Annotated in this window: 45 protein-coding genes and 2 tRNA genes (1 of these 47 running past the window's edge); 25 read left to right on the top strand and 22 right to left on the bottom strand. The window is 43.4% G+C overall.

All coding sequences use genetic code 11. The features are described 5' to 3' along the window. Positions 1 to 152 precede the first annotated feature (152 nt). On the bottom strand, positions 153 to 413 hold the full coding sequence (locus tag AAEY88_RS10275; RefSeq protein ID WP_350562095.1) for a DUF1289 domain-containing protein: 261 nt from the start codon (positions 411 to 413) through the stop codon (positions 153 to 155). Between the two features lie 197 nt (positions 414 to 610). Here AAEY88_RS10275 and AAEY88_RS10280 point away from each other — a divergent pair, with 197 nt between their 5' ends. The 3 genes from AAEY88_RS10280 to AAEY88_RS10290 all read left to right on the top strand — a co-directional run bounded on the left by AAEY88_RS10280 (position 611) and on the right by AAEY88_RS10290 (position 4,169). Continuing rightward, positions 611 to 1,270, top strand: coding sequence for a YqiA/YcfP family alpha/beta fold hydrolase (locus AAEY88_RS10280; protein ID WP_350562097.1), 660 nt, complete (start codon positions 611 to 613; stop codon positions 1,268 to 1,270). 151 nt (positions 1,271 to 1,421) lie between these two features. Next, complete coding sequence (gene parE, locus AAEY88_RS10285) at positions 1,422 to 3,311, top strand: DNA topoisomerase IV subunit B (protein WP_350562099.1); 1,890 nt, start codon at positions 1,422 to 1,424, stop codon at positions 3,309 to 3,311. A gap of 147 nt (positions 3,312 to 3,458) precedes the next feature. Then, positions 3,459 to 4,169 (top strand): lysophospholipid acyltransferase family protein, encoded by a 711-nt coding sequence (locus AAEY88_RS10290; RefSeq protein WP_350562101.1) that lies wholly within the window; start codon positions 3,459 to 3,461, stop codon positions 4,167 to 4,169. A gap of 64 nt (positions 4,170 to 4,233) precedes the next feature. On the opposite strand, the gene AAEY88_RS10295 is transcribed toward AAEY88_RS10290, so the two are convergent. Together AAEY88_RS10295 and AAEY88_RS10300 are read right to left on the bottom strand one after the other, a co-directional pair. Continuing rightward, positions 4,234 to 5,016: an SDR family oxidoreductase gene (locus AAEY88_RS10295; RefSeq protein WP_350562103.1), complete on the bottom strand. Its 783-nt coding sequence runs from the start codon at positions 5,014 to 5,016 to the stop codon at positions 4,234 to 4,236. Positions 5,017 to 5,469: 453 nt separating this feature from the next. After that, positions 5,470 to 7,215, bottom strand: a complete 1,746-nt coding sequence (locus AAEY88_RS10300; protein WP_350562105.1) for a mechanosensitive ion channel — start codon at positions 7,213 to 7,215, stop codon at positions 5,470 to 5,472. A 485-nt stretch (positions 7,216 to 7,700) separates the two neighbouring features. Between AAEY88_RS10300 and AAEY88_RS10305 the strand changes: the two genes are divergently transcribed. Next, positions 7,701 to 8,432 (top strand): FKBP-type peptidyl-prolyl cis-trans isomerase, encoded by a 732-nt coding sequence (locus AAEY88_RS10305; protein WP_350562107.1) that lies wholly within the window; start codon positions 7,701 to 7,703, stop codon positions 8,430 to 8,432. A 90-nt stretch (positions 8,433 to 8,522) separates the two neighbouring features. Here AAEY88_RS10305 and argA read toward each other — a convergent pair whose 3' ends face one another. Next, positions 8,523 to 9,845, bottom strand: a complete 1,323-nt coding sequence (gene argA / locus AAEY88_RS10310) for an amino-acid N-acetyltransferase (RefSeq protein WP_350562109.1) — start codon at positions 9,843 to 9,845, stop codon at positions 8,523 to 8,525. 382 nt (positions 9,846 to 10,227) lie between these two features. Between argA and AAEY88_RS10315 the strand changes: the two genes are divergently transcribed. Then, positions 10,228 to 10,818: a hypothetical protein gene (locus tag AAEY88_RS10315; RefSeq protein ID WP_350562111.1), complete on the top strand. Its 591-nt coding sequence runs from the start codon at positions 10,228 to 10,230 to the stop codon at positions 10,816 to 10,818. 124 nt (positions 10,819 to 10,942) lie between these two features. Here the strand turns inward: AAEY88_RS10315 and AAEY88_RS10320 are convergent, their stop codons facing one another. Then, complete coding sequence (locus AAEY88_RS10320) at positions 10,943 to 11,971, bottom strand: patatin-like phospholipase family protein (RefSeq protein ID WP_350562113.1); 1,029 nt, start codon at positions 11,969 to 11,971, stop codon at positions 10,943 to 10,945. 209 nt (positions 11,972 to 12,180) lie between these two features. Between AAEY88_RS10320 and recG the strand changes: the two genes are divergently transcribed. The 4 genes from recG (at position 12,181) to AAEY88_RS10340 (ending at position 20,196) form a co-directional block, all read left to right on the top strand. Next, positions 12,181 to 14,550, top strand: coding sequence for an ATP-dependent DNA helicase RecG (gene recG, locus AAEY88_RS10325; RefSeq protein ID WP_350562115.1), 2,370 nt, complete (start codon positions 12,181 to 12,183; stop codon positions 14,548 to 14,550). Positions 14,551 to 15,046: 496 nt separating this feature from the next. Then, positions 15,047 to 16,387, top strand: a complete 1,341-nt coding sequence (locus tag AAEY88_RS10330) for an efflux RND transporter periplasmic adaptor subunit (protein WP_350562117.1) — start codon at positions 15,047 to 15,049, stop codon at positions 16,385 to 16,387. Then, positions 16,384 to 19,488 (top strand): efflux RND transporter permease subunit, encoded by a 3,105-nt coding sequence (locus tag AAEY88_RS10335; protein WP_350562119.1) that lies wholly within the window; start codon positions 16,384 to 16,386, stop codon positions 19,486 to 19,488. Before AAEY88_RS10330 ends, AAEY88_RS10335 begins: the two co-directional genes overlap by 4 nt. Before the next feature lie 81 nt (positions 19,489 to 19,569). Beyond that, positions 19,570 to 20,196 (top strand): YceI family protein, encoded by a 627-nt coding sequence (locus AAEY88_RS10340; protein WP_350562121.1) that lies wholly within the window; start codon positions 19,570 to 19,572, stop codon positions 20,194 to 20,196. Positions 20,197 to 20,294: 98 nt separating this feature from the next. Here AAEY88_RS10340 and glmS read toward each other — a convergent pair whose 3' ends face one another. From glmS to hisF, 7 genes are all read right to left on the bottom strand, one after another. After that, positions 20,295 to 22,139 (bottom strand): glutamine--fructose-6-phosphate transaminase (isomerizing), encoded by a 1,845-nt coding sequence (gene glmS, locus AAEY88_RS10345; protein WP_350562123.1) that lies wholly within the window; start codon positions 22,137 to 22,139, stop codon positions 20,295 to 20,297. Positions 22,140 to 22,275: 136 nt separating this feature from the next. Further along, positions 22,276 to 23,658, bottom strand: coding sequence for a bifunctional UDP-N-acetylglucosamine diphosphorylase/glucosamine-1-phosphate N-acetyltransferase GlmU (gene glmU / locus AAEY88_RS10350; RefSeq protein WP_350562125.1), 1,383 nt, complete (start codon positions 23,656 to 23,658; stop codon positions 22,276 to 22,278). A gap of 272 nt (positions 23,659 to 23,930) precedes the next feature. Beyond that, complete coding sequence (locus AAEY88_RS10355; protein WP_350562127.1) at positions 23,931 to 24,509, bottom strand: phosphatidylglycerophosphatase A; 579 nt, start codon at positions 24,507 to 24,509, stop codon at positions 23,931 to 23,933. Between the two features lie 3 nt (positions 24,510 to 24,512). Beyond that, positions 24,513 to 25,562 carry a thiamine-phosphate kinase gene (thiL, locus tag AAEY88_RS10360; protein ID WP_350562129.1) on the bottom strand — a complete coding sequence of 350 codons (1,050 nt, stop codon included), beginning with the start codon at positions 25,560 to 25,562 and terminating at the stop codon, positions 24,513 to 24,515. A gap of 2 nt (positions 25,563 to 25,564) precedes the next feature. After that, positions 25,565 to 26,854 (bottom strand): transcription antitermination factor NusB, encoded by a 1,290-nt coding sequence (gene nusB / locus AAEY88_RS10365; protein WP_350562131.1) that lies wholly within the window; start codon positions 26,852 to 26,854, stop codon positions 25,565 to 25,567. 159 nt (positions 26,855 to 27,013) lie between these two features. Continuing rightward, positions 27,014 to 27,535 carry a 6,7-dimethyl-8-ribityllumazine synthase gene (ribE, locus tag AAEY88_RS10370; RefSeq protein WP_350562133.1) on the bottom strand — a complete coding sequence of 174 codons (522 nt, stop codon included), beginning with the start codon at positions 27,533 to 27,535 and terminating at the stop codon, positions 27,014 to 27,016. 151 nt (positions 27,536 to 27,686) lie between these two features. After that, the gene (gene hisF, locus AAEY88_RS10375; protein ID WP_350562135.1) at positions 27,687 to 28,469 is read right to left on the bottom strand and encodes an imidazole glycerol phosphate synthase subunit HisF; all 783 of its coding nucleotides are present in this window, start codon (positions 28,467 to 28,469) and stop codon (positions 27,687 to 27,689) included. Positions 28,470 to 28,647: 178 nt separating this feature from the next. Here hisF and AAEY88_RS10380 point away from each other — a divergent pair, with 178 nt between their 5' ends. The 3 genes from AAEY88_RS10380 (at position 28,648) to AAEY88_RS10390 (ending at position 31,195) form a co-directional block, all read left to right on the top strand. After that, the gene (locus AAEY88_RS10380; RefSeq protein ID WP_350562137.1) at positions 28,648 to 29,898 is read left to right on the top strand and encodes a homoserine kinase; all 1,251 of its coding nucleotides are present in this window, start codon (positions 28,648 to 28,650) and stop codon (positions 29,896 to 29,898) included. 67 nt (positions 29,899 to 29,965) lie between these two features. Beyond that, positions 29,966 to 30,298 carry a hypothetical protein gene (locus AAEY88_RS10385; protein ID WP_350562139.1) on the top strand — a complete coding sequence of 111 codons (333 nt, stop codon included), beginning with the start codon at positions 29,966 to 29,968 and terminating at the stop codon, positions 30,296 to 30,298. Continuing rightward, entirely contained in the window at positions 30,299 to 31,195 is an 897-nt protein-coding gene (locus AAEY88_RS10390; RefSeq protein WP_350562141.1) for a class II glutamine amidotransferase, read from the top strand. 42 nt (positions 31,196 to 31,237) lie between these two features. Here AAEY88_RS10390 and AAEY88_RS10395 read toward each other — a convergent pair whose 3' ends face one another. Together AAEY88_RS10395 and AAEY88_RS10400 are read right to left on the bottom strand one after the other, a co-directional pair. Beyond that, positions 31,238 to 31,768 (bottom strand): YchJ family protein, encoded by a 531-nt coding sequence (locus AAEY88_RS10395; protein WP_350562143.1) that lies wholly within the window; start codon positions 31,766 to 31,768, stop codon positions 31,238 to 31,240. A gap of 51 nt (positions 31,769 to 31,819) precedes the next feature. Beyond that, on the bottom strand, positions 31,820 to 32,545 hold the full coding sequence (locus AAEY88_RS10400; RefSeq protein ID WP_350562145.1) for a metal-dependent hydrolase: 726 nt from the start codon (positions 32,543 to 32,545) through the stop codon (positions 31,820 to 31,822). 107 nt (positions 32,546 to 32,652) lie between these two features. Between AAEY88_RS10400 and AAEY88_RS10405 the strand changes: the two genes are divergently transcribed. Continuing rightward, entirely contained in the window at positions 32,653 to 33,642 is a 990-nt protein-coding gene (locus AAEY88_RS10405) for a DUF3025 domain-containing protein (protein WP_350562147.1), read from the top strand. 244 nt (positions 33,643 to 33,886) lie between these two features. Continuing rightward, the gene (gene acnA / locus AAEY88_RS10410; RefSeq protein WP_350562149.1) at positions 33,887 to 36,697 is read left to right on the top strand and encodes an aconitate hydratase AcnA; all 2,811 of its coding nucleotides are present in this window, start codon (positions 33,887 to 33,889) and stop codon (positions 36,695 to 36,697) included. A gap of 142 nt (positions 36,698 to 36,839) precedes the next feature. On the opposite strand, the gene AAEY88_RS10415 is transcribed toward acnA, so the two are convergent. Next, on the bottom strand, positions 36,840 to 37,190 hold the full coding sequence (locus tag AAEY88_RS10415) for a glutaredoxin family protein (RefSeq protein ID WP_350562151.1): 351 nt from the start codon (positions 37,188 to 37,190) through the stop codon (positions 36,840 to 36,842). A gap of 442 nt (positions 37,191 to 37,632) precedes the next feature. Here AAEY88_RS10415 and AAEY88_RS10420 point away from each other — a divergent pair, with 442 nt between their 5' ends. Beyond that, a complete protein-coding gene (locus AAEY88_RS10420) occupies positions 37,633 to 38,178 on the top strand; it encodes a rhodanese-like domain-containing protein (protein ID WP_350562153.1) in 546 nt (181 codons plus the stop codon). A 135-nt stretch (positions 38,179 to 38,313) separates the two neighbouring features. Here the strand turns inward: AAEY88_RS10420 and AAEY88_RS10425 are convergent, their stop codons facing one another. After that, a complete protein-coding gene (locus AAEY88_RS10425; RefSeq protein WP_350562155.1) occupies positions 38,314 to 39,729 on the bottom strand; it encodes a solute carrier family 23 protein in 1,416 nt (471 codons plus the stop codon). Positions 39,730 to 40,161: 432 nt separating this feature from the next. On the opposite strand from AAEY88_RS10425, the gene AAEY88_RS10430 reads away from it, so the two are divergent. After that, positions 40,162 to 41,061 (top strand): DMT family transporter, encoded by a 900-nt coding sequence (locus AAEY88_RS10430; protein ID WP_350562157.1) that lies wholly within the window; start codon positions 40,162 to 40,164, stop codon positions 41,059 to 41,061. A gap of 136 nt (positions 41,062 to 41,197) precedes the next feature. Here AAEY88_RS10430 and AAEY88_RS10435 read toward each other — a convergent pair whose 3' ends face one another. The 5 genes from AAEY88_RS10435 to gltX form a co-directional block, all read right to left on the bottom strand. Next, entirely contained in the window at positions 41,198 to 42,238 is a 1,041-nt protein-coding gene (locus AAEY88_RS10435; protein ID WP_350562159.1) for a hypothetical protein, read from the bottom strand. 442 nt (positions 42,239 to 42,680) lie between these two features. After that, positions 42,681 to 42,756 (bottom strand) — tRNA-Glu (locus AAEY88_RS10440). Between the two features lie 149 nt (positions 42,757 to 42,905). Then, positions 42,906 to 42,981 (bottom strand) — tRNA-Ala (locus AAEY88_RS10445). A 129-nt stretch (positions 42,982 to 43,110) separates the two neighbouring features. Then, complete coding sequence (locus AAEY88_RS10450) at positions 43,111 to 43,473, bottom strand: hypothetical protein (RefSeq protein WP_350562161.1); 363 nt, start codon at positions 43,471 to 43,473, stop codon at positions 43,111 to 43,113. 93 nt (positions 43,474 to 43,566) lie between these two features. Beyond that, positions 43,567 to 45,096: a glutamate--tRNA ligase gene (gltX, locus tag AAEY88_RS10455; RefSeq protein WP_350562163.1), complete on the bottom strand. Its 1,530-nt coding sequence runs from the start codon at positions 45,094 to 45,096 to the stop codon at positions 43,567 to 43,569. Positions 45,097 to 45,433: 337 nt separating this feature from the next. Here gltX and rsmH point away from each other — a divergent pair, with 337 nt between their 5' ends. The 7 genes from rsmH to AAEY88_RS10490 all read left to right on the top strand — a co-directional run bounded on the left by rsmH (position 45,434) and on the right by AAEY88_RS10490 (position 55,133). Next, entirely contained in the window at positions 45,434 to 46,471 is a 1,038-nt protein-coding gene (gene rsmH, locus AAEY88_RS10460; RefSeq protein ID WP_350562389.1) for a 16S rRNA (cytosine(1402)-N(4))-methyltransferase RsmH, read from the top strand. Positions 46,472 to 46,694: 223 nt separating this feature from the next. Then, the gene (locus AAEY88_RS10465; protein ID WP_350562165.1) at positions 46,695 to 47,150 is read left to right on the top strand and encodes a cell division protein FtsL; all 456 of its coding nucleotides are present in this window, start codon (positions 46,695 to 46,697) and stop codon (positions 47,148 to 47,150) included. Beyond that, positions 47,147 to 49,294: a penicillin-binding protein 2 gene (locus AAEY88_RS10470; RefSeq protein ID WP_350562167.1), complete on the top strand. Its 2,148-nt coding sequence runs from the start codon at positions 47,147 to 47,149 to the stop codon at positions 49,292 to 49,294. The genes AAEY88_RS10465 and AAEY88_RS10470 overlap by 4 nt, the downstream gene beginning before the upstream one ends. A gap of 148 nt (positions 49,295 to 49,442) precedes the next feature. After that, on the top strand, positions 49,443 to 51,188 hold the full coding sequence (locus tag AAEY88_RS10475; RefSeq protein WP_350562169.1) for a UDP-N-acetylmuramoyl-L-alanyl-D-glutamate--2,6-diaminopimelate ligase: 1,746 nt from the start codon (positions 49,443 to 49,445) through the stop codon (positions 51,186 to 51,188). A gap of 264 nt (positions 51,189 to 51,452) precedes the next feature. After that, entirely contained in the window at positions 51,453 to 52,901 is a 1,449-nt protein-coding gene (gene murF / locus AAEY88_RS10480) for a UDP-N-acetylmuramoyl-tripeptide--D-alanyl-D-alanine ligase (protein ID WP_350562171.1), read from the top strand. Between the two features lie 3 nt (positions 52,902 to 52,904). Continuing rightward, on the top strand, positions 52,905 to 54,023 hold the full coding sequence (mraY, locus tag AAEY88_RS10485; protein ID WP_350562173.1) for a phospho-N-acetylmuramoyl-pentapeptide-transferase: 1,119 nt from the start codon (positions 52,905 to 52,907) through the stop codon (positions 54,021 to 54,023). 111 nt (positions 54,024 to 54,134) lie between these two features. Then, the gene (locus tag AAEY88_RS10490) at positions 54,135 to 55,133 is read left to right on the top strand and encodes a putative RNA methyltransferase (protein ID WP_407074453.1); all 999 of its coding nucleotides are present in this window, start codon (positions 54,135 to 54,137) and stop codon (positions 55,131 to 55,133) included. A gap of 13 nt (positions 55,134 to 55,146) precedes the next feature. Here the strand turns inward: AAEY88_RS10490 and cls are convergent, their stop codons facing one another. Continuing rightward, positions 55,147 to 56,586 carry a cardiolipin synthase gene (gene cls, locus AAEY88_RS10495; protein WP_350562177.1) on the bottom strand — a complete coding sequence of 480 codons (1,440 nt, stop codon included), beginning with the start codon at positions 56,584 to 56,586 and terminating at the stop codon, positions 55,147 to 55,149. Positions 56,587 to 56,652: 66 nt separating this feature from the next. Between cls and AAEY88_RS10500 the strand changes: the two genes are divergently transcribed. Together AAEY88_RS10500 and AAEY88_RS10505 are read left to right on the top strand one after the other, a co-directional pair. Further along, entirely contained in the window at positions 56,653 to 56,757 is a 105-nt protein-coding gene (locus AAEY88_RS10500) for a YgjP-like metallopeptidase domain-containing protein (RefSeq protein ID WP_350562179.1), read from the top strand. Positions 56,758 to 57,047: 290 nt separating this feature from the next. Continuing rightward, on the top strand, positions 57,048 to 57,671 hold the 5' portion of the coding sequence (locus AAEY88_RS10505) for a TerC family protein (protein ID WP_350562181.1). It continues 933 nt past the right edge of the window; the window shows 624 of its 1,557 coding nt (coding positions 1-624); its start codon is at positions 57,048 to 57,050; its stop codon lies beyond the right edge, outside the window.

A 57,671-nucleotide genomic window follows, 5' to 3' on the forward strand; every position in this document is an offset into this window, starting at 1 on the left:
CTCAGAAGTGAAACATCGTTGCGCCAATGGTAGTGTGGTTCGCCCATGTGAGAGTAGGTCATCGTCAGCTCTCTATTTATAGATAAAGCCCCCTTTGCTAACGCAAAGGGGGCTTTTCTTTGCCTGAAAGAAAAATTGAAGATTCAGGATTATTAAAATAAGTCGTTCGTCCCAGCTGCTATATCAAATTCGAATCCTAACTGTTCTCCTCTATATTGTCTCATATGTTCAATACGTTGTTTACGCCCAACAATTAGTCGCAATACATCACGGCGTTGCTCCGTTGTCATACGGTGCCACAGTTGGCGCTCAGGTCGGCTGCGTAGGCAGCCAAAGCAATACCCTTTTTTATTGCTTTTACAAATGCCAACGCAAGGATTGGCAATGTCAAACAATTCAAATTGTTGAGTCATATCTGTTTTGTGCCTATTGCTATAGGATCTTTTTCTTGTACCATACTACCGTCAACATCATATTTATTGAGCCACTATTAAATAACAATAGAACTTTTAGTTATTATTATCGATGGTGACTGCATGCTATGCTGAGCTGTTAAGGTTTCTTTGTAGTCATTCTAATATCATAACAAAATTAATAAGTGAGACAATACGTGAATATTGTTTACATTCATGGGTTAGATAGTGATTCTAACTCTACTAAAGGTCAGTTATTGGAGCGCTATTGCGAGCAGAACCATCCTGATATTACTGTATTACGACCTGATCTAAATAAAAACCCTGCCCAAGTATTTGATCAACTAATTACTTTGATAGCTGCTTTGAACAAGGAAGTAAAAGATAAAGCCAACGATAAGGAACAACGTTTATCAAGTACAGTATTAGTAGGTAGTTCTTTAGGAGGGTATTATTCAACCTTAGTTAGCAACTATATGAATTGTCCAGCATTGTTATTGAACCCTAGCATTGAACCGCATATCACTTTACAGCGTTTTTCTATCAAAGCCACTTCCTTTGATATTAGCAATAATACAGAGCTAGAAGAACAGGTTTTTTATACTACTTCAGGTGGTTGGGCAATATCTAAGAGGGATATAGACTGGTTCGCTGAGCACCAATTATCAATTAGTTATCCTCAAAAAGTCGCTGTTTTGATTAAAGAGGGAGATGAATTACTAGATCCTTATAAGTCCGCAGAATTTTATCAACAGCAAGGTGCAGCCGTGACCTTACAACCGGGCGGTGATCATAGATTTAGTGACTTTGCTGAACAACTACCTATGGTAATAGAGATATTACGACAGCTACGATAATTCAAAAATAATCTATGACTTAATAGGTTACTGCCTCCAAAAGAGACGACATCATATGACGTGAGCTATTGACTACTAACGCAAATATTGATGTTTTTCGTTATAATGATCCAATACAATTATTTGTTTGTGAGTATTTAAGGAAGCCTTTGTGAGTCAATATAATGCGCAATCGTTAGAAGTTCTGGAAGGGCTAGAGCCGGTACGTCGTCGTCCTGGAATGTATACTGATACCACCCGGCCCAACCATTTGGCGCAAGAAGTCATCGATAACGCGGTTGATGAAGCGTTAGAAGGGTATGCTAAGACCATTAAAGTTCAACTATATGAAGACGGGTCGCTATCAGTAGAAGACGATGGCCGTGGTATGCCAACTGATATTCATCCGGAATTTAATCAGTCTGGTATTGAGCTGATTTTGACCCGTTTGCATGCTGGTGGTAAATTCTCGACTTCTAATTATCAGGTATCAGGTGGCTTGCATGGGGTGGGCATTTCAGTGGTCAATGCTTTATCGACGCGGCTTGAGGTCACGGTATGGCGTGATAGTACGCAGTTTGATATGGCACTTGAAAATGGTATGCCAGTGACACCCTTAACTGAGTCTGTAAGCTCAAATAAGCGTAAACGTGGTACCAAAGTGCGCTTTTGGGCAGATGGTAGTTTCTTTGATATGCCTAAGTTTAATATTAAGCAACTCAAGCATAATTTAAAAGCCAAAGCCGTGCTAGCAGCAGGGCTGACTATTGAATTTATTGATGATATCAATAATGAAAAGATAGTTTGGCAGTTCACTGATGGTGTCATTGAATATTTAACCGAGCAACTAGATGGTCTGGAGACGTTGCCAGATGTGCCTTTTTATTATCAGTATGAGGCTAAAGAGGGTGCCCGTGCGGGTATTACCTTGGCACTGTCTTGGCTGCCTGAAGGTGGCGCGCCTATTCAAGAAAGTTACGTGAACCTTATTCCTACCGCGCAAGGTGGCACACATGTGAATGGTTTACGTACCGGTATTTTAGAAGCGCTACGCGAGTTTTGTGATATTCATAATTTACTACCACGTAGCGTAAAGCTGACTGCAGAAGATGTGTGGGATGGGGTAAATTATATTCTATCATTAAAGTTTTCTGAACCGCAGTTTTCAGGTCAAACCAAAGAGCGTCTGTCTAGTCGTGAAGCGGCGGGTGCAGTGCAAACCTTAGCAAAAGATGCCTTCAGTTTATGGCTCAATCAACACGCTGATTTGGGTAATCAAATTGCCGAACTAGCAATTAATAAAGCGGGACGTCGGTTGAAGTCTGCCAAAAAAGTTGCCCGCAAAAAAATTACTCAAGGCCCAGCCTTACCCGGTAAATTAGCAGACTGTCGCGGTGATTTGCGCGATGGTGCAGAGCTCTTTTTAGTAGAAGGGGATTCGGCCGGTGGTAGTGCCAAACAAGCCCGAGATCGACATTATCAAGCGATACTACCGTTACGTGGTAAGATTTTAAACACCTGGGAGGTATCCTCTGATACGGTACTATCAAGCCAAGAGATTCATGATATAGCCATTGCTATCGGTGTGGACCCGGCTTCAACTGATTTATCTGAGCTGCGCTACGATAAGGTATGTATCTTGGCTGATGCTGACTCCGATGGCCTTCATATTGCGACTCTAATTTGCGCATTATTTGTAAAACACTTTCCTGCCTTAGTTGAGGCCGGTCATTTATTTGTAGCGATGCCACCTTTATACCGAGTAGATGTTGGTAGAGAGGTACATTATGCATTAGATGAGTCTGAACTTGAGCATATTTTGGCAGGTGTTCCTGGTAATAAAAAAGCGCAAATTACCCGCTTTAAAGGACTGGGAGAAATGAGTGCTGAGCAGTTACGTGAGACCACAATGAATCGTGATACCCGTCGTTTGGTTCAGTTAGATATGGATGATATGGTGCTGACTAATAATGTTATGGATATGCTGCTGGCAAAAAAACGCTCGGCTGATCGTAAGTCATGGCTTGAAAACAAAGGCAATTTAGCTGATATCGCACTATGAAGCTGTATGTCTGATAAAAATAGTAGGTCTGTAGTATTTAAGCTGATAAGTAAGCAAGTTATCACTCGAGAAAACGCTGCAAAAGTCAATTTAGGGATGCTGGGATAATGCTATGATGGCATTATCTTTTTATTACGTGGTGCCGTTATGACATCCAAGTTTGCAGTTCGTCTCAAATCTAACCGTTCTAAATCTACTTCTTCTAAAGCCTCTCGTTCTAAAGAACTGCCTAGGCTGCGTAAAAAAGACTTGGGCAATTTAGTACCCAAACGTGGCGGTATTATTACGCCTATTGTTGCTTCGTGGATTGTAAGAGCGACAGGGTGGCGTACGGTTGGTGACATTCCAAACATCTCGCAAGCCGTGGTATTAGCGTTACCGCATACCTCTAATATTGACGGTATCTATGCGATTCCCAGCTTATTTTCATTGGATGTACAAATTAGTATTATGGGTAAGCACACATTATTTAAAGTGCCAGTACTTGCGCAGCTTCTGAACTGGATAGGGATTATCCCAATTGATCGCAGTAATAAAGGCTCAGTTTTGCAAGCCAGTATTGATAAGTTCAAGAGTGGCGAGCCATTGTTCTTAGGATTATCACCAGAGGGTACCCGTAAGTATACCAAAGCGTGGAAAACTGGCTTTTATTACTTAGCATTGGGCGCTAATGTGCCGATCTTACCCGTAGCTTTAGATTATAAAACCAAAGAAGTGCGTTTCTTGTCGCTGGTATACCCTACTGGAGATATTGAAGTCGATCTACCAAAAATTTATGAACAATATCGTGGGGTGATGCCAAAATATCCTGAGCGCTTATCGCAGCCACTACAGGATATTAATGATTCAGCACTTTGACACCTGAATTTTTAGATTTATTATTATAAGTTCAAACCGTAAATAGGGTTAAATTTATCCTTTTTTAAAATTGCGGCTGGCCATTGGAGGCACTAACACCGCCATCTACTGGTAGATTGACACCAGTAATCATTGAGGCCTCATCACTGGCTAAAAAGGTGATAGCAGCAGCAATATCTTCAGGTGTTGCAAGGCGTCCAAGTGGACATCTTTCTAGGAACTTATCAGTTTTAGTGTCGTTGTTTTGAATAGCGCTGGTCATATTAGTTTTGGTGACGCTGGGATTAACAGCATTAACGCGCACGCCATCAGCACCGTGGTCCAACGCCAAAGTACGGGTTAAATTGCTGACTCCAGCCTTGGCAGCGTTATAAGCGGCCATATTCCAGTCACCACCAATGCCTGATAGTGAGGAGACGTTGATGATATTGCCTTTTGATGCAATCAGATGTGGCATAGCCGCCTGACAAACATAAAAGGTGCCATTTAAATTGATATCAATCGCTGATTTCCAATCTTCAGCCGACAGCTCAGTAATTTTACCCTGGATAGCTTTGCCTGCATTATTTACCAACACGTCAATTTTATCGAACTTTTCTATTACTTGCTTTATCATCTCTTGTACTTGGCTCTGTACACTAATATCGCAGGTAATCGTTAAGTAATTGTCAGTGTGAATCCATGAGTGGTCTTGCGGAAACTCTTTTGCAGTTGCCTTTAAGGTCTTAGCGGTACGTCCTACTAAAACAACACTTGCGCCTTCATTGGCAAAGCGAATCGCGGTCGCACGGCCAATACCCGAGCCTGCCCCGGTAACAATTACTATTTTTTCTCTAAAGCGTTTCATGATCTCTAATCCTTGTCATCATAAGAGGGTAAATATATAAACAGATTAATGATATAAATCCAGTTCAATAAGCAAACTTTAAAATAATCAATAAGAGCTAGAACGATGATGTCAATATACTTATAGCCATCATAGCAAGTCATTACTATGAAAGCGACTGTGTATAATTGCACTTGTATAGATTATATTTTACAGTGCTGAAGAGCATTTATAATCATAACAAAAATGCGATTATCACCATAAGTCTAAGTAAACGACATCTTATTTTTTTTGATAAAAGAGACTGATATTGCGTCCAAATTGATCCCTACCAAAGCTCATTTTACTCATTTTTTATTAGGAAGTTATGTCCAAAAAAATGTAAGATACTTTAACAAATCCTTTAACTCGGACCCATAAAAAAAGACAGCCTAAGCTGTCTCTTTTAGTTTAGATCATCACTGTTATAAAAAATTATTTATTGTCATCATTGTTGATTCGGTTACTATCAAATCTGTTATCAGATGATAGGTCTGTACTGGTATCCGTGTTGTTGTCACCAGTCTCAACATGAGTGATATCGACAGTGTCAGTACCCAATTTGCTAGTATCAACAGTGTCTGTCGGCAGATCATTTGTCGATACATTAGCAGCAGTAGGCGTCGTCATGGTTGCAGTATTAGGTGTTGCCTCGTGAACTGCATCAGCTACTTTATCAGTAGTGCTAGACGTCGTTTTAGAGTGATGCGTGGTTTGTACTTTTAAGCCAGTACGTTCTTCGTCCATTTTGTCCTGCATTTTACGTAGGAAACGAGCAGCCGCTTCTTGACCACCAAGGCCGAATGATAGAGCGAAAGCAATCGCAACTGCGCCTAATGTTAGACCGAATGCTAGGTTAACAATAGAGTCAGCAATACCCATCGCTTTTAGGCCCATCGCAAGTACTAGGCCCATAATTAATACACGTACGATATTCGCTAAGAACTGTGAGCCTTTTTCAGAGCGCTCAACGACACCAGCAATAATGTTAGCAAGCCAAAAGCCAATAAAGAGTATTATCGCACCAAGGATGATATTGGCGCCAAAGGCGATAAACATGGTGATTATAGCTGAGATCGGTTCAAAGCCAAGTAAGTCAGATGCGGCAATTGCTGCAAATAACATTGCAAAGAAGATAATGGCGTAACCCACTAAGTCAGAAATATTTTTATTACCCATGGTCTCTTGTAGACCGACTTTAGCAGGTAATTGGTTAATTTCAGTATTTTCAATCAAGCCTTTTACGACATTTGCCACCATGCGCACTACATAATAGGTCACAATCAAGATTGCGGCTGCCATAAAGATATTAGGCAATGCTTCCATGATTTTGTTAAGCATATTGGTAGCAGGACGAGCGATGACTTCGATTTTTAGAGCATTTAACGCAGCGATAATCGTTGGGATAATCACTACTAAGAACGCTAATGAACCAGCGATATTCGGTAAGCTGTTTTGTTCGCTAAGACCGGCTTTAGAAGCAAGTTCTTGTACATTAAAGGTAGACACCAGATTGGTCACGATGCCGCGTACGACTTTAGCGATGATATAACCCACCACGAAGACCACACCAGCAATAAGGATGTTAGGAATAAAGCTGAAGATTTTATCAACCATATTGGTCAATGGCGCAAATAAGCCATCAAGCTCTAGTTGACCTAGAACCATGGTCAAAACAATCAATAAGATAAACCAATAAACCATATCAGCAATGGTACTGCTCATAGGTTTGACGCCAGCTTGGGCGCTTAAACGCTCGTCCATTGTGGTTTTAGATAGGGCAGTGTTAATGGCAGTGCGGGCAACCGTAGCCACAACCCAGCCGATTATACCTACTGCAATAGCAGCGATAAGATTAGGGATAAACGTTAACACTTGACCAACCATATTAGCAAATGGCGTTGAAATAGAATTTAAGTTTAATTGATTGAGCGCACCTGAAATAGCAATAACAAAGATAAACCAAAATACAACCTTCGAGATGATACCTTCTAAATCGTAAGCTTTACCCGTTGAAGAGTTCATACGTTGGTTAAGGTTAACTTTGGCCAGTACGTTGCGTACAAGAGCAGCAATACCAAGAGCAACCAGCCAGCCAATAATAAAAATCAGAATAGCGCCGATGATGGAGCCGATAGGGCCGCCAAGATAACCATTAAACGATGTATACATGGGATTCATCCTGTCCTCCTTTAATTATCATATGTCAGCGTTGAGCTATATACCCATTTGCTTAATAGATAGTTATAGATATGTTGTTTTAATTAGAATTATTAATTTTTGCAACGACAGAATAAAATAATTTTCTCAAAATTATAATAACTAACCCTGTTAGTAGAAAATTAATAAGAAAAATCTACTTACTCTGCTGCTACTGGTTGGCTGTACATGATGAAAAATAATGTCAAACTGATGTTAAAAAATTACGCTTGGTTACTTATCACCTTAACTGAGTTAGCTTAGCTGATATAATCATGGGGTTAAAGATAGAAAGCTTAACTTCTCACTATAGTTGTGTGATAAGTTGTTATTTTTCTGGCAAATATTAACAGAGTTCGTACATTAGCCTGATAATTTCATCGTAAACATAGCCCCTAAAACTAAGATTTGCTATGATGGCAAGCAGGTGACATCTCGCCATCATATTTACAATTTGAGAGTATTCTATGAAAAAAATCACTACTTTAACAATCAGTGCGCTGGCCAGTGCTATGCTTTTAGCAACAGGGTGTAGCACCAATAATGGTAACCAAGAAACTGCCGCTAAAAGCGTTTCGGTTACTGAACAAAGCTTAGCGCCTGAAAAAGTTGGTTATAGCTTGGGCTTTATGATGGCTGAAGGTAATAAAGAAGCCGTAGAAGATTTGAATCTCGACACCTTTGAGCAAGGCTTTCGTGATGGCTATGAAGGTAAAGATCCAGCTTTGACTCAAGAGCAAATGCAGCAAGTATTGATGGATTATCAAAAAGAGCAAGAAGAGAAGTTTGCCAAAGACATGAAAACAAAAGCGGCCGATAATAAAACCAAAGGTGCTGCCTTCTTAGCAGCAAATGTAAAAAAAGAAGGGGTTAAAGCGACTGCTTCTGGATTGCAGTATAAGGTACTGACAGCTGGTACCGGTAAAACGCCAAAAGCGACTGACGTGGTAGAAGTGAACTACGAAGGTAAGCTGATTGATGGTACGGTATTTGATAGCTCTTATGAGCGCGGTGAGCCTATTGAGTTCCCCCTAAACCAAGTTATTGCTGGTTGGACAGAAGGTTTACAGCTGATGAAAGAGGGCGGTAAATACGAGTTTTATATCCCAGCTGATATCGCTTATGGCGAAGCGGGTAACTCAGGTATCGAGCCTAACAGCACTCTAATCTTCACCGTTGAATTGTTAAAAGTAAAATAACGTAACATTAGACTCTAATATAGAAAAAGCCCTCATATGTTTAGTATGGGGGCTTTTTTTGAGTTTAGGTCTTCTTAAATGTAGTGATGGTTATAGCGTTTTTTGGAACACTTTAGAGTTGCGACCGTTATGATATTTCTCTTGACGCGTTTCAGGTAAGGCGCTGGCGTCAACCTCAGCAAAACCTTGCTCTACAAACCAATGCGCGGTACGAGTGGTCAATACAAACAATTTATGTAGACCATGGCTACGTGCTTGTTGCTCTAAAAATGCCAGTAAATCAGCGCCGCGACTGCCATTACGATATTCAGGATGTACTGCCACACAGGCAACTTCTGCTGCATCGGCACTTAATGGATATAGTGCTGCGCAACCCAAAATCATTCCATCGCGCTCAATGACACTGTAGTTATCAATCTCTTGTTCTAAGCGCTCCCGCGAGCGACTGACCAAGATACCTTGCTCTTCAAGAGGCGTTAAGAGCTCAAGCAGTCCGACCACATCATCAATATTAGCACAGCGAATCTCTTCATAAGGATCGTGGCTGATCAAGGTGCCAGAACCATCACGGGTGAATAACTCTTCTAATAATGCACCATCTTTAGCATAAGAGATAATATGAGTGCGATGCACCCCTTGACGACAAGCATTACTGGCACAGTGCAGGAAATAATTAATCTCATTATTTAAATCACGTCCTCGTAAGAAGCGATCTACTTCATTTGGAATCATTTCACGTAAGAGACGATCATCATCATTAATGTCAGCTTCCTCGCCGAGGAAAATTAGCTTATCAGCACCGAGTGCTACTGCCGCACTAAGCGCCACGTCTTCTGCCAACAAGTTAAATACTTCGCCCGTTGCTGAATAACCCATTGAACCCAAAATAACGATATGATTGTGCAGTAGGTTGTTTTTGATAGCATCAACATCTATTGAACGTACTTCACCGGTCATCTGATAATCAACACCATCCCGAATACCATAGGGACGTGCGGTAACAAAGTTACCTGAGACCGCATCAATACGTGAGCCATACATAGGCGAATTGGCCAGCCCCATCGATAGTTGGGCTTCAAGTTGTAAGCGAATAGCGCCAACCGCTTGTAATATAGAAGGCATAGCTTCCCGCGGCGTCAAACGAATATCTTGATGGAGCGGTGAGGTAATACCGGCCTCTTTTAGGTTTTTTTCAATTTGCGGACGCGCACCATGCACCAATACTAGATTGATACCTAGACTATGCAATAAAGCGAAGTCATGGATAAGCGTACTAAAATTAGGGTGCTTGACCGCCTCACCGCCAAACATAATCACGAAAGTCTTGCCGCGATGAGTGTTAATGTAGGGGGCAGAGTTACGGAACCAATGGACGTATTCAGGATTAATCTGTGGCATGGCGCTAGTAGTCATAATAGGAACAATAGTAGTAGAAAAAAGGAAAGAAAAAGAAAAATTTGTCGAACAATAAAGATTTACCATAGCAAAAAATGTCGTTATGAGCTATCTTTTTATTTCATCGGTAGTAATGCGGTTTTATACACAACCTCAACACGGGGTTAATGTACCTATAAACGCTTTTTGCTATGCTAAGCGCTATTGCTTAATATATGATTTACAACAGTAATGAAGACTATGTTGTATGATTACACAGGGCTACGGTCTAATTATAGTAAGATCTACTACCAGTATAGCGTCTAATTTATCTTTTAACCTACCTCAATTTATCGCCTCAAGATATTAAAATTCTGCCACTACCGTTTTACCGATACCTCAACAAGGAACTATGAAAATCATGAAAAAAAGTAACCATTTTGCCAATCCATTTGTCGCTTGGAGCGGTCATCGCTTGTTTCACGTCGTTGCCGGTACGCTTGTTGGTGTTATGGCAGTTACACAGGCTTCAGCGATGCTGCCAATACCAGAGCCAGCGCTTGATAGTCCGGTCGCGTTACAGACAGCTGCACCTGCCAACACTAGCAGCTTAAGTGCGCAAGCAGTTAACAGTAAAATCACCGCTTCTCTTATAAGCGTTGATACTAGTGGTCAAGAGCTGTTAGTACCGGTCACTGCCAATACGCGCTTGCAATCGGGCAATGTTTTGGAGTATCAAGGTTACTTTACCAATACCAATACTGATCGCGTCCGTAAAATGACGGTCACTATGAGCATCCCTGAGCAAGTTGAGCTGCTGGGCGGCGTTGCGCCTAACTTCCCATATGGCAGCGCTGATGGCAATACTTTTGCTCGTATGCCCTTACGCGGTAAGATTGATGGTCAAACTCAAGAAATCCCTTTGAAATATTATAAAGCGGTACGCTGGGATCTAGAAGGCATTGGTCTAAACGACACGGTAATGGTTAAATATCGTGCGCGGGTTAAATAAAATCGAACGTAAGACTTTTAACCTGTTCTAGCGATGTTTGGAAATTATCCGTATAAAAATATAAAAGCACTACAAATGATGATTGTAGTGCTTTTTTTATGGTATATAAGCCAACAATCAGGCGCTAAAAAGTGGCGTATTTGCTTTTAGATTTTTTAGCAATTAATTGCTTGATGGCTGCAATTTGGGCGTTAGTGGCTTGCATGCCAGCATGAATTAAAGCGTGACGCTGGCTGGTATCTAGAGAGCTAATATGGCCAACGTTTGGAGTAATAATAATATCAGCGCGTTGGCGCTCGTTGTGCGATGAGCGGTTATTGTTGGTCGCATTATTAGTAGAATCGTTGCTGACACTAGTGGCTAAACCAGGCTCGAGTAAGCCCCAAAAGCCACTCAATGAATTAAGAGTAGCTAGTTTATTATTTTTAGGTGTAGTAGCATCAGTCACATCGACCGCAATAACAATGTCAGCCCCTAGCTCGCGGGCACTATCGACAGGCACGAGGCTAACCACCCCACCATCAATATACTTTTTACCGACCGTCTCGGGAATACGCGGGGCAATAAAAATATTAGGCACACTACAGGAAGCTTGTACGGCAAGACCGGCATTACCTGTAGTAAAGACCACCTTTTTTAGGCTGTGCTTTTCAGCAGCGACTGCCGCAAAACTGATAGGAAACGCTTCTATCGGTCGTCCGCCAACATGAGTGTTAATAAAGTTTTTGAGCTTGATACCTTCAATAAAACCTTGGTTGGATAAGGTGACGTCAGTCAATTCGTTATCGGGCGTGGTCAGGGCTAGCCGCTCAAGCTGAGCTGGCGTATAGCCGCTAGCATATAGACTGCCCACTAAGCTGCCAACACTCGTTCCTACTACTAGGGTTGGGGTAATACCATTTTCTTCTAAGGCTTTAATTACTCCAACATGGGCAAATCCCTTGGCACCTCCACCACCTAAAACCAAAGCCACGCTTGGCATGTCGTGAATAGGTAGGACTTGCGCTTTAGGTACAGATGGCATAATGCTACTACAGGCACTGGTAAACACACCCAATGCAATAAGCAAACTGGCACGACGTAGCAATGATAAATGGATCAGAGGGGCTCTAATAGAGTGAGTAATAGCGTAAGCAGTATCATGAGCAGACATAACGTGACCTTTTAGCTTTTAAATTTAAGCGTTCAATACCTAGACGCATCATTACTAAATCGCTTCGTATAATCAAGTCTTTTGTCAGTTATAATAAGAGCGTTGTAGTCATTTTATAAGCCATTGATTATTATGTGGTTACACACTTTCCTGTCGTCTTATTATAATAAAAACAGGCAATTTAAGAGTAATGTGGTCAGGAATCATTGATGCCAATATCTAACAGAAATTTATCTGCCTCTTTGTCAGCTGAACAGCCTGCCTCGGCCATTGATATGCCGGTGACCGCGCTGGCGGGTGTGGGGCCAAAAGTTGCTGAACAGCTCGCCCAATTGGGTATTGCACGTATTTTTGATTTATTGCTGCACTTACCGCGAGATTATGAAGATCGTAGTCGATTGGTCGCAATCGCAGAAGTTGCGCATGGCCAAGCGGCACTGATTACTGGGCGCGTTGTGCATGTTGATAATAAACGTAGCGGTATGACGGTTATCATCGATGATGATAGTGCAACCATATCTTTGCGGTTTTTTAAGGTGTATCCCGGTCTGGCGCAAACCATGAGCCTCGGTACTCAGCTACAACTTTTTGGTGAGGTTAAAGTTAGCCGTTACGGTAAACAAATGCACCATCCTGAATATCAAATTATTACTGATAGCGCCGCTATTGTTAATACTGGATTACAGCCTATTTATCCCACGGTGAAAGGTCTGCATCAAAATAAGCTACGCACTTTGATTAAGATGGCGTTACAGACTATTCGTAGTCAAGGGCTACCGATGACCCTGTTTACCGCTGCTGATTTTGCAACGGTCGCTGATTTACCGCTTGTACCTTTTACTGTTAACCGCTCAAAAACCCCGAAAGCAGATAGTACCGAATCTGAAGATATCTTCTCAGCATTGGCGCGTAGTGTGCCAGAAAATAAAGTTAATAAAGCCAATCCAGCTATTTATGATCATACAAATTATGGTGATAGCCATTATGATTATATAAACAGGGAAGCAGCAGTTAATACAGCAGCTGCTACCAATGCTAACAATGTCTATAACTTAACGATTTTTGAGGCATTGGTGTTGTTACACACGCCGCCTACCTATACCGATGCTGGGCGACAATATACCTTATTAACCCAGCTCACTGCACGCACTCATGCCGCTTGTCAGCGCTTAATTATTGAAGAGCTGACTGCCCATCAGCTCAGTCTATTATATCGCCGCCAGCAACTACATCAGCATAAAGCACCAAAATGCACCATGCAAAGTCTACTGACTGAGCAGTTATTTGCTAATCTGCCGTTTAGCTTAACCAATGCCCAGATAAGAGTTATGAAAGATATCACCGCTGATATGGCAACGTCTATCCCGATGTTAAGACTGGTACAAGGTGACGTGGGCGCTGGTAAAACTTTGGTTGCGGCCGGAGCAGCCGGTTATGCGCTCGATAGTGGCTGGCAAGTAGCGATTATGGCCCCGACTGAAATCTTAGCAGAACAGCATTTGGTTAATTTTAAACAATGGTTTGAGCCCTTAGGCGTTGGCGTCGGTTGGCTGGCGGGTAAGCAAACGGCCAAGCAGCGCCGCGAAGCGTTAGAGGCTGTCGCAGAAAGTACGGTACAAATCGTGGTTGGTACGCATGCGTTATTCCAAGAGCAAGTAAAATTTGCCAAATTGGGCTTGGTCATTATTGATGAGCAGCATCGTTTTGGGGTCGAGCAACGTATGGCCTTGACCAATAAAGGGGTCGCTAATAGTACCCCGCATCAGTTGGTTATGACGGCCACTCCGATTCCGCGTACGCTGGCGATGAGTGTTTATGGCGATATGGACAACTCCATCATTGATGAGCTGCCACCGGGGCGCACGCCGATTACTACTGTCACTATTGATCGTAATCGCCGTGATGAGGTCATTGAGCGTATTGCGTTTAATTGCGAGGCAGGACGGCAAGCGTATTGGGTTTGTTCCTTAGTAGAAGAGTCTAGCGTGCTCGATGCTCAAGCGGCTGAAGCTACTTATGAAGATTTAAATGAGCGCTTAGATATTCGTATTGGGCTGGTACATGGCAAAATGAAATCTGCTGATAAGCAAGCTGTCATGCAAGAATTTAAAGCAGGACAACTGGATTTATTGATTGCGACTACCGTAATTGAGGTTGGTGTCGATGTGCCCAATGCGTCACTAATGGTTATCGAAAATGCCGAGCGTTTGGGTCTCTCGCAATTGCATCAGTTACGTGGACGAGTGGGGCGTGGCTCGACCAAAAGCTATTGTGTATTACTATATCAAAAGCCATTATCTGAAACCGGCATTGAGCGTTTAAGGGTGCTGCGAGAAAGTACCGATGGTTTTGTCATTGCCCAAAAAGACTTAGAGCTGCGTGGCCCAGGCGAGCTACTCGGTAAACGCCAAACCGGTAATGTCGGTTATTATTTAGCGGATCTTATTCGTGATGAGCAGTTATTTGCGATTGCTCAGCGCTTAGCCAAACATTTAATCCAAGATGCTAGCCGTAAGGCGGACGTCAGCCAACTTATTCACCGCTGGATGCCTGAGGCCAGTCGTTATACCAATGCTTGATTGTAATGGTCAACTATTTTTAAACAACTCATAAGAGATTTTCTTAAGACAACAGTTCTTTTCTGCTGGGCCTAAATAACCACTGAAAATCTGAGGTTGAATTGGAACGGAATAACTAAGCGACCCCTAGGATCTATATCACCCCATTTTCATTCTTTTTTATGGCCATACGCCCTTTTTTTGATGTACCGCTTTGTTATATGCTATCGCTGTCAAAAGCTTTCCTGATAGTAAGATAAAGTCATATTTATTGACACTCTCAGCTTTGGGACACTTTCAAAAATACTTGATATCAGTAAAAAATACTATTATATATAATATATTTTAATAAATCGTTTTTATCTATGTTGCTATGCGATATTATGATGATCGTGATCTAGGTTTACAGCAACTTTTACCAGTACTTGCTCAAATCACGTATAATTTCTAGTCCCTATCAGCCCATCATTTTTTACAATTCTATTTTTATTACCGCGCTTATCTATAGAGACCGATCATGAGTGACCTTGAAGATACTAATGCTAAGCAAGAGCCCCATTCTAATAAGTCTAAGCAGACACCTGAGTCTGAGTTGCTGCCATATCATCAGCCTGTCTCAAAGCTGGTCAATAGACCCTCGTCAAAACTACCAGTATGGCTATTACCGGTATTGGCAGCGGTACTTATTACCGGTGTCTTGCTAGGCAGGTATTGGGGTGGTAATGAGGTCGCAACTGATGAGCAGGTCGTCTCCTCAGGAATACCAACTCTGGCGGCAACAGGTACTGACAACACTGAGCAGGCGGTATTAGCGGTTGAAACGGTAATGCCAAAGCAAGACAGTATCGGCAATACCCTTATAGCAGACGGTACCATCAGTGCGAAAGATATTGCCAATGTCAGTGCTAAAGTTAATGGGGTTGCTATTGAGCGTATATTGGTTGAAGAAGGTCAACGGGTCAAGGTTGGTCAAGTCTTGGCACTCTTCGATACCGACGCCATGCAACAACAAGTTCTGCAAGCACAAGCGGATGTGGCCGAAGCTGAGGCCACCCTTGCAAATGCTAAAGCTGATGCAGCGCGCGTGTTACCGTTAATTGATATTGATGCGATCAGTAAGCAAGAAGCTGACCGCTATCGCACTTCCGCATTACGTGCTGAGGCTGCCTTACAAGCTTCAAAAGCCCGTCTTAGCACTCAACGCTTGACTGTCAATAATGCCAAAGTGGTTGCACCAGTAAGCGGGGTCATCAGCGAAAAATTAGTCGAAGTGGGCATGGTTGCTGATGGTAAGCCGTTATTTACTATTATTAAAGATGGTGTTTTAGAGTGGCGCGCAGATATCGATCCCAAGCTTATCGGCGAGGTACAAGTAGGAACGCCTGTTAAGGTAAGCTTACCAAGTGATCAATCGGTGATGGGGCAAGTTAGCCGAATTGCGCCAACGGCGGATAACAATCGCCAAATCACTATTTATGCCAGTCTAGCAGCAAGCTCAGCGGCGCGAGCGGGGATGTATCAAACAGGTGAATTCCTATTAGGGAGCGAAAGTGCGCAAATGCTGCCCAATAGTGCAATTGTTAGCAATGATGGCTATGATTATGTGATGCTAGTAGTAAACATTAGAACAGAGAATGGTAAAACCATCGGCCGTATTCAGCGTCAGCGTGTGACCCTTGGCAACCGATTTGGTGATAATGTCGCGGTTACAGAGCCTTTACCGGCTGATAGCCTACTGGTCAAGCAAGGGGGGAGCTTCTTAAACGAGGGCGATTTGGTACGCGTTGTTGATACGATTAATAAAGACAGCACTCATAAAAAACCAGCAGCTAATACGGCTACGCAGGCGCGTTCATGAATTTAAATGTGTCTGCCTACTCGATTAAAAATCCACTGGTTGCGATTTTATTATTTGTATTACTAACGATGGGTGGACTGTTTGGCTTTCGGCAAATGAAAGTCCAGCAGTTCCCTGATATTGACTTGCCGGCCGTAGTAGTAACCGTTACTTTGCCTGGTGCTGCCCCCTCGCAGCTTGAAAATGATATTGCCAAAAAGATTGAAAATAAGCTGACCAGTATCACCGGCATCAAACATATTCGCACTACGTTACAAACTGGCGCTGCGACCATCGCGACCGAGTTTGTATTAGATAAGGATATTCAAGAAGCGGTTGATGATGTGCGTTCAGCGGTCGGAGAAGTACGCGGAGACCTGCCCGCTGCTGCTAATGATCCCATTATTACTAAAGTCTCAACCTCAGGTTTTCCCATTGTTACGTATTCGGTAACTGCTGATAATATGAGCGTTGAGGACTTATCATGGTTCGTCGATGATACGATTACTAAGCGCTTATCAGATATTCAAGGGGTCGGAACGATTGGCCGCATCGGTGGACTTGAACGTGAAATTACCATTGCCGCAGACCCTATTGCGCTGAGTGGCTTACAGTTCTCTATCGTCCAGCTATCACAGCAGATTGCTGGGATTCAGCAAGACAGCTCAGGGGGCGAGGCGGAAGTGGGGAAAAATACCCAAACTATTCGCGTATTAGGGGCTGTTGAGCGTGCCCGCGAACTGAATGATCTACAGATTGCTGTACCTACTGGTGGTACGCAGGCGCTTGGACGCATGGCACAGGTGACTGATGGACCGGCTGATCCAAACTCTATCGCCAAACTTGATCAGCAAACGGTCGTAGCTTTTAATATCACTCGTTCGCGCGGTGCTAGTGAAGTTGAAGTGATGAAGCGTGTTGATGATGCATTAGCGCAATTGAGCGCAGACATGAGCAATATTAGCGTTGATAAGGTTTATGATCGGGCAACGCCTATAGCTGAGGATTATCAAGCGTCGCTACGTATGTTAATCGAAGGCGGTATTCTAGCGATCATCGTGGTATTTCTATTTTTACGCAATATTCGTGCAACCATCGTCACCGCTGTTGCTTTGCCTTTATCGATTATTCCTACCTTTTTAGGGATGTACCTGTTTGGTTTTAGCCTTAATATTATCTCACTATTGGCCTTATCATTGGTGATTGGGGTATTAGTCGATGATGCTATTGTCGAGGTTGAAAACATCATGCGCCATCTGCGTATGGGTAAAACGCCCTATCAAGCGGCGATGGAAGCGGCTGATGAGATTGGGCTTGCTGTTGTTGCCACCACTTTTACTCTGATTGCTGTTTTTTTACCAACGGCTTTTATGGGTGGTATCGTTGGACAGTTCTTCCGGCAGTTCGGTTGGACTGCTGCTTTGTCGATCTTTGTGTCTTTAATGGTGGCGCGTTTGATTACCCCTATGATGGCCGCCTATATATTACGTCCCGAAAAGCAGCGGGTTGAAAAACAAAGCGCCTTGATGACGGGTTATCTAAAAATTGTATCGTGGACGCTGCAACATCGCTGGCTGACGATGGGCGTCACTTTAGTATTGTTTGTGGCCTCCTTAGGATTGGTCAAATTATTACCGACCGCCTTTATTCCTGATAATGATATTGACCAGACACGAGTAGCGATTGAGCTAACACCTGATGTTGAGTTAGCAGATACTGAGCGGGTCGCGGCGCTGGCAAGTGCGCGCATCATGGCATTACCAGAAGTCACGCATATCTTTACTGCCGTTGGGCAAGCGCAAGCGTCTATGGGCCCTAATTCCAGCTCCGGAGGTGGTACAGCAAAAAATATCGCCAGTCTCGATATAGTGCTCGCCCCACGAGCAGACCGCGGCTCTAAGCAAGCCATTGAACAACAAATCAATACTATATTGGCAGAAGTACCGAGCGCCCGCTTTACCGTTGGTTTATCGAGCGGTGGTGAGACCGGTTATAACTTCTCTTTGACCAGTACCAGTCCAGAAGTGCTCGAGCAGACGGCACAACAAATTATGGCAGATATTCGCGCCTTACCTAGTGTCGGTGCGGTCACCAGTGATCGTAGTTTACCGCGCCAAGAGCTAACTGTTACTCCTAATAGACTGGCAATGGCAGACAAAGGGGTTACCACTCAAGATATCGCCGCTACTTTACGCATTGCGACCGTTGGCGACTATGAGCAGCGCTTATCTAAGCTCAATCTTGATACCCGGCAGATACCTATTGTGGTGCGTCTGCCCGATATCGCCAAACAGAGTGTCAACCAGTTAGAGGGCCTATATGTTCCTAGTGCGCGCCCAGCAGGTCAAGGGGTGCGAGTAGGCGAAGTAGCAGCGTTAGACTTTGGTACCGGACCTGCACAGATCAGTAGGTTAGATCGGGAGCGTGCCATCAGTATTACCGTACAGCCTGGCGATGCTGAGCTTGGTGATTTGGTACAAGCGGTCAAAAATACGCCGACTATGCAGAATCTACCCGCATCAATTACGATAATTGAGCAAGGTCAGGCCGAAAACATGGCGGAGCTCTTTAGCGGCTTTATTATCGCCATGTCAGTTGGTATTGTTTGTATTCTTGGGGTGCTTATTCTACTGTTTGGGCGTCTATTGCAGCCTTTTACTATTCTCATGGCATTGCCATTATCGATAGGCGGTGCTTTTGTCGGCTTGGTAATTACCAATAGTAGTTTATCGATGCCATCGATGATCGGCTTTATTATGTTAATGGGTATTGCTACTAAGAACTCTATTTTACTGGTCGATTATGCGCTGATTGCGCAGCGTCGCGGACTGGCGCGTTTTGAGGCGATTATTGATTCTTGTCGTAAGCGCGCTCGGCCTATTATTATGACCACCATTGCGATGGGTGCGGGTATGTTACCGCTGGTATTGGGCTGGGGTGAAGCGGACCCTACTTTTCGGCGGCCGATGGCGGCGGCAGTGTTAGGCGGTTTAGTGACTTCTACCTTATTAAGTTTAGTAGTTATTCCAGTGGTCTATACTTTAATGGATGATGTTTCTAACTGGTTTTCTAAATGGCTGATTCCACATGGGAAAGATCGTTCTGCTACTGATAAATTATAGAATTAACAGAGAATAGGTATAAACTGAATACAAGCGGGCTTTACTGTTGTTATCGAAATAACGCTACAAAGGAATGTAATCATGAGTCATCTTTTATTTGATCAAATAGTTGGGCATTACCGTAAGCCGTTGGGAGTGCTATTGCTATTAGCCGGTGTTGTTATTGGTAGCGGCGCTAGCAGTCACGCTGCCACCTATTTGCTTGAGCCCAATAATACCAATGTGCGCTTCGCTATTGATCACTTCAATACCTCTACCAATACCGGTGGCTTTTATAATGTAACTGGACAGCTAGACTATGATCCACGCGCAAAGACGGGCAGCATTTCACTTGTTATACCTATCAACAGTTTAAATACCGGCAATAAAGCATTCGATTTAACCCTGACTGGCGCTGACTTTTTTGATATGGAGCAGTTTCCGTTAGCCTTTTTTGAGTCTACAAAGTGGTATTTTAATAATGATAAAGCGGGTGCAGACGTCGCAAAAGTTGATGGCAATTTAACCATGCATGGTGTAACCAATCCCATTACTTTAACGGCTACTAAGTTTAATTGTTACTTTAGTTTTATAGCCAAAAAGTCAGTCTGCGGCGGCGATTTTACGACCACGATTGATCGAACTAAATGGGATATGGGTAAATATACGTTATTAGGAATAACTGAAAAAGTCACTCTAAATGTTCAGATCGAAGCGGCAAAGCAGTAGCTATTATTGGCTAATAGTCGTTATAAGTGACAATAAAAAGAGCCGAAACTTACTTAATAAGTTTCGGCCCTTTTGGGTTTATGTCAGCGAGTAATAAATTATTCGACTGTCACTGATTTGGCCAGATTACGGGGCTGATCGACATCTGTACCGCGCATGACCGCCACATGATAGGACAATAGCTGTACCGGCACACTATAAACTATCGGTGCTAAGGTCTCGCAGACATCGGGCACATACACCACGTGCATACGGTCTTCGGCAATCATTTTGCTAGATTCACTGGCAAATATAAACAACTCACCATGGCGCGCATGCACCTCTTGCATATTGGCCTTGAGCTTATCAAACATACTGTCTTTGGGTGCTAGTACGACGATAGGCATGTCTTTATCTACTAGTGCTAAAGGACCATGTTTCAGCTCACCTGCAGCATAACCTTCAGCATGGATATAAGAGATTTCTTTGAGCTTAAGCGCGCCTTCTAGAGCAATTGGGAACTGAAGACCACGACCTAAGAACAGGCAGCTTTTTTTGTCTTCGAAGCTTTCACTCATCTCTTTAATAGCAGCATCAAGATTTAAGCTGGCATAAAGCTGACCGGGCAGCTGTTGTAGCTCGCTAAGTAAGGTCATTAAGCGCTCATTATCAATACGAGATTGAGTAGCCCCAATCTTAAGTACCAATAACATGAGAGCCGCCAGCTGAGTGGTAAAGGCTTTGGTTGATGCCACGCCAATCTCAGGGCCGGCAAGAGTGGGTAAAAATATATCTGTCTCGCGGACTAATGATGAGGTCGGCACATTACATAAAGCTAAGCTGACCAGTCCTGCTGGTGAATGCTTTTGAATATCGCGTAATGCCGATAGCGTATCGGCAGTTTCACCGGACTGGGAGATACAAATTACTAATGAGTTATCAACGACCACGGGATTGCGATAGCGGAATTCACTGGCTACCTCAACGGAGCAGGGCAGACGCGTGATGCTCTCAAACCAGTACTTAGCGACCATTCCCGCATGATAGCTAGTACCACAAGCGATGATTTGTATATGGCGAATACCTGCCAGCTGGGTTTCATGACGCTGCAAGAAATCATCACGTAGTTTTGAGGTATTACTGCTATCAATGGCCATCTCAAGGGTACGCGCGACCGCATCTGGCTGCTCGTAGATTTCTTTGAGCATATAATGCTTAAACTCGCCCTTATCAGTATTATGCTGTTTGGCATCTATCTCATGGATTTTTCGGCTAACTTCTACCCCATCAGCATAGACGGTGATGCTATTGCGAGTAAGTTTAGCAATATCGCCTTCTTCTAAATACATAAAGCGGTTAGTAACCGGTAGTAGCGCCAACTGATCTGAGGCAATAAAGTTTTCCCCAATACCCACACCAATGACTAAAGGTGAGCCTAAGCGGACCGTTATTAATTCCTCTGGGCTATCGACATGGACGATACCTAGGGCAAAGGCACCATGTAGAAGTGGAATAACAGCGCGAACCGCTTCTAGTAAATCAGGGGTTGCTTGGTAAAGATCATTGATCAGGTGTGCGACCACTTCGGTATCGGTCTGCGAGGTAAATTCATAACCTTTGGCGATTAAGTCTTCTTTAAGCTCAGCGTAATTTTCGACAATACCGTTATGGACCACGGCGATTTTGCCAGAAACATGTGGATGAGCATTGCGCTGTGCAGGCTCGCCATGAGTTGCCCAGCGAGTATGCGCAATACCAATATGCCCGTCAAAAAACTCTGGGTTAATCGCTACGGCATCGACCAAGGCTTGTACTTTACCCACTTGGCGTTCGCGGTGTAATTCACCATCGCGAATAACAGTCAGACCGGCGGAATCATAACCCCGGTATTCAAGGCGTTTTAGGCCCTCAAGTAAGATATTGGCAATATTACGCTCAGCAACGGCGCCTACAATTCCACACATGGCTATTCCTTAAATTAATTATATTTTGATAAAACAGAGGGATAGAGTAAGGCCTACCCAAAATACGAGTAAGCAGCACCACAAAAATTGTCGTACTGCTTAGTTTCACCTGACTTATTTATTGATAATATTTTAGCTATTTTAATTTTTTTGTCGGACGCTGAAAGTTTGGCTTTTGTACTTGTCGTGCCCGTCCTAGTGCTAACGCATTGGCATCAACGTTTTGGGTAATCACTGAACCAGCAGCGATAATAGCAGTATCACCAATCGTTACTGGCGCCACTAAGCTGCAATTAGAGCCCACAAAGGCATTGTCTTTAATGACAGTTTGCGATTTATTAACACCATCATAATTACAGGTAATAACCCCAGCCCCAATGTTAACATTATTGCCTACAGTTGCATCACCAACATAGCTCAAGTGATTGACCTTACTACCATTACCAATCGTTGATTTCTTGATTTCTACAAAATTACCAACTTTGCTATTATCTGATAATACAGTATCAGGGCGAAGATTTGCAAAAGGTCCGATATCAACGCCAGCGCCAATAGTAGCGTGATCAACGACACAATAAGGTTTTAGATGACAAGCATTGCCTATATTAGAGTTTTTGATAATGCAACCGGCTTCGATATAGACGTTGTCACCTAATGTGCAATCGCCCTCAAACACCACACCGACATCGACAAATACGTCTTGACCGGCAGTTAAGGTGCCACGAATATCCACGCGGGTAGGATCTGCAAACTGTACGCCCGCTATCTGTAAATCTTGTACGATTTTACTCTGCCAGGTGCGCTCTAAGCTGGCAAGTTGCTGACGGTTATTGACACCTTCGATTTCAAACGCATGCTCAGGTTCAATAGCCGTAATAGTAATGCCATCAGCGACGGCCATTTTGACAATATCGGTCAGATAATATTCTTGTTGCGCATTGTCATTAGACAGTTCTGGCAAATATTTATGTAGTAACGCATTATCAACGCAGTAAATACCACTATTAATCTCTTTAATTTGTTGCTCGTTATCACTGGCATCTTTTTGCTCGACGATCGCCTCAATCTTGCCGTTTTCATTACGCTTAATACGGCCAAGGCCAAAGGGATTATTGATAGTAAGCGTCAGCATCGACATCCCATCAGTATTGGCCGTTTGTAGATTTGCCAAGGTATGAGGGCTAACTAGTGGCACATCACCATATAGAATTAAACTTTGACCGTCTTTGGGTAATTGGGCCAGAGCAACTTTTACCGCATGGCCTGTACCTAACTGCTCAGTCTGCGCGACCCAAGTAATCGGTAAATGTGCATACTGATTAGTAATTGCTGTCTGAACTTGCTCACCGCCGAAACCATACACTATAATAGTGTCATCTACAGTCAGATGATGACACGTGTCTAGCACGTGACCGAGTAATGATTTACCCGCTAAGGTCTGTAGTACTTTTGGCTTAGCCGATTGCATGCGCGTGCCTTTGCCGGCAGCAAGGATGATCACAGATAGGGAAGTTGTCATAGTTACTCTATAATAGGTGTAACAAAATATAATGTTGAATTATAACGCAAATGTTTATAAAAATCATATTCGTTGAAGTGAATATTTTTTGTTGCTAGTATTCGTAAGTATCATACTTAAGCTACTGTAGCGACTATTACTCTAGTCTGCCTCATACAAAATGACTATACCGTCAATCTCGTTTGCCTGACTACTGTATAGCTTGCTCGAGGCTTCTTATATTCGCATCATTGTAGATTGATCATATAGTGTTCCTTACCATGCTAAATTATTTACAAGAGCATGCCTAATATCACGACTAGCCAGACGGCAGCGGCCATAATACCAGCGATGATGTCATCAAGCATAATACCAAGTCCACCAGCGACTTTTTTATCCACCCAGCCTATCGGTGGTGGCTTAATAATGTCAAAAAAGCGAAACAGTATAAAGGCGATAATGATGGCGATGATAGATAGCGTTTGCGATATGTCTTGCCAAAAATTTGCTGACGAAACACCCATATAAGAAAAGGGTAGCAAGGTAATCCAAATGCCTGCCCATTCATCCCAAACGATATGCGGATCATCATGACCTTGCATCAGCTCAGAGGTACGACCACATATCCACACCCCAATTACGCAGGACAGGAGGGTAATAATTAAAAACGGCACAAAGCCTAAGCTCATTAGTGGTATGGCGACTATAAGCCCGCCAACCGTACCCCAAGTTCCCGGTGCACGGCGTGGCAGCCCGCTACCAAGACCAATACCCAACCAATAGACAATACGGTCAAGAGCACTGGCATTTACTGGCAGAGGCGGACAGTCATTTGCCTTACTAATATCTGGCTTAGATAAATTATCAGTCATGAGCTAACCTGTAAAATGTTGATAACCAGACAGCGTTGGCCATAAAATAAATGGCGCTGGATGAGACGGTGTCACTGTTTGGCCTTGATAAAACAGTTCAGGGCGCGTTGTTGGAATGGCTATATCGTCTTCGGCATCATCTGTATTGTCTGCTAGCGCAATAACCTCGCCGATACAGCCAATCGGCGTATTACCAATAGGCGGATCGATATTAGCCGGCAAAGTAAATGCCAATTCATAGTCATCACCGCCCGTTAGTTGGCACAGTAAGCGCTCAGCTAGCTCGACAGTTGATAAGGGCGTACTACTTGGTAGCTGCTCAAGATTGAGCCGCATACTGACACTACTTTGCTGACAAATATGACCCAAATCTTGATAGAGGCCATCAGAGATATCAATCATTGCCGTTGCACCAATTTGTGCTAACGCTATACCTAGCTGAACACGTGGGGTCGGCATATGCAAACGATGGGCCAGTTCACGACCAATGCTATTATCAGGATGCTGCAGCGCATAAGCGGCATCACCAAGTGACCCTGAAACATAGACCTTATCACCAATTTGTGCCCCTGAGCGATATACTGCTGGCGTGTTGGCAGCTAGTAATCCTTGCGCACTGATACTGAGTATTAGGATGTCATTACGAGTAGTATCGCCACCGATAAGGGTAACGCCAAATAACTGGCAGGCATGAAATAAGCCTTTGGCAAATTCGGTCAGCCATTCTTTATTAGCAAGGCGCTCGGGTAATGCTAACGCCAGTAAAATACTGTGCGGGGTTGCACCCATAGCGGCAAGGTCTGATACATTAACCGCCACTGCTTTATAACCAATCGCAAATGCTAATTGCTGAACCTGCGCCCAATCAGCGCTAAAGTGCCGACCTTGTACTAAGGTATCAATACAGCTGACTAAACGTGACCCAGCTGGCAACGCCATCACTGCCGCATCATCACCGATACCTTTCTCGATACCTTTTTTGCTACCAGCGGCTAATGAGTTATCCGCTTGCAACTGTAAGAATATTTGCTCAATCAGCTCAAACTCGTTCATGGCTAGTCGTTGCTTTTTGCATCAGAGTTGTCCGTATCTATGTCATTCAACTCCGTGCCGTCTGAAACGATGCTATCTACTTCAGTATCATTTACAACAGTACTTTCTAATTCAGCACTATTTGAAGCGATATTATCAGCTTCGACACTGATTGAATCTGAATCACTTGTTCCAATGCTATCTGTAGCGCTGACATCTGACCCTTCGTTTTCTACAATGCTTTCTTCTAAAACGTCGCCTTCTAAAACAGCTTCACTTTCTACAACGCTGCTTTCTGCTTCTGGTAGAGCTTTAGCATCGTCGGTAATAACAGTGCTGACGGTGTTATCAGTACCTTCATTAACAACAGTTTCATTATTAATAGCAACGTCGTCTGCAATGCTAGAGTTAACCTTGATATCAGAAATTTCAACGGCATCTGCGCTTACAGTAGCAACTGATTCAGCACTGATTTCTTTTTCTACACTGTTTTTGGCAAGCGCTTCTTTTACATTACTGCTTCCAGTGTTAGCTTTGTTAGGACGATTACGTTTGACAGTGGCATTATTGGCACTAATACGGGGTTTTGTTGACGCTGTTGGTTTGCTTTTGCTATCACCATCAGTGTCAGCTGTATTGTCAGTAGTGGCAATTTGCGCCTCAGCAGTTTTTTTAGTGGCGGATTTTTGCGAGGTGCGTAGATTGGCTTTGATATCGGCTTGTACTTCAACGTCACGTAGTTCAACCGCCATTCTATCCAATACCGCATTAATCAATTTATGCGCATCAGTAGCGCCAAAGTGATTATTAAGCTTCATCGCTTCATCAAGCACTACTTTATAAGGAATCTCTAAGCGGTTTTGCAACTCATATGCGCCAATAAGCAAAATAGCATGCTCAACCGTATCCAGCTTATCGATTTCACGGTCAAGATGCTGGATGATAAGCGCATTTAGCGATTCAATCTGCTCTGGAATGTCATGCATCATTTCATGATAATAGCCAATATGTACGGTATGCATGGCGTTAGTAGCGCGTGTACGAGCGGCAATATCATGCGGGGCATTGGCTTTCCAACCGAGCTTACCGTTTAGATCAAAACGGTGGTCAGTAATGAGCCATTCATACAGGCCTTGCATGGCAAAGCGCCGTGCCTTACGGATAGCAGTGTGACTGGTCTTATAAGAAGACTCACTCATATCGAAGTTTTGGTCACCCGCACTACTGCTTGCTGCACCGATAGAGTCAGCCTGTTCAGAGTTACTTTGTGCGGTTTTCGCAGCGCTAATGGCGCGCTTGAGTTGGTCAGTCATAAGGGGTCAATACCTAAGTTTTGAATAAAAATGTTAAATAGTAGTCGACTGGCAACTTTGTCAGTCCGTTTTAGAGCTTAGCACTGTGATAATGAACCACAGCACTCGTTAAATTTTATTAAGACAATACGCTTTAAATAGTATTAAAACTAAGCCTATTTAAACACTGTCACTGCTATCATCAATATCTAATTGCGACAATACCGCAATCATCTCAAGCACTACCATCGCCGCTTCCGAGCCTTTATTACCCGCTTTAGTACCTGCGCGTTCAATCGCTTGCTCAATGCTGTCAGTGGTCAAAACGCCGTTACTGACTGGAATGTTATAGTCGATTGCAACACTGCTTAAGCCTTTTGCGGATTCGCTAGCAACAAAGTCAAAATGCGGGGTGCTGCCACGAATGATAGCGCCTAAAGCAACGATGGCATCAAAGCGATCAGATTCAGCGGCACGCTGGGCAACCAGTGGTAATTCAAAAGCACCAGGCACGCGAATAACTGTAATATTACTGCCCAATACACCATGACGTAATAGGGCATCAATTGCGCCATCAACTAAGGATTCCACCACAAAACCATTAAAACGGGCGACGACGATACCAATACGGGCGTCAGCGTTTTGATGTAAATTACCATCGATATGAGTAACGTCATTGCGCTGCTGTTGTAAATTTGACATGAAATTATCCTGTGTTCTAAATAGAATAGATTAAGTAGTTTAAAGGAGTCATTAAGAGATTGCTTTATTAGTTATTAAAATTAAAACTTATAGGTTTAAATGAGCGAAAACAACATGAAAAATAGGTAGTTAGCGCTATAATAGCATTTTTTTACAGACGCATCTGTATCCCTTGCGCTGCCATATACTGCTTGGCTTCAAGAATAGTATGCTCACCAAAGTGAAAAATACTGGCGGCAAGTACTGCATCAGCGCCCCCTTTAAGTACGCCATCGGCTAAATGCTGTAAATTTCCCACACCGCCTGACGCAATGACGGGGACATTTACTTGACTGGTAATTTGCTGCATCAGCGCCAAATCATAGCCTTTTTTGGTGCCATCACCATCCATTGAGGTGACTAATAGCTCGCCTGCACCCAGCTCAGCCATTTTAATTGCCCAAGCAATTGCATCAATGCCAGTCGGTTTACGTCCGCCGTGAGTGAAAATTTCCCAACGCGGTACGATAATGCCATCAATGTTCAGATCAGCAACGCGCTTGGCATCGATAGCGACGACAATACATTGGTTGCCAAATTTTTGTGCTGCCTCGCCAACAAACTCAGGGGTAAATACCGCTGCCGAATTAATCGCTACTTTATCCGCACCGGCATTAAGAAGATTACGAATATCGGCGATTTTACGCACACCGCCACCAACGGTCAGCGGAACAAATACGGTTTCTGCCATACGTTCAACCGTATGATAAGTCGTATCGCGCTCATCATTAGTAGCGGTAATATCTAAAAAGGTGATCTCATCTGCGCCTTGTTCATTGTAGCGCTTGGCTACTTCGACCGGATCGCCGGCATCTTTAATATCGACAAATTGTACGCCTTTTACCACGCGGCCATTATCGACATCCAAGCAAGGAATGATACGCTTTGCTAACATAGGGACTTTCACCTTATAATCAATTCATCCGTAAGCGCTAGTCTAGCAAAATCACCGCCATATCAGGCAGATTTTCGCAAGATTAATGCGTTTTTCATTAAAGTTCTTTCATTCGCGGCATGATTGTCGCTATCACCGTCTGAATTTGTCCCTGTTTACTTGTCATAAGTGAGATGTCATGTCCGTCTATACCCAGTTAACCGATGATCAGTTTGCCGAATTTTGCCAAAGCTTTGGCGTTTCATTTGCTCGCGCCATTCCTATTACTCAAGGTATTAAAAACTCAAACTGGTTTATTCAGACGACTGATGATGCAGAAGGTGCGCATTCTTATGTGTTCACTTTATTTGAGGAGCGTCCCCCTGCTGATATTGAAAAAATGGCCGTTATCTTAAACCAATTGGATGGTAAGTTACCGGTTGCCGCCCCGCTGGCACTGGTTGATTCAGGTATCGAATCAGATGTTGATGTTAAAAGAGATAAGCGTTATGTCATTCATTATGACAATAAAGCCATCACTGTCGTGCCGTGTTTAGCAGGCGCCCATCCCGAGCAAACCACCCAAAGTATGTGTCATGAAATAGGCGCGTCGTTAGCGGTATTGCATGAAACCCTACAAGCGCTACAACCTGCCGAAGATTATGGGGTGGCTCTTTATCCATGGGCGGAAGTACGCGACCGTGAAATGCAATTTATGCCGAGCGATCAAGCCAAACTAATGAGCGATATTTGGCAATCCTATACTGATTTACCGCACCAAACATTGCCAAAAGGTCTGTGTCATCTAGATATGTTTGCTGATAATACGCTCTGGAATTTGCAAAAAGGTGATGAGCGTCTCACAGGATTGTTAGACTTTACTGAGGTTAGTGTTGATCATTACGTGATGGATATTGCCATTACTATTAATGATTTTTGCACCACGTGGGGCGGCGCTGAACAAGGCGAATCGGTTGATTTTGACCGACATAAAATGGCTGCTTTTCTTCAAGGTTATGAATCTAAGCGTACAATGAATCATGATGAGCAGCGTGCTCTGCCGGTTATGCTAGCAAAAGCGGCAGTGATATTTTGGCTATTACGCCTGAACGTTATTCACTATAACCGCCTCGGTGGCCGTACTGGCGACCACATTATGGTCAAAAATCCAGACCTGATGAAACGTTTGGCGGCCTACCACTGGTCGCATGTAGAAAAAGCACAAGATATCGTATTTGTGCTGGAGCATGCTCGTTGCAGAGATGACAACAGAGACAATAATGTAGAAAATTTTAAATTAATTGGCGTATTTGCGACTGAGCAGCAAGCACAAGCGGCTATTAAACAGTTAAAGGGTCAACCTGGTTTTAAAGATTACCCCAAAGGCTTCCATATCGATGCTTATCCGCTAGGTCAAATTAGTTGGGCGGCAGGGTTTGGCGGCTATTAAACTTACTTTTTGTCAAAATCGTCATGCTCAATAATGCCCATAAATTTATATTTTCAAGGAGTTTACCATGACCGATCAAGTCGATAACTGGCACAAACTGGTACGCTACGATACCAATATGCAAGGCGAGTTGCATGCCAACCTGCTTAGAAATAACAATATTACTGTGTCGATACAAGCGCTGAGCGGTATCCCTGGAATGAACTCAGGGGCAGTTTTATGGGTACAAGATATCGATTTGGCGCACGCTCAGCGTATATTAAGTAGCATCGATACTGATAGCGCAGCACTGTTAGATGAAATGACGGATGAAGCGTTCGATGATATGTCAGATGCCGCATCAAACAATATAACGAGCGATAATAACGGCGGTACTATTAATAAAGGCGGTAATGCATAGATGTGTCAACTCTTAGGAATGAACTGTAATACGCCAACGGATATTGGTTTTAGCTTTGCCGGATTTCGCCGTCGTGGCGGTATGACTGATAGCCACGAAGATGGTTTTGGCATTGCGTTCTTTGAGCGCAGTAATTGTGAGGCGCAAAATGTCTCAACTGGTCTACGCTTGTTTCATGATAATCGCCCCAGCCATCTGTCACCAGTTGCTGACTTGGTCAATAATTATCCTATCAAAGCCATGAATGTCATTGCTCATATTCGTAAAGCCACTCAAGGGCAAAATTGCTTGGCAAATACCCATCCCTTTGTCCGGGAAGTGTGGGGCGAGTATTGGGTGTTCGCCCATAATGGTCAAATGAACAGTGAGTTTATTAAACGCTGTCAGCGCTTGCAAGATAATGGTAATGCTTCGCACTGCCAACCGGTAGGCTCAACCGATTCTGAAATGGCGTTTTGCTACTTGATTAATCGGCTCAAAAGCAGCTTTAAATCGCGTCCTGATGACCAAACGCTATTTAACTTTTTGACCACTCAATGCCGTTATTTATCTGCCAATGGTTTGTTTAATTGCTTGATATCAAACGGCAACTGGCAATTGGCTTATGCGGGAAGCTTACTTTTTTATCTGACCCGTCAAGCACCATTTGGTGAAGCGAAACTGGCTGATGATGACTTGGCAATTAACTTTGGTGATGTAACCACGGATAAAGATAAAGTGACGATAATAGTAACCGTGCCACTCACTGAAAATGAAAAATGGCAGCAGTTGGCCGTTAATGAATGCTTAATGTTTCAAGATGGCGAAATTTTGTACCAAGACAGTCCCAGTCAGCGTAAGTTTTTAAGCATTGATGAAGGGATTGCGATTGCAAAGGAAGTTGGGGCGAGTGTTTAGGGATAGCTCTCTAAGCTGGTAAACATTTAAAACAATCTACTGTTAAATATAAACCCCACAACAGCGTTTAAACTTCTCACCAGACCCGCAGATACAAGGCTGCTTTTGACTCATTGTCATAGCTACTGTTGGGTCAAGGAAGTACCAGCGTTCTTTATTTTCAGAAGCAGACTTATCCGTTATCCTTACAAAGGTAGATAGCTCATGATGCGCCTGCGTTCCCTCTGACGTAGTGTAAAACGCCTTAAACTCAACTTGAGCATGACGTTTACCTAAGTTTGGCGTGTGCTGAATGATATCTAACCCTGCCCAATCCGTCTCTTTTGCCCATGATTCAATGGCGTCAACATCAAGCAAATCCTGCTGCGCGGGCACGGTTGTCGCTACAATATAGCCCACTTTTAGCAATACAAAGGCACTATAGCGGGTGCGCATCAATCGTTCTGCGTCATTGGCTTTAGCACCATCCACTCTATCAATACCATCATGATAGGGCTGACAGCAATCACTATAGGTTACGGGAGTGGTTAAAAAAGCTAATGATGGCGAAACTTGGCATGGACATAGTGGCATAGCGTACTCTGTTTATTATCTGAAGCTTATCATTTGAAAGTGTTAGCGATTTTACTTTGGTTTATACATCAAGTTTTCTATCATGGTAGGCAAAATACCGACCTTAAGCTGCGCCCAAGGAGTAGGGTCGCGCAGTTGCTCCCAAAGTGGTGCAAAAGGCGGGGCAGTAAATACTAATAATGCCAGCAGCGCATATAACAATAGATACCACCAACAGTCTTGGTGACGATAAAATTTCATCGCCGTGCCCGCTGAGCGCTTGAGGGTCATCCCTGATAAATTGACACTATACATCTCATCAAGTAGCAAATGTACCATCGCGCCACCGAATAAAAAAAGCCCATAAAACCAGCTGATATTTACCGGATTGTGTAGTGCATAGTAGTTTAGACACACTAATCCCAGCCCTAATATTGCCATATAAGGTACTGAGTGGATAATACCGCGATGCACAGTCATGCTGGTAAATAGCCGAAAGACCACATAGCGCATAAAGCCATAACCAACCAGCCACAATAGTAGCAGTGATAGTAAGCTCAGCTCACTGCGCCAATGCATCACTAGCCCAAAAGCAAAGACAAAGGACGCAATATTAAAGCCAAGCTTAATCGGGGTAGAATTATCAGAATCCAAATCAGGCAGCAGTCCACCTATCGTACCGAGCGCCACGCATATTAAAAACCCAGAGTCATCAATCAGACCCGCTTTATAAATAGTCAGTCCCAGTATACCACTCACCGCAAACGCGCCATTTAAGTGGGTATTAAAATTCGCCATAAAAACTTAGCCTAGATATGAGGTCGCCTAGCGGCAAAAAAGCGCTCTATGATACCATGAGCAACTACGCCATACCCATTACTACTCGTACAATAGAGACCCTTTTTATGATGTCTACTTCACAAACAACAGACGCGCAGTCGTCATCTTTAAATGTTCTAGATACTACCAATGCTTTAGACCCTACTTTTGCTGCTATTGATTGGCAAGCACCGTGGTTAAATCACCTTAATCAATTAGACTATCTTAGCCACAGGGTAAAGAGATTAAGTAATCGAACAAAACAAACAGATACGCCAAACATCAATCCTAGCTATAACACCACTATTATTGCTGAGCTGTTAAATACAGCCCTGACTCAACAACATAAAACGCTGCCACCTCAGACCAAACCCACCCAAAACAATCAAGCCCAGGCCTTACAGTTTGTGGCACAAGATACGCTGCCAGAAGGGGAGGCTTATGAAAGTTTCATCTCGTCAACAGGTAATATTCCCACCCGTGATAATTTGCATGATTTATTTAATGGCAGTATTTGGCTGACTTTTCCTAAAACCAAGGCACTGCTAAATTATCACCATATGGGCCAAATTGCTGTGCAAGGCATTAGGGACATTCGGGGACGCGTTCGCGATACCATTACAGTATTTGATGAAAATGGGGCGATATTGGTAACATCTGAGCCTCAGATTGGTGAGGCGGTAATTAATTTTGATTGGCAAGCCAGCTTAGTGTCACCGCGCGATAACTGGGAAAACCTGCGCCAGCCAAATAAAGAGGCAAAGGCGGCGGTTTATATTTTTGGTCATGCGTTACTCGAGCAGTTGATACAACCGCGTAAACCCCTATGTGCGCATAGCGTGATAATCAATGTTACGCCTGATTTTTTTACCTTGTCATTACCAGACCGTTTGGCGTATATCGATAATAAGCTGGCTGAACATATGTATCAGCTATTATCACAGGATGATATTACTCCGCGCAACCTTTCACCACTGCCTATTCTAGGGGTGCCTCATTTTTGGGATGACAATGCCAATCCTGAGTTTTATAAGGACAGTGATGTGTTTCGTAGTGGCCGTCGCCAGCAAGTATGAGCAAACGCTCTTTTAATATACCGCTAAGCTACTGTTGCGGTTACGATTATGCCACGATTCTTTAACTACTTAGCGTTAACAAGTGTGGGGTTATTTGTTATGGTAAAAGGGCGTTACTGTTAATTAGTATGGTTATACTTATATTTTTTGTTAACAAATTTATAAATAAGTTGTTTAGAATGTCCTTAGCCACCTGTGATAATAATAAATTCACAACCCCTATAATATAGATAAGGAAGCTACCATGAGCGATATTTTTAACGTAAAAAACACCCTCTCAGTCGATGGCAAGGATTATGCCTACTATAGTTTGCCTGAATTGACCAAAACCTATGACAATATTAAATCTCTGCCATTTTGCATGAAAATCGTGCTCGAAAACTTGCTACGAAAAGAAGATGGTGGCCAATCGGTAGGCAAAAACCATATTGAAGCGGTCGCTAATTGGGACGCCGGTGCTGCGCCGTCGCAAGAGATTGCTTTTATGCCAGCTCGTGTGGTGCTGCAAGATTTCACCGGAGTACCATCAGTAGTAGATTTGGCCGCAATGCGTGATGCGGTGGTCAAGCTTGGCGGCAAAGCGGAGCAAATTAATCCCTTTATTCCAAGCGAGCTGGTCGTTGATCACTCAGTGCAAGTTGATGTTTATGGTCGCGAAGATGCGCTTGATTTGAATAAAAAGATTGAGTTTGAGCGTAATAATGAGCGCTATGAATTTCTGCATTGGGGCAGACAGGCTTTTGAAAACTTTGTAGTGGTACCGCCAGCGACTGGGATCGTGCATCAAGTGAACTTAGAGTACTTAGCACGAGTAGTTATGGCCGCTGACGTCGATGGCGAGCTGACTGCTTATCCTGATACAGTCTTTGGTACCGACAGTCATACCACGATGATTAATGGTATTGGGGTGCTTGGTTGGGGTGTTGGCGGTATTGAAGCAGAAGCTGCGATGCTAGGGCAACCGTCATCAATGCTCATTCCACAAGTGGTCGGTTTTGAGATGAGCGGTAAGCTCACTGAAGGCGTTACGGCAACTGACTTGGTATTGCGTGTGGTCGAGATGCTGCGTGCTCATGGTGTCGTCGGTAAGTTCGTTGAATTCTACGGTGAAGGTCTGCACAATATGCCGCTTGCTGATCGTGCAACTATTGCCAATATGTCACCAGAATATGGCGCTACTTGTGGTATTTTCCCTATTGACCAAATATCGATTGATTATCTGCGCTTATCAGGTCGCGATGAAGATCAGATTGAACTGGTCGAAAAATACGCCAAAGCGCAGGGTTTATGGCATGATGCTGATACTCCGGATGCGACTTATTCGAGCAAACTGCATCTTGACTTAACCACCGTTGAACCATCACTTGCCGGACCTAAGCTACCGCATCAACGTATTGCTTTGTCTGACATGCACAAGAGCTTTGGCAAAACTTTAGAGACCATGACTAAAGATCGTAAAGCTGAAGTCAAAGGTAAAGGTCGCTTTGATGAAGAAGGTGGTGAGCAGGTGCAGGCCAAAACATTAGCGGCTAAGCCTGATGCTTTCTGTGCTGAAGATGTGAACTTCTGTACTATCGTCGATATCAACGATGAAAAGTACAAGTTACGTGACGGGGCTGTAGTGATTGCGGCGATTACCTCTTGTACCAATACCTCCAATCCAGCAGTAATGATAGGGGCAGGACTGGTTGCTAGAAATGCGGCAGCCAAAGGACTCAAAGCTAAGCCATGGGTCAAGACCTCATTGGCGCCTGGCTCGAAGGTAGTGACCGATTATCTTGAAAAAACCAAGCTGATGGATGAGCTAGAAAAAACTGGGTTTTATCTGGTCGGTTATGGCTGTACCACTTGTATTGGTAATTCAGGACCATTGCTTGAAAGCATAGAAAAAGGCATTGAAGATAACGATTTAGTAGTCGCCGCAGTGCTATCAGGCAACCGTAACTTTGAAGGTCGTATCCATTCACATGTAAAGGCTAACTATTTGGCTTCACCGCCATTAGTGGTTGCTTACGCGCTGGCTGGTACGGTTGATATCGATATGACTACCCATCCGCTTGGACAAGATCAAGATGGCAATGATGTCTTCTTAAGAGATATTTGGCCGACGTCGCAAGAAATTAATGAGCTAATCGCTAATAATATCGATGCTGAGATGTTCCATAAGAACTACGGTGAAGTGTTCGACGGTAGCGATGAATGGAACGCTATTTCGTCTTCAGATAGCCAGCTGTATCCGTGGAGCGAGGCCTCAACGTATATCAAGAACCCACCGTTCTTTGATGATATGACCATGGAGCCTCAAGGTATCCCTGATATTGAGAATGCGCGCATACTAGGTCTGTTCGGTGACTCTATCACTACTGACCATATCTCACCTGCTGGCAATATTGATGCAGATTCACCGGCTGGACTGTACTTGCAAGGTCGTGGTGTAATGGAAGCCGACTTTAACAGCTATGGCTCACGCCGTGGTAATGATGCGGTCATGACTCGTGGTACTTTTGCTAATATCCGTATCAAAAACTTAATGATGGATGGTAAAGAAGGTGGTTATACTTATTACCTCGAAGGTGATAAGGCAACTCTACAAGATGGCGAGCAGATGCCTATCTATGATGCCGCGATGAAATATAAAGAAGAGGGTCGTTCGCTCGTAGTTCTTGGCGGCGAAGAATATGGTTCGGGTTCTAGCCGTGACTGGGCAGCCAAAGGTACAATTCTTTTGGGTGTAAAAGCGGTACTTACGGGCTCGTTTGAGCGTATTCACCGCTCTAACCTGGTAGGGATGGGCGTTCTACCATTAACCTTTAAAGATGGTGAGAGTGCTCAATCACACAAACTTGACGGTTCAGAAGTGCTTAGCATCAGCGGGCTTAATAATGGCGAGAGTGAAACTGCTACCGTTACCGCTACCCGTGCTGATGGCTCAACTGAGACCTTTGAGGTCAATGTGGTACTACAGACCCCAAAAGAGCGCGAATATGTGCGTCATGGTGGTGTATTGCACTATGTGCTACGTCAGTTAGCTAGTGATAATAAAGACGCTGCATAATTTCTATGCTCACTTATTTTAGTCCAACAAAAAATCCAGCATAATGTTGGGTTTTTTGTTGGCTGGTTGAAACTCTAAAATATGGCTGTTTTCGTGGAACAGCCTATATTCGCTCAAAGGATAGGTATAAGTTAGGCGCAGTTTACTGGTTTTGTACCTGCCACTCAATTTCAGGTTTGTTATAGCCTCGAATCACTTCACCGTTAAATAACACCAAAGGCACACCGCCACCGCCTAGACTTTTGTATTGGTTATAGCCTTCAGCAGAGCGTTCAATATCGTATTCACAATAATCAACATTGTGTGAGGCTAGCAACTGTCTGGTCTGCTCGCAGTAGCCACACCAGACGGCACCGTACAACACAATATCATTGGTATCAGCTGCGTCACAGGCGACAGAGTCTGGGACAACGGCGCTGTCGTTTATGAGGTAAATAGAGACTATTAACACAGTGATACCGAGAATGGCTGAAAATTTTTTTAAAAAAATCATAGAGTTACCCATTCATTCTTATTTTTTAAGCTTATTTTGATGATGAGTATAGGGTGATTAATGGCTTAAGTCTAATTTGTGCCTAATAGTCACAAGCTTTAATAAATACCAAGCGTCATCCGATAATAAAACCTTATTAAGTTCTATCGCTACTCTTTTTTAGAACTTGGAAAACCCAATCTATTCTATACTCTTCATAATTTCCATCGTTCGAGTTAGGCAAAATGTACAGATTATGATATATTATTATACTTATTTATATATTGAATGCTGTACTTGTAAAGGCTGTACTCGTCGCCTAATTTTTAATAATCGTAAGACAGTCAACGTCATCAATGACTAATATCACCACTTTTGCTTACATTATCACCTCGACCTGACATTGATTATTGTCCTTAGCAGGGTGACATCAAAGAGGTCGCATCACTCTATGGAGAAAAAAATGAAAACGTTTGTATTGTCATTGCTCATTATGTTTGGTGCGGTTTCTCATGCCAGTGCAGCGGATGCGCTATCCGTGACCCCACAGGCTGTCTGGAATCTTGTACAAGAAGACGCTGATAATATACTGTTTATTGATATCAGAGATCCGGTGGAAATTATGTTTGTCGGTTTTACGGATACTATAGATATCAATATTCCGTTCAAACTGGTCGATCGCACTCAATTCAATGAAGACAAAGCCATTTTCACCATGTACAGCAATCCGGATTTCGTTAGCGACATTGAGAAGGCTCTGAAGGCTAAAGGTCTTGGCAAAGACGCTCTAATAGTCACTATGTGTCGCTCAGGCTCTGAGCGTGGCAAGCCTAGCGCCGATTATCTGCTGACTCAAGGATTTACAAACGTCAAGTATGTCGATCATGGTTTTCAGGGCAGCGCGGTAAAGGAAGGTGCGATGAAGGGATTTCGTACCATGAACGGTTGGCAAAATGCTAAACTGCCTTGGTCATCAACGATTAATCCAAGCAAAATCAATAAACCCTGAGTCTTGCTGGGTGTTCTTGAAACGACAAAAAGCCCAATCGTGATGATTGGGCTTTTTATGGGGTGATTGGATAGGGTGATTGGATAATTATAGATGGGTTGTTTTTAAAGAAACCAACTCACCCTTGGCTTGTTATTATGGATTGTCCTGATCAACAGTATTAACGTTACTATCAGCAACCGCATGCTCAACAACTGAATGTTCTTGCTCTGCTTTCTTTTGCTTGGCACTTTTTCTTTCAAGCAATATATAGAGCACTATACCTATCACAATCGCATAAATCGTTGATTGCGCTGAAGGCATTGCTAATGTAACCGCCACAATACCGGCAACCCCGCGCTCAACAGAGTTTTTTAACTGTTCTATACCCACCATAATACAAATATATGCAGTCAAAATTAGCGTTAAGGACAAAGCAATTGGCAAAACAGGTTTAAACAAGGTGACCAGAGGGAGCATAAATACAGCAATCAGCCCTGTCCACCAGAATGTACCGCCGCCACTGTATATCGAATCCATGGATTTACGCCCTAGCGCATAACGTTCAGCGAGAGTAGCATGCGCGGCTGTCCAAATAGGTCCTGCAAGCCCTGGCCATGGTGCAAATAGAGCATGCACACCATTACGGATACCCGTTACGATGTGTATGCGAGTGATATTGGTCTCGATTTTTTCATCGGGGCGGATACTATCAACACGCTCGCTCAAAGCTTGACCCACTAAAATATCGCCAAATGCAATGACATAGGCAATCATGGCGGTTGGGAAGGCGAGTAGGAACACACTGATATCAGGCATACCGACGTTAAATATTAGATAATCAGTCATCCCAGCAAAGTCAGGGCTAGTAATACCCCATTCAATATTGGGCAATGGGTACTCACCAACCACCCAACCAATGATCATGGCGATGAGCATGCCTGAAACCATGCCTAGGTTGGCAAGTATTTTTGCTAAGCGGTTATACTTAGCCGTATATTTGAACGATACCGAGAACAGAACGTAAGCAGAAATAATAGCGCCGATAACCAGTGAAATCGGTGTGGCTTCAATGCGACCGCCTACTTTTATTTCCCCCATTAAAGCGGCAATACCAGCACCAATAATAATGCCTGCTTTCAACGAATTGGGAATGAAATTGACCAGACGAGCGCCAAATCCTGTTAAACCAAGAACAATAAATATTACAAACACTTCTATCTGTAGTACAAACATCGCTTGTACCGCTTTTGGCCCAGGCTCAAACGCTTGCAAATACAAAAGGACGATAGGAATGGCAGGGGTGATCCATCCAGGTACGAGTGGCACGCCAAGTAAGGACGGTAATAGATATAAAATGCCTGCAATCACACAAAATGCAAGAGCCGCCTCGTATGGCATACCAAGATATTGCTCTAACAATGGGATCATGGCAAGGCTGACCACGAACATGAATAATCCCTGAATCATTTCAGGAATCTCCCACCGGTAATGTATAAATGGTAGACGTATTTTAAATGGTCCAGCTGGCCAATAAGGTTGTTCCTGACCATCTTTACGAACGAGCGCCATACTTAAGTCCTTTTAGGTGAGTTGTTATATTAAATGAGCTCTAATTTAAATGAGGGGGCATGGTTGCTTTTGAATAATGAAGGGAGGGGTGAGCTTAGTGAAAAGTGTGCTTATATGAAAATTATTTATAACGTTAATAAACACTAAAGCACGACTAGAGTTGAAATTATTTGTGGAGATATTTCATAAAAATTATGATACTTGGTTAAAATTATTAAAGCCGCTCTGTCTGGCTAGCATAAAGCAAAGAAGGCAGAGATGCCATATTACCAAACTTTATTTCATAGCAAGGCTTAGTTAATAACAATAACTGCTTCCATAGTCAACTATAGAGACACAAAAACACCACTCCTAAGGCCATTAAAAAGTTATCATCGTGATATTTTCAACAATTTAGCACATGAAGTCTAAATATCAAAATTGAGTGAACAAATGACCAGACGCGACCTTATTATCTTCTTAACGCTCTCCTTTATGTGGTCGCTATCTTTTATATTTTATCGAGTAGGCGTCCCTGAGTTTGGCTCGTTAGCATTTGCAAGCCTGCGGGTGGTATTTGCAGGGCTAACTATGCTGGTTTTTGTGGTGCTATACCCAAAAAGTCGAGAAGGCATTCGTGAAAACTACAAAGTGCTGGCAGTGGTTGGTTTATTCTCGGCTGCCATTCCATTTGTGCTGTTCTCTTTTTCAGCACAGTCAGTAAATGCGGGGGTATTGGCCGTGCTTAATGCGTCCGTGCCTATGATGAGCGGGTTTATTGCCAGTAAGTTTTTCAACGATAAACTCGCCAAGAAACAAACCTTAGGATTGGTTATCGGCGTCGTTGGTGTCGCTATTTTAATGAGTGAGCGCTTGTTTGGCGAGGAAGGACAAGTTTTAGATTTAGGGTCAGGGTTATTGCCAATGGGCTACGCCTTATTGGCCTGTGTTGGCTATGCCACAGGGGCTAATATCACCAGAAACTATTTAGAAGACCTGTCGCCGATTGCGATCACCGCAGGCTCGCTAATCATTGCCAGCTTGGTCATGCTACCCATTGCCGTATATGAATTTCCGTATGGCAAAAGTATTAGTCTTAAGGCCTGGCTATCTGTGATTTGCATTGGGATATTTTCGACCGCAATTGCACTAATCTTTATGAACCGTCTTATTAAAAATATTGGTGCTATGCGTGCGACTAGCATTACTTTAGTCATTCCTATTTTTGCGATATTCTTTGGTTACGTGTTGCTTGGCGAAGCATTAGATATAGGGGCTATCATTGGCTCAGTGGTGATATTGGTTGGCACGTACTTGTCTTTAAATTTATCTTTTAAGAAATTATCTCATTAATAAATTTTATTAATAAAACAACTTGGCCACCACAAAAAAGCCCAATCACAACGATTGGGCTTTTTCTTTGTTGTTAATAACTTTCTAATTTATAGCTTGTTAAATAATTGAACGTTTAAGTAAATATCGGTCTAGATTATCTAACGTTATCACCCCAAGTTACGATAGGCTTCGCTAAACGATAATTTACTGCTGCACTTTTAGCACCAACTATACTGGCGATAAAGGTTAAAAGAGCACTAATTAACCAGAATAAACCGGTATATAACGCTGCTTTACGAGCAACAGCTTCAGCTTGCTGTATTTTTTGCTCAGCAGTCTGTTTTGCTTCTGCAATAGTTTGCTCAGTTTTCATTTTATATTGTTTAAATGACTGTTGAACTTCTGTGCGAACTTCGATGGCTTGTGCTTCCGTTAGGCCTTCTTGTTGCAGGCGTGTGATAAGCTCAGGACCTTCTAAAGTCTTTTCGATAGATGCCATACGTTGTTTTGCATAGTCATCAATATTGCGCCAGGTGTTCATATCAGTGAAGTCCATATCAGAGACTTGGGTTTTGGTATTGTTTACCAAGTCTTTAACCACACTGCTAGTCGCCGCAATTTGTTGTTCATTTAAATTCTGCGTATTTTTTGCAACCATTGCTTGGATATCTTCTTCGCTAATATCACCTGATACACGCTGATAAATTTCCTTCGCTTTTTGTTGCACACCATTACTTTGCGAGGCTGCACCCGCGGCGGTTGCACCGACCGTAGCTGTAGTTGCAGCTGTTTTAGCTACGGTACTAACTGTAGAGCCTACAGCGTTGCCTGCTGTCGCTAAAATACCAGTCGCACTACTTAAGGTAAAAAATGTCGTCAACAATACGATTAAAGCCGCAGTTAACATACCCGTTAAACTGGCATCCTTTGGATCAATATCTGTACCATCGCCAAATAAAGCTTCCGGAGCTGAAAACTTAATTGCAAAATAGCCTGCTACATAGGCACTAACCAATGCAGTAATGGCGGCATAAATACCAGCCGCAATGCTAGTACCTTTTAAATCGAATGGTATAAATGAGCTAAGAACCAGAGCTAGGGCAATCATCGCCATGACCACTATCAGTCCCATAACGAGACCTGCTAGCACACCGCGCCATGAGGGACGACGCTGAAACGAATAGGTAGGTGACATAAACATTCCTTAATAGTAAATTGTTTTGATGGCTTTTCTCATTATGATATAAGCTGTTTAATTGAATTCTTATAAAAAATTCCTATAAAACTACTCATAAGTTCAATGAATACAACAATATAATAAGAAATAAAGCGATAAATTAATAATACTTTTAGGTAGGAAAACGCACACATTGTGTATAAAGGCGTTACGCTATGTCAATAAATCGTTCCAGTGTAAGATTACGTAAATTCCTAACACACTTGATAGGACAGATTGTTACTGAGTCAGTTATTTTATAATGAATATCAAATCATAAAAGTTATTGTAAATCATAAAATGTTATGCAAAAAATAGACATAAAAAAAGCCCAATCGCAATGATTGGGCTTTTTGATGGTGCTCTTATTAGTCTGATCTTATGCAACTTCGCAAAATTGCTAATAAGTGACGCCGTATAGTGGCGTCCCCAGGGGGGTTCGAACCCCCGTTACCGCCGTGAAAGGGCAGTGTCCTAGGCCACTAGACGATGGGGACGCATAGTGTGTTATAGACATTATAACTTCATAATACTATAACGATAACAACATCAGAGTGCTTAAAAGCGTTGCCTAGAGCTGATGTTGAGCTATTAGCAAGTTATTTATTATAAAGTTTAGCAGTGCTGCACTTGATAATAAATAGTGTGGTGGAGCTAAACGGAGTCGAACCGTTGACCCCTTGCATGCCATGCAAGTGCTCTACCAACTGAGCTATAGCCCCTCGCTAAGAGTGTGCGTATTCTAGGGATAAATGAGAGTGTTGTCAACAGCTATTTCCATAAAATGGCAATAAACATATTAATTAATCACAAAGAAGATGACGACAGCGGTTTTTCTATTGCCCAACGGGTCAAATTTTTTGATGGTTGGCAATTTCTTTAATGGCTTTAGTCACAGAAAACTCTTCTTCACTACCATTAGAAAAAATGACGGCACAGCATTCAGTGGGAATATATTTGCCACCATTTTGTATGACAGTTCTTACGCCTTTAAAGCTAGTAATGTCAGACTCTGTTAATCGTTCTAACTTATAGTGGGTATAATTACAATAAGAGGTATATATCCACTTCAAATCATCAAAATCTTGTCCAACTGAAAGGATAAGCTTTGCATCATACAGCTCTTTTACTATCGCATCATAATATTTTTGCGCCTCTTTGAGCGTTGAAAAAACATAGTCTTTGCTTTCTATAGTGACGGTTTTGGCTGCCATATTTATTTCCGATCGATAGTTTTAATTGGATGTCATTGCTAATAAAAGAACAGGTCAGTAATAGTCTGACCTGTCCTTTTTTAAATTAAAAACTTATTCAGATACTAAAAAATCAGGCAATTCAGCGGCTTGCTTCTCTAATTTCTTCAGCTTTTTCTTACCTAAGCCGCCTAGAACGTCAACACCATGACGCAAACGTATCAGAGTCATATCCGCGCCAATGATTGCCATTGAGTTCATCACTGGGGTTGATGAGGAGCTGCCCGCAATTGAGATAAAAAACGGAGCGATGAAGTCACGCATTTTAATATCAAGCGCCGCCGCTAGGCCTTTCATAGTGGCGTAGATGTTTTCTTCAGACCAAACTTGTAAAGCTTCTAACTGCCAAATGGTAAGTTGTAGCATCTCCATGATTTGTTCGGGAGTCAAAGATTTATGGTTAAAATCCTCTGCACTGATCTTCGGTAAGTTTTGGAAGTAGAAAGCGCCCCAATTTACCGCATCAGATAGTAGTTCGATACGCGGTTGGATAGCGGCTGCCATGGCCGTTAATTTATCGCTGTCATTGGCCCAAGCGAGTATTTTATTTTTAAGCTCTTCAGGTGTTAGCGCGCGTAGCCACTCAGCATTAAGCCAATTGAGCTTTTCGATATCAAAGATAGGACCGCCAAGGGAGACTCGCTGAATATCAAAACTGGCAATCATTTCCTCTAAGGTAAACTTTTCGGCTTCATCAGGCATAGAGTAGCCCATCCGGCCTAGATAGTTCAGCAATGCTTCAGGCAATACGCCAGCATCGCGGTAATAGGTGATGGAGGTTGGGTTTTTGCGTTTAGACAACTTAGACTTGTCAGGGTTACGCAGTAGCGGCATGTGGCAGAGTACGGGCATTTCCCAGCCAAAGTACTCATAAAGTAATTGATGCTTAGGGGCAGAGTTTAGCCATTCTTCACCGCGTAATACATGGCTGATTTCCATTAAATGGTCATCAACGACGTTGGCAAGATGATAAGTTGGTAAGCCATCGGTTTTTAGTAGCACTTGCATATCGACTTGTGCCCATGGTATCTCAACGGTTCCGCGTAGCATATCTTCAACACGGCATACACCTTCTGTGGGTACGCGCATACGGATGACATACGGCTTGCCATCAGCAACTATTTTGTCAGATTCTTCGCGTGATAAATTGGCGTAGCGGCCATCATAGCGCGGGGTTTCACCATTGGCCATTTGCTCAGCGCGCATTGCATCCAACTCTTCTGAGGTACAAAAACAGCGAAACGCATGACCGCTGTCCAGTAGCTGCTCGGCGTGCTTTTTATAAATATCAGCGCGCTCGCTCTGGCGATAAGGGGCATGCGGTCCGCCAACATCAGGGCCTTCTGCCCAATCCAATCCTACCCAGCGTAGGGCATCTAAAATCATTTGCTCAGACTGTTCGGTTGAGCGTGTCTGATCGGTGTCTTCAATACGCAGAATAAACTCGCCGCCATATGCTTTGGCAAAGGCTAAGTTAAACAGTGCGATGTAAGCGGTACCCACATGCGGAAAGCCGGTAGGTGAGGGGGCAATACGAGTGCGCACCGGACGGTTGCTGTTAGAATGTGTCGTCGTTTGGGTCATAATAATCTCAAAATATCATTATAAGTTGAAGGGATAAATAGCGTAAAATATCGCCTTAGTATAACAGGGATGCATATTATTTTTATCGAAAAGGCCAGATGGTACTTGACTACAGACATATCCTTGCGATAATAATGCTACATAAGTCATAACTTGTTTATTTTCATCTAATTACTGGCCAAATTGGTCGCCATTTATTGAGTTGTTTGTGTCCCCATCAAATTCTAAACCAAAGTCTAAGCCTAATTCTAAAGCCAGTCCTTTATCTACCGCAGATGCCTCTGCTACTGTGGTAGCACCTTCTCCTATAGAGAATCAGCCCGGCGTAGATGCTGTAATGCCTGACAAAATAGTGCCTGACAAATTAAGTTTTGCACATGATGCAGTGTTATTACAAGAGGCGGTTGCGGCGGTGTTGGGTGTTAAGTCGCTACCTATCAATGAAGGTGGTATAGATAGTAAAGAGGTTACGGATAGTAAGAATAGTTTGCAGGCGACCGGTATCTATGTCGATGCGACCTTTGGGCGTGGTGGTCATAGCCGATTATTATTGACCCAATTGGCGGCTGATGCACAGCTTATCGTTTTTGATAAAGATCCGACTGCCATTATGGTTGCCCGCGAGTTGGCAAGCGAAGATAGCCGTGTGCATGTCATTCACGATAGCTTCGCTAGTTTAACGGATAGCTTAGCGGCAATGGGTATTACTCAAGTTGACGGGCTAATGGCTGATTTGGGGGTGTCGTCGCCGCAAATTGATGATGGCAGTCGTGGTTTTAGTTTTATGCGTGAAGGCGCGGTGGATATGCGCATGGATACCACTCGCGGTCAGTCAGTCGCTGAGTGGCTTGAGCAGGTCGATGATGAGACCTTAGCCAATGTGTTATATCAATTTGGTGAGGAGCGTCATAGTCGGCGTATTGCCCGTGCAATTAAGCAAATGGACAGTTATGAGTCGACGCTTGAGCTGGCAGAAGTCATTAAAGTGGCACATCCCAACTGGCAAAGAGGCAAGCATCCAGCCACTCAAAGTTTTCAGGCGATGCGTATTTTTATTAACAACGAGCTTGGCGACGTTGATGACTTTTTAGCACAAAGCATTCCTATTATTAAAGCGGGTGGCCAACTGGCTGTGATTAGCTTTCACTCGCTTGAAGATCGACGCATTAAACAGTTTTTGCAGCGTCATAGTAAAGGGCAGTATCCAGAAGATGAGCAATTACCGATGGCGCCTGATCGCCCGCGCTACTTTAGTAAGCCCAAACGTATCGGCCCTAGTAAAGTAGAAGTAGCTAACAATCCACGCTCGCGTAGTGCGTGGTTGCGGACGGCTACCCGTACGGATATCGCTTATCCGCTAGAATTAAGTGAATGATTACGCAGCTGTTAAAAAGCTGTAAATATTAGCTGCTAGGCTCGTAAGTTGTTTTTTTATTTGCTGACTGCTGATTTCATATTAAAAGCCAGTCGTTGCGCGTTTTGCTACTAATGGTTGCTGGCATGTTTTATTTTTTGATGGTACCGATGGTAAATATAGTATTTAAAACCATTTGGTATAAGCCATCTTTTATATTTGAGTTTACTTTCTTGAGATCGTCATGGCAATATCCGGCAAACCTGTAAATCGTCGCAACCCTGCATCGCCACACTCTGCCGACATCGGCGAATTGTTCGCGCAGCGCTTTAATGTAGTGAGTATCTATGTGGTGATATTATTGCTATTGGCAGGTACTATTGTGTGGAGCGGAATTAAAACCGCTGAAGAAGTTCAACAATATCACCAGGATTATAAAGCGTTGCAAGACATGAAAAAACAAGAGCGCAAACTACAAGTTGAACATCAACGTCTGTTAATCGAGCAACAAACCTTCAGTGCCACCCCGCAGATTGCCAGCCGTGCGGTCTCTGAGCTTGGTATGTACTCTCCAACTTTGAAAGACAAACTGATTATTCAGCCTGGCGTTGCTGCAGCGACTGCTAAACCAGCAAGTGCTGATGCCCCTGCTACTAAAACCCTTGCTACTGACGCTGAAGCGATGGGAGCAGGACAATGAGTGACAATAATAAGCCCACTAAAAAGCCCAGCACAGCTGCTGATAAAAGCACCACAAAAAATACTAATAAAAAACCAGCCAGTGGTAAGGTAACTAAACCTTTACGTCGAGCCAGTGCGGCTAAATCTGCCCAAACTGGTGGCAAATCCACAAATGATAGGTCTTCAAATAATAATGCTGAAAAAGATGATACAAAAAATCGCTCAACCAAACTGTTTGGCCGCATGAAGAACAAAGACACTCAAGGCGCCTATACCAGTGTTAAAAATCGCAAAAGTAAAAAGACTATATTTAGTAAGGCTTTTGGTGCCTCATCACGTGGCGGTTTTGAAAACGATAAAAACCGCTTTCGTACTGTTTGGGGGATTGCGCTTATTATATTGGCTTTGCTGATAGGACGAGCCTATTATTTACAAGTGGCCAATGCTCAGTTTTATCAAGATAAAGGTGATGAGTTAATCACTAGTGTGCGTACGCAAAAATCCTATCGCGGGATGATTACCGACCGCAATAACTTGCCCTTAGCGGTCAGTGCGCCGCTGGCGACGGTGTCTTTTAGTCCGCATGATTATGCACGAGAATATTATGAGCTAAAACGGGTTAAAATTACCAATCCTGACAGCCCGCAGCTCCAAGCCCGCATGCAAAAGCGCCTTGATAATATGGAGCTGACCACGCTCGCGGCGGCAGCCAATCTACCTGTTACGGAATTGCAAAAAGCCACTGCTATCGACGATAATATCGACGTCACTGACGAAGAAGCGGTCAAAGCGGCGTTGCCATCAGGGGCAGGCTCGCATTATCTGCCGCTACTCAATAAAGTAACACCTGAGATTGCCCAAAGTGTCAGCTCATTAGATTTTCCTGGCGTCTATGAGAAAAACTTCTTTCAACGCTACTATCCGCAGCCGCAGCCTAATTCGCAAGTATTGGGTTTTATGGGACAAAGTGCCAATGATCCTGAAGGGGGTTACGAGGGACGTGCTGGTATTGAGCGCCAATATGAAAAAGCGCTGTCGGGTAAAGACGGTAAAGTCTTAGTATTAAAAGACGCCAAGCAAAATAGCCTAAAAGAAATCAAACAGCTTGAGCCTGAAATAGCCGGTCAAAATGTGGCGCTGACTATTGATTCGCGTTTGCAATATCTACTGTACAAAGAATTGGAAAAAGTAGGGCGCTTACAGCAAGCACGTTGGTCAACTGGTATGATCGTTGATGTACAGACTGGTGAGGTATTGGCACTGTCAACGTGGCCCTCTTTTAACTCCAATAATCTTAATGAGATGACTGGTGAAAACCAACGCAATCGCGCGCTATTAGATGTCTTTGAGCCCGGTTCGGTAATGAAACCTTTTACCGTTGCCGCCGCGCTTGACTCAGATAAATACACCCCTACTTCCTTAATCGACACCAACCCCGGCTCTATTCGAGTCAGAGGGTATACTATTCGTGACCATAATAATTTGGGCATAATTAACCTTGCCACGCTACTACAAAAATCAAGTAACGTCGCCTCAACTAAGATTGCGCTCTCTTTACCGCCGGCTGCAATTACCAATATGCAGAAACAATTTGGTTTTGGCACCAAAACCCCGCTGCAGTTCCCAGGTGAAGGCAGTGGGTTGGTCACGACGCCAAAAGAAAAAGAAACCGCCCGGCGCGCGACGGTTAGTTATGGTTATGGTTTGGAAGTGACGGTTGCGCAGATAGCACAAGCGTATGCCGCCTTAGCAGCAGGTGGTGTTATGCACCCATTAACCTTGGTTAAGGGTACTGATCGCCCACCAAGTAAACGCATTATGGCGCATGAAAAAGCAATGTCGATTGTACAGATGTTAGAGCTGGTCACCGCGGAAGGTGGTACCGCTAAGGCGGCGGCAATTGATGGCTACCGCGTGGCGGGTAAGACGGGAACCTCGCGCCGGATTAATCCTGATGGTGGTTATTATACTGACCAATATCGTAACGTCTTTGCCGGTATGGTACCTGCCTCTAATCCAAAACTGGTAGGGGTCATCTTAGTTGAAGACCCACGCGGGCTACATTATGCGGGTCTGACTACTGCGCCAGTATTCCACAATGTCATGAAAGAGGCGCTACGTTTGTATAATGTGCCTTTAGACAAACCGCTACAAACTGAATAATCTGAAATAGAGGGCATAGCGTGCGCTTATTTATCGGCTATGCTGTCTGTTTTTTGGCAGCTGGCGGTTAAAAACTGTTTTTCTTAGCTTTATATTTTTAATTCTGCTGTTTTAATCATTGCTCTTTTCATACGTCTAGGATTTGCCCATGACCAACTCATCGCAACGCACCATCACCTTGCAACAGCTTATTGATAGCAACCAGATTAATAAAAATAGCGACGCAGTAGGGCGACAGTTGTCAGCAGTGATTCAAGCGTCAGTCAATCCAAAACTAATTGCTAATATTCCGTTTCAGCAATTGCGTTTAGATAGTAGACAGGTAGTAACTGATGATGTCTTTATACTTCTAAAAAGCCAGACGCAAAATTGTCAGAAGAGTCGTGATTATCTGTATCAGGCTGCTAAGCAAGCAGCCTTTATCTTATCTGAAATAGAGCCAGTAGCGCTACTTGCTCCGGCAAATATTCCGCCAAACGCTAATATCCAGCTTAATGAGGCTAAAATTAACGGTACTAAAATTAACGGTACTAGGCCTGCCATCAACAGCCAATATTCAGTGCCGCAGCAATTAGCTGCGTTACCCTGTTCTGTGCTTTATGTGCCTAATATTCGCGACTTTTTGGGTGATTTAGCTCAAGCTTGTTTGCAATATCAGCAGCCAATGGCATTACCAACAGTCGTTGCCGTTACGGGTACTAATGGTAAAACTACCATTAGCCAACTGGTCGCTCAATTGGCACAATTAGCCGACATGAGCAGCGCGGTCATGGGGACGGCAGGTAATGGTAAGCTTGGTGCGTTAATACAAGCCAGCCACACTACAGGGGATGCGTTAGCCGTACAGCAGTTTCTATATCAAATGGCTACAGAAGGTGCGGACTTATTAGCCCTTGAAGCCAGCTCGCACGGGCTTGATCAACAACGTCTGCAAGGTGTGCCAGTAAAGATCGCTATTTATACCAATCTCAGCCGTGATCACTTAGATTATCATGCTGATATGGCGGAATACGTCGCTGCTAAAGCCAAGCTGTTTGATAAAACTCATTTTCCAACCCTGACTCACGCCATTATCAATATCGATGATGACTATGCGCAAACTATGCTCGATACCGCGCACGCTAGTAACTTGACCGTATGGACCTATAGCTTAGATGCGATGTCAAATGCGACTTTTATAGCGTCCACTATTGAGCCAAGCTTGCAAGGTGTCCAGATTACTTTACGCAGTAATGTTGACGGTTTTAATGTTGATGGCGAATTTAATAATAACGAGTTTGGCGATATGAATATCGTCAGCCCGCTACTCGGCCGCTTTAATGTGGCCAACCTGCTAGCTGCGATTGCGGCAGCTGTGGCATTAGGGATAAGTCTTGAGCGCATTGCAGCAGTAGTGCCACAGCTACAAGGGGCTATCGGACGTATGCAGCAAGTACCTTCTGCTGATGGCTGCTTTATCGTTGATTATGCCCATACGCCTGATGCCTTAAGCCAAGTGCTTACTAGCTTAAAAACTCATTGCTGTGGGCAGCTGTGGGCGGTGTTTGGTTGCGGCGGCGATCGTGATGCGGGTAAGCGTCCGTTAATGGCGCAAGCTGGGTTAGTGGGAGCGGATCAAGTCATATTAACCGCTGATAATCCGCGCACCGAAGATCCCAATACTATTTTAAAAGATATGCAAGTGGGCATGAGTGCTGAGCAATATCAGCGTACCCATATTGAACTGGCACGCCAAAAGGCAATTGAATATGCGGTCAGTCACGCTGGCGTTGACGATATTGTGGTTATCGCTGGTAAAGGCCACGAAACTTATCAAGAGATTAACGGCGTTCGTTACGACTTTGATGACAGTGTGATTTTGCAGCAAGCGCTACAGCAAGTAGGGCGCACATAAATAATTAACATAACTGATTCTTCTTAAAAGTGTTACCGATAAGATGTCGTGAATATAAATGTGCGATTTCAAGAGTTTACGAACTACGGAGTTATTTGCTAACTCGTTATGAAAATTAGGTACCATTTTTGCTTTGGCTTAACTATATAGCCAATTTTGCTACCGGTTTTTCAATTGAAAAATCTCGTTACTAAATTAGATATTGTGAAACGATACCATAAAATAAAATTATGAAATAAGTAGCCACCCTATAAGGTAATTACTATGACAGCTGACAACAATAATACCATTCAGTCGCAAGGACTTTATGTTTGGCAAGCTGATAATTTGCTGGCGGCGACAGCGGCAGTTGACGGTCACTGGCAGTTAGATGAAGAACAGACAAATTCAGAGATAAAAGTTACTAGTAATCGCATCGCCACCGATACACGTACTATTAAAACTGGCGATATCTTTTTAGCCATTAGTGGCGATAATTTTGATGGGCATGACTATATCAATGCCGCGCTATCCCAAGGTGCGGTTGCGGCTATCGTCTCGCGTCCGATCTCAACCCCTATTGCCAGTAAAATGCCACAATTGGTGGTTAATGATACTCGTTTGGCATTAGGACAATTAGCGGCTTATCGTCGCCAGCAGCATCAAGACTTGACCGTTATTGCTATCACCGGCTCTAGCGGCAAAACCACCTGTAAAGAGATGCTAGGTAGTATCTTTGGTCGTCTGGCACCGACGCTCATTACTCGTGGCAACTTAAATAATGATTTAGGTGTACCGATGATGCTCCTTGAGCTATCCGACCATCATCGTTATGCCATCTTAGAATTGGGTGCGAACCATATTGGTGAGATTGCTTATACCACTGAGATTGTCCGCCCTGATGTGGCCTGTATTTTAAATATTGGAACAGCTCATTTGGGTGAGTTCGGTAGTCGCGAGGGTATCTGCCAGACGAAGGCGGAAATTTTTCATACCTTAAGCGATGAGCAAACCGCTATTGTCCCTGATAAAGATGACTTTACCAATCAGTTGCGACGAATTGCCGAGACCCATACGTCGCGCGTTATTGGCTTTGGTAATACTAACGTCAGTGCCAGCCACCTCGATGTTGAGCCTGAGCGTAGCGAGTTTAAACTCCATATTGGCACCCATGTCCATGATATTAATTTACCGCTGGCCGGTGAGCATAACGTTAATAATGCGTTAGCGGCTGCTGCTTGCGCGTATGCTTTAAATATTAGTATCGATGATATTGTCATCGGTTTAGAAAATGCGCGCCCCGCTAAAGGTCGTTTAGACAGCCAAATGCTGGGGTTACATCGTCTTATTGATGACACTTATAATGCCAATCCACACTCGGTACGGGCAGCGGCAAAAGTATTGGCCGCGCAAACGGGTACGCAAGTTATGGTCTTAGGCGATATTGCTGAGTTGGGTGATGCTGCTGTAAGCGAGCATCAAAGTTTAGGGCGTACTATTGCGACTGCTGGCATTGATTTATTACTTTGTGTGGGCGAGTATGCGGCTTATAGCGTGGCTGGCGCGCAAGAGATTGGTGATATCAGCGCCCATGCTTTTGATAATAAAGACAGTTTACTAGCGTATTTACAGTCGTATTTGCAAGCGCAACAAGCGCAGCCTTGTACCGTACTGTTTAAGGGCTCTCGTACCATGGAAATGGAAACACTTATTGATGCGCTAGTAAAGGAGTAGGCGGTGTTAGTTTGGTTATTTGAATGGCTTAGTCAGTATTATACCCCGTTTTCTGCGGTATCGTCACTAACGCTGCGCGCGCTACTGGCGGTCGTTACGGCGCTTGGTTTTAGTTTGATTTTAGGCGGCCGGGTCATTCGGCATTTGCGCGCCCTTAAATATGGTCAGGCCATTCGTAATGATGGGCCTCAATCACATTTAATTAAGACTGGCACCCCAACTATGGGCGGGGTATTAATTTTAAGTGCCATCGGGGTTTCTACCTTATTATGGGCACGGCTGAGTAATCCCTATGTGTGGATTTTGCTGATTGTGATGATTATCTTTGGTGCGGTTGGCTGGGCAGATGATTGGCTAAAAATTAAATATAAAAACCCCAAAGGTCTGATCGCCCGCAAAAAATACTTTTGGTTGTCCATGGGTGCTTTATTTGTCGGTGCCTCTTTATATTATATTGCTACATTACAGCCTGATATAGCGACGACACGGGCGATGCAGGATTTATTACTACCTATTTTTAAAGATTGGGTGATTCCGTTCTCGGCGGTGCCATTCGGCATTGGTTTTATCATTTTTACCTACTTTGTTATTAATGGCGCATCCAATTCGGTTAACTTAACTGATGGCTTGGATGGCTTGGCTATTTTACCCGTGGTATTGGTAGCAGCTGGCTTAGGCGCAATGGCCTATGTGTCTGGCGATGTTAGATTTTCTGAGTATTTGCATGTGCCCTATATTGCTTATAATTCTGAGGTCATTATCGTCTGTGGAGCCATGATTGGTGCCGGTCTTGGGTTTCTATGGTTTAATGCGCATCCCGCACAGGTATTTATGGGTGATGTGGGTGCATTAGCACTGGGTGCGATGTTAGGTACTATTGCAGTCATGACCCGCCAAGAGATTGCCTTTGCGATTATGGGTGGACTGTTTGTCGCTGAAGCGTTGTCGGTTATGCTACAAGTGGGCTCGTATAAGCTGCGTAAAAAACGGGTCTTTCGTATGGCGCCTTTACATCATCACTTTGAAGAAATCGGCTGGAAAGAGACCCAAGTGGTTGTTAGGTTCTGGATTATAGCTATCCTACTGGTAATATTAGGACTGATGACCCTAAAGCTACGTTAAGACAAGTTTTTAACAAAAAAGCCATCTTTGATATATATTAAAGATGGCTTTTTTGTCGCTTAATATAGGCAAATTTTGCTAAGATGCTAACCATATTTGTATGATGTTGAGATATTTGTGTCCTTATTTATTTGTCCGATTTGTCAATCTCCCTTGCAACCTGCAGCAGATACCTGGCGCTGTGATGGCAGCCTAAATGCCAAGCAAACTATTCATCCTTTTGATGTGGCGCGGCAAGGTTATGTCAATCTATTGCCCGTACAACAAAAAAAGTCCAAAGCTCCCGGTGACAGTCAGCAATCTATCGAGGCGCGTCAGCGTTTTTTAGCAGCAGGATACTATCAGCCGCTACAAATGCTCGTTTGTCAGCAAATGGAATTGGTATTGTCAAAAAAGCGGTTATCAGCACAGGATGAAACGGAAACTAATAATACTGAAACTGATAATACTGACATATCTAGAGCTGAATCGCCGATACGCTGGTTAGATATTGGTTGTGGCGATGGTTATTACACTCAAGCGATGGCACAAACTGGCATGGACACTTTAATTGCCGCTGATATCAGTAAGCCAGCATTGATAGAATTTGCTAAAGTCAGCAAAGTTGCAAATCGTTTGTGGTATCAACAAAGTAATGAGAAAGCAGAAAAGCCAAAGAAAATGGCTGTTATTTACCCGTTAGTGACCAGTGCCGCTCATCTCCCGTTACGTCCGCATAGTATTACCGGCATCAGCAGTATTTTTAGTCCGATATTACCCACTGCATTTGCAGAAGTATTGGCTGATAATGGTTATTTAGTCATTGCTAAGCCTGATGTCGGCCACTTAACGACGATACGCGAGGCCTTGTTTGATAGTGTCCGTGAACATGACTCGGATAAGTTTTTGCCCAGCTTAGCGCCCTATTTTACCCTTGTAGAGACGCATCATATCAGCACACCGCTGAGCTTATCAGCAGAGGCATTGACTGATTTATTGACCATGACTCCTTATGCCTATCGCGCACGAGCTGAGAGCTGCCAAGCGCTACTGGCAACGGCTAAGACCAAACCGTTTGATACCGAAGCCAAGTTTATAGTTTATATTTTACAAAAAAATGCCGATATATAAAGTAGCCTTCATGCTATAAAACTGGCCCCATAGTGGCGACGATATTGTTCCAAATTCTATAAGGCAGCGGCCAGTTTTCTACTTGCTCGCGTTTTACTTCTTCGGAGTCAGCGATATATTGGTATTGCCGTTCAATGATGTCAGCAGTGAGCGCTTTGTCACTTATCACTACGTTATTTTCATAATTCAGATCAAAGCTACGTAAGTCTAAATTAGTTGAGCCGATTAAGCTGATGTCACCATCCACGGTCAAAGTTTTAGCATGTAATAAGCCTGGTTTATATTCATAAATTTTGACACCGGCCTCGAGCAGTTCCCAATAATAACTACGACTGGTAGCAGCTACGATAAATGAATCATTGTTTTTTGGGAAAATCATGGTGACTGCAACACCGCGATGAGCGGTCGCGCATAAGATACTGACTAGTGAATAATCAGGTACAAAGTAGGGGGTAGAAATAATCAGCGTGTGCTGAGCTTGGCTGATAAGAGCGCCCAAAAACTGCGGTGTTGTGCCACGGCGCTGGGTAGGACCGTCGGCGAATACTTGGGCGGCAAAGCCATCAGGCTTTGCTTCCGTATCGTAATAAAAGCTATCAGCGGGTGTATTGGGGTTTTCAGTCAACCAATCGCTCGCAAAGAGCATTTGGTTTTGGGCCACCACAGGGCCTTCAACCCGTAGCATAATATCTACCCAAGGCGCGTACTTAGGCTTCACTCGAAACTCAGGATCGGCGCAGTTGCGGCTGCCACAATAGCCAATCTTACCGTCAATCACAGTGATTTTGCGGTGATTACGCAGATCAATACGACTAAACAATAACACCTTTATAACATTCCGAATCGGTAGCGCTACGCTGACCTGTACGCCTGCGTCTTTCATTTCCTGCCATAGTTTAGAACCTACCATTTTATGTGAGCCCATTCCATCGACCATCGCTCGGCAAGTGACACCACGCCTAGCAGCACGCATTAGTGCTTGGGCGGTATCAATGCCCATCCCATCGATCAGCCAAATATAGTACAGCACATGAATATGATCGGTCGCTGCATCAAAATCGGCAATCATCCGTGCCCGAGTTTCAGCAGCATCTGCCATCAATTCAGCACGATTACCCAAGGTTGTATGAAAGCCAGTGACGTTAGCAGAATAGGCAAACGCGGCTTGATATTCCGGTTTGATCGCTTCTGCTAATGAGGAGTTACTGCCCATTACTTCAGGGTCATTAGTATGTAATCTATTGATAATCTCATGATGCTGGCGCACAAAGTTTCGACCTAGGTGAATTTCACCGAACATCCAATAGACCAGTACTCCGATATAAGGCAGGACAAACAATATCACTAGCCATGCTAAGCGTGCAGATGAGGTCAAATCGTGACGTGCTAAGACTCGCAAAGATATGAGCAGCAGTAATATAAAATGAAGGGTTAGTAGTATATTTATAGCCATCAGGGCAGCCTATTATTGTTATTTGAGATATTAATCAGCATTATTTGCTGATTATAACGTACTCTAATGCTCAACCTCCATTTAGTCAAAGCGTCCAAAAAATGTATTGATTACGTCATACTGCACGAGCTATGTCATATTGCGGACTATAATCATAGGGAGTATTTTTGACGTTTACTGATCCAAGTGATGCCAAATTAAAAAGGAGTTAAAGGTAAGCTCGATAATAGGGCAGAGCTATATTTGAATGAGTGAGGGTTAGCTAAAGAACTTTTTATGACTTGCCTTAAATGCACACTGCCCTTAAATTTTACTGTTGGGAGCGGTAAAAATGAGAGGATTGTAAGGGTTGATAAAAGTGCTGTAGGTTAATTCTATTTTGAATTAAACTTGATGTTTTAAATCTTCTTTTGATGACTTCCTTTATTTATAGTTTCTTTTAACAGCGAGTACTACATTAAATGATAGAGCTTTTAAGCGATCCATCGATATGGCTTGGCTTTTTAACCTTAGTCGGCCTTGAGATTGTTTTGGGTATTGATAATCTTGTATTTATTGCCATTCTCGCTAACAAGCTGCCGCCACATCAGCGTAATAAAGCTAGAAATATTGGCCTGTCTCTCGCCCTATTGATGCGTTTAGGCTTACTGTTTGTGATGTCGTGGCTGGTGACGTTGACTGACCCAGTGGTTACTTATGGTGCTTTTGCTTTATCAGTTAGAGATTTAATATTGGTGGTCGGTGGGGTGTTCCTATTATTTAAAGCCACTCTTGAGCTGCATGAAAGGTTAGAAGGGAAACCAGAAACGGGCAATAAAAGTAAAGTCTATGCCGGGTTTATTGCTGTCGTTGCTCAAATCGTTATCTTAGATGCAGTATTCTCATTTGATGCGGTAATCACGGCTGTTGGCATGGTAGAGCAACTTGGCGTCATGATGGCCGCTGTTACTGTCGCTATGATTGTTATGATTATAGCCTCTAAAGCCTTGACTGATTTTGTCGGTAAGCATCCTACTGTGGTCGTTTTATGCTTGAGCTTCTTACTTATGATTGGCTTTAGTTTAATCGTTGAAGGGTTAGGTTTT

This window comes from Psychrobacter sp. CAL346-MNA-CIBAN-0220, assembly GCF_040309805.1.
In the GTDB taxonomy this organism is placed as follows: Bacteria; Pseudomonadota; Gammaproteobacteria; order Pseudomonadales; family Moraxellaceae; genus Psychrobacter.

Bases quoted from the DNA above. Each gene is read 5' to 3' on its own strand.
- AAEY88_RS10275 (WP_350562095.1), bottom strand. From the start codon at position 413: ATGACTCAACAATTTGAATTGTTTGACATTGCCAATCCTTGCGTTGGC.
- AAEY88_RS10290 (WP_350562101.1), top strand. From the start codon at position 3,459: ATGACATCCAAGTTTGCAGTTCGTCTCAAATCTAACCGTTCTAAATCT.
- AAEY88_RS10295 (WP_350562103.1), bottom strand. From the start codon at position 5,016: ATGAAACGCTTTAGAGAAAAAATAGTAATTGTTACCGGGGCAGGCTCG.
- AAEY88_RS10300 (WP_350562105.1), bottom strand. From the start codon at position 7,215: ATGAATCCCATGTATACATCGTTTAATGGTTATCTTGGCGGCCCTATC.
- AAEY88_RS10305 (WP_350562107.1), top strand. From the start codon at position 7,701: ATGAAAAAAATCACTACTTTAACAATCAGTGCGCTGGCCAGTGCTATG.
- argA (WP_350562109.1), bottom strand. From the start codon at position 9,845: ATGACTACTAGCGCCATGCCACAGATTAATCCTGAATACGTCCATTGG.
- AAEY88_RS10315 (WP_350562111.1), top strand. From the start codon at position 10,228: ATGAAAAAAAGTAACCATTTTGCCAATCCATTTGTCGCTTGGAGCGGT.
- AAEY88_RS10320 (WP_350562113.1), bottom strand. From the start codon at position 11,971: ATGTCTGCTCATGATACTGCTTACGCTATTACTCACTCTATTAGAGCC.
- recG (WP_350562115.1), top strand. From the start codon at position 12,181: ATGCCAATATCTAACAGAAATTTATCTGCCTCTTTGTCAGCTGAACAG.
- AAEY88_RS10330 (WP_350562117.1), top strand. From the start codon at position 15,047: ATGAGTGACCTTGAAGATACTAATGCTAAGCAAGAGCCCCATTCTAAT.
- AAEY88_RS10335 (WP_350562119.1), top strand. From the start codon at position 16,384: ATGAATTTAAATGTGTCTGCCTACTCGATTAAAAATCCACTGGTTGCG.
- AAEY88_RS10340 (WP_350562121.1), top strand. From the start codon at position 19,570: ATGAGTCATCTTTTATTTGATCAAATAGTTGGGCATTACCGTAAGCCG.
- glmS (WP_350562123.1), bottom strand. From the start codon at position 22,139: ATGTGTGGAATTGTAGGCGCCGTTGCTGAGCGTAATATTGCCAATATC.
- glmU (WP_350562125.1), bottom strand. From the start codon at position 23,658: ATGACAACTTCCCTATCTGTGATCATCCTTGCTGCCGGCAAAGGCACG.
- AAEY88_RS10355 (WP_350562127.1), bottom strand. From the start codon at position 24,509: ATGACTGATAATTTATCTAAGCCAGATATTAGTAAGGCAAATGACTGT.
- thiL (WP_350562129.1), bottom strand. From the start codon at position 25,562: ATGAACGAGTTTGAGCTGATTGAGCAAATATTCTTACAGTTGCAAGCG.
- nusB (WP_350562131.1), bottom strand. From the start codon at position 26,854: ATGACTGACCAACTCAAGCGCGCCATTAGCGCTGCGAAAACCGCACAA.
- ribE (WP_350562133.1), bottom strand. From the start codon at position 27,535: ATGTCAAATTTACAACAGCAGCGCAATGACGTTACTCATATCGATGGT.
- hisF (WP_350562135.1), bottom strand. From the start codon at position 28,469: ATGTTAGCAAAGCGTATCATTCCTTGCTTGGATGTCGATAATGGCCGC.
- AAEY88_RS10380 (WP_350562137.1), top strand. From the start codon at position 28,648: ATGTCCGTCTATACCCAGTTAACCGATGATCAGTTTGCCGAATTTTGC.
- AAEY88_RS10385 (WP_350562139.1), top strand. From the start codon at position 29,966: ATGACCGATCAAGTCGATAACTGGCACAAACTGGTACGCTACGATACC.
- AAEY88_RS10390 (WP_350562141.1), top strand. From the start codon at position 30,299: ATGTGTCAACTCTTAGGAATGAACTGTAATACGCCAACGGATATTGGT.
- AAEY88_RS10395 (WP_350562143.1), bottom strand. From the start codon at position 31,768: ATGCCACTATGTCCATGCCAAGTTTCGCCATCATTAGCTTTTTTAACC.
- AAEY88_RS10400 (WP_350562145.1), bottom strand. From the start codon at position 32,545: ATGGCGAATTTTAATACCCACTTAAATGGCGCGTTTGCGGTGAGTGGT.
- AAEY88_RS10405 (WP_350562147.1), top strand. From the start codon at position 32,653: ATGATGTCTACTTCACAAACAACAGACGCGCAGTCGTCATCTTTAAAT.
- acnA (WP_350562149.1), top strand. From the start codon at position 33,887: ATGAGCGATATTTTTAACGTAAAAAACACCCTCTCAGTCGATGGCAAG.
- AAEY88_RS10415 (WP_350562151.1), bottom strand. From the start codon at position 37,190: ATGATTTTTTTAAAAAAATTTTCAGCCATTCTCGGTATCACTGTGTTA.
- AAEY88_RS10420 (WP_350562153.1), top strand. From the start codon at position 37,633: ATGAAAACGTTTGTATTGTCATTGCTCATTATGTTTGGTGCGGTTTCT.
- AAEY88_RS10425 (WP_350562155.1), bottom strand. From the start codon at position 39,729: ATGGCGCTCGTTCGTAAAGATGGTCAGGAACAACCTTATTGGCCAGCT.
- AAEY88_RS10430 (WP_350562157.1), top strand. From the start codon at position 40,162: ATGACCAGACGCGACCTTATTATCTTCTTAACGCTCTCCTTTATGTGG.
- AAEY88_RS10435 (WP_350562159.1), bottom strand. From the start codon at position 42,238: ATGTCACCTACCTATTCGTTTCAGCGTCGTCCCTCATGGCGCGGTGTG.
- AAEY88_RS10450 (WP_350562161.1), bottom strand. From the start codon at position 43,473: ATGGCAGCCAAAACCGTCACTATAGAAAGCAAAGACTATGTTTTTTCA.
- gltX (WP_350562163.1), bottom strand. From the start codon at position 45,096: ATGACCCAAACGACGACACATTCTAACAGCAACCGTCCGGTGCGCACT.
- rsmH (WP_350562389.1), top strand. From the start codon at position 45,434: ATGCCTGACAAAATAGTGCCTGACAAATTAAGTTTTGCACATGATGCA.
- AAEY88_RS10465 (WP_350562165.1), top strand. From the start codon at position 46,695: ATGGCAATATCCGGCAAACCTGTAAATCGTCGCAACCCTGCATCGCCA.
- AAEY88_RS10470 (WP_350562167.1), top strand. From the start codon at position 47,147: ATGAGTGACAATAATAAGCCCACTAAAAAGCCCAGCACAGCTGCTGAT.
- AAEY88_RS10475 (WP_350562169.1), top strand. From the start codon at position 49,443: ATGACCAACTCATCGCAACGCACCATCACCTTGCAACAGCTTATTGAT.
- murF (WP_350562171.1), top strand. From the start codon at position 51,453: ATGACAGCTGACAACAATAATACCATTCAGTCGCAAGGACTTTATGTT.
- cls (WP_350562177.1), bottom strand. From the start codon at position 56,586: ATGGCTATAAATATACTACTAACCCTTCATTTTATATTACTGCTGCTC.
- AAEY88_RS10500 (WP_350562179.1), top strand. From the start codon at position 56,653: ATGCTCAACCTCCATTTAGTCAAAGCGTCCAAAAAATGTATTGATTAC.